This window comes from Variovorax sp. GW460-12-1-14-LB1 (genome assembly GCF_059423605.1).
The window spans coordinates 1-45,343 of sequence record NZ_JBWKYF010000053.1 but is presented as its reverse complement, the minus strand read 5'-3'; the positions used below and the strand labels follow the sequence as shown (position 1 = coordinate 45,343).

Sequence of the window (45,343 nt, the reverse complement as noted above, 5' to 3'; positions counted from 1 at the left end):
GGCTTCAGCCTTGCTGCGCACGGGCGCCTTGCAGCCAGCCCCTTTGCCAGCCAACGCGACGCCAGAAATAGGGAGAACAGGCCCTAGGCAAAGCCGCGCCGGCGAGCCGCCTGCGCCACGAGGTCGTTGGGCATTTCTCCTTGCAGGATGCCGCGTGCCGTCGCCAGCGTCTCCTGCGAAGCGATCTCGGGCCGGCCCGAACCGAAGGGCGGTTGGGGTGCGTATTCCATCAACAGCTCCGTCAGCGCGCCGTTGGGTGCACCAGCCCACTGGCCGATCATGTGCAGGCCGAAGTCCACGCCGGCCGTCATGCCGCCGCCCGTGGCGCGGTTGCGGTCGATGACGATGCGCTCGTTCACCGGCTGGGCGTCGAACAGTTCGAGGTAGTCGCGCGAGTACCAGTAGCAGGCCGCCTTGTAGCCCTTGAGCAACCCGGCCGCGCCCAGCAGCAGCGAGCCGTTGCAGACGCTGGTCACCCAGCCCGCCCGGGCGCCGATGTGCGCGACTGCGTCGAGGTAGGCGTCGTTGTCGAGTGCCTTGAATGCGGGCCTGCCGCCGCCCGGCACGAGCAGCACATCGGGGTCCTGCCAGCATGTCTTGAAGTCGTGCGTGGCCACGATGTCCGCGTGCGGTCCGCCGAAGTCCATGGGCAGTGCGCCCGCCTGCGCGGCGGCAAACTGGAACTGCACGCCGGGAATCAACCCCCAGCAATTGGCCGGGCCGATCAGGTCGATGGCGGTGAAGCGGGGAAAGAGCAGGGCGAGGATGCGCATCGTTGGCCTTTGACGAAGAGGAGGGGGCCCGAGGGGACTGGCCAAAATCATGGCACGTGCACCCCGGGGCCGCGATGCCAACCCTGCGTCAAAAACAGCCAAGGCCCAGTGGGCGCGCGCTGCTCAGCGCGCGCGCTTTGGGCCGGGTATTGGCCTCAGGCAGGGGCGTGCCAGTCCTGCGCGCTGGCTTGCGGCGTGAGGTCCGCGAGGCCGGTGGAGCCCGTGGCGCCCTCATGGCACGGCTGGACCTCCAGCGGATCGCACGGGCTGCTGATCTGGCGCCCGTCGAACTTGATGCGGATGTGCGAATTGCTCGCGCCGGCGACGGTGCCGAGTCGGCCGCCGCAGATGACGCGGGCTCCTCTTTCGAAGCTGACGCCGTAGCGTTCGCGGATGTCCCTGAGGCTCATGTGATTCCCTTTGTTCCCTGTGCTGACAGTGAACGAATCGTCTCTTGGGCCCGCGTGGTACTGCGTAGGTCGCATTCCGTTACACCATGTAGGAAAAAAGAGGGGTTGACGGAAGGCGGACGCCTTGGGGGCGCCAGCGCGCAGAAATGAAAAAGCCCTCGCGAGGAGGGCTTTTGTCGGAATGTGGTCGTGAACTCTTACGCGGTCCACGCTACGGCAAAGATTCGTTTGCGGAAGTCATTGTTGTTTTTCTCGTCGCTATGACTTCGACGCGCTGGTATGAGATTCAGCTTGCCTGGCCAGGCAAATGCCCGATCATTTCGGGCAACCGCGAATTATATACCAGAAAGAATCGACCCCATCAAAAGCCTCTGCCCGGCGCGCAGCGGTGCAGGCAAAAAAACAGCCCGCACGAGGGCGGGCTGGAAGGTGACTTGCTGGAGGAGGGAGGATCAGAGGTGCAAGCCACCGGGAGAAACCTCACTGTGCCCGGCGAATCTGTACGCAACCTGACCTCGCGAAAAGAGGCCCTTTGGGCCTTCAGTCTTCGTCTTCCCACTTGCCGATCACGGTGCCCAGCACGGTGAAGGGCACACGCACGGCCTCGTGCGCGGGGTTCAGCGGCAGCAGCCAGCGGCGGCCCGCGTCTGCCTTGTAGACCTTGAAGGTGACTTCGCCACGGATGTCGTCGTCGAGCTTGGCGACCACGCGCTCGCCGTCGTCGGGCGTGGTGTGCTGCGGGTCGACGAAGACGATCGATCCGGCCGGGTAGCTCTTCAGGTGCCCGTGCGGCGAGGTCATGCTGTCGCCGCGCACGCGCAGCGCGTAGGTGCCGGCGCTGTGGTGCGCGATGCAGGGAATCCAGCGTTCGGCCAGCGTCGGCCGGGGTGGCGATTCGGCGCCGCGCCATTCGCCGGCCTGCTCCCACGAGATCAGCGGCACGGTGCCGGGCGTCTGCGGCGCAAAGGCCGGGCCGACGGGCGCGATGCGGGTGACGCGGTAGGGGCCGGGCGGTTCGTGGGCGTTGTCGCGTGCCAGGCGGATCTGCACTTCGTCCCACGGGGCGGGGCCGTCGCCGGTGTCGAGCCAGTTGGGGTCGGCGCGGTAGGCGCGTGCCAGGGCGAGCACGCTCATCGACCGGCTGGTGTCGCCACGCTCGATCTTCGAGATGCTCGACTGCTTGACGCCCGAAGCGGCCTCGGCCTGCTTCTGCGTCATCTTGGCGAATTTGCGTGCGGCCAGGGCACGTGAAGCAATAGTCTCCATGGGGTGGAGATTCAAGCGCAGATGAATATTCGTATTGGACTCTAAAATAGGAAAAAAAGGGAGGATCGATATGAAGCCACGCGAATTGGTGCAGGCGCTGCGAGCGCTCGGATTGACGCAAAAGCAGATCCAGGAACGCACGGGCATTCCGCAGCCCACGGTCAGCAAGATCGGGCTGGGGCGGGTGAGCGACGTGATGTCGCGCCACTACGTCGCGCTGCTGGCCGCCTACGAGCAGCGCATGAAGGAAGAGGCGCTGCGGCCGGCCCCGCACTACGGGCCGCCGCCAGCCGGCGACTGAGCCGGAAGTGGCTGGATCAGGCCGGCTTGAGCCGTTCGGCGGGCTCGGGCGGCGTCAGGGCCAGCGTGGTGCTCACGCGCACGCAGTCCTTGATGTGCTGTTCGCCCAGCGCGCGCAGCGCGGCATAGCCGAGCGCGGCCGACACCACCTGCCCGGCGATGGGCACGTACTTGGTGGCCTGCTTGGCGGTGAGGCGGATGCCGGCGTGGCGGGCGAGCTTCATGAGCAGCTCGCGCGTGACGAGCCGGCCCACGAGCAGAGCGCCGAGCGTGGTCGCGGCCTTCTGGATGCGCTCGCGCTGGTGCGGTGCGAGCTTTTCGACCTGGGTGACCGAGAGGCCGAACTCGGCGCTGATCTGCGGCACCAGGCGCGACAGCAGCGCCGCGTCGGCCATCCAGTCGACGCCGGGCAGCGGAATGGCGCTGGCGGCGGCGGCCATGAGGGCCTTGCGGCCGATCAGGCGTCGGCTGCGGTGGATGGCCGCGATGAGTTTTTCATCGCCCCGGGCGAGTTCGATCGAAGAAGGCATGCAGCGTGGCTCCTTGGCGGGTTCCCTGAGCGTGCCATGCTACCCGGCCCGCACCAGCCGGCGGGTTGCCAGCCGCGCGCGGGCAGGGGGCTTAGGCCGCCAGCGCTTCGAGCTGGTCGGACAGCGCCAGCCAGCGCTCTTCGAGCTGCGCGATCTCGTCGTTGAGCGCCTTCAGCCGCTTGCCGGCATCGGCGATCTCGGCGGGCGGCAGCGGTTCGGCCAGTCGGGCTTCGAGCGTGCTGCGCTCGGTGCTTGCCGCGGCCATGCGCTCGTCGATCTTGGCGATCTCCTTCTTCAGCGGCTTGGCCTGCTCGCTGCGCTGCTGGCGCTCCTGGGCGTCCTGCTTGCGCTGCTCGGGGGTGTTGCTGCTCTTCACTGGCGCTGCAGCTGCGGCGGCCGCAGCAGCCGCCGCCACGGCGTCTGCTTCGCGCACGGCCACCTTGGCCTCTTCGCGCAGGCGCTTGGATTCGTCGAGCAGGTAGCGCTGGTAGTCGTCCAGGTCGCCGTCGAAGTCGGCAACGACACCGCGGCCCACGAGCCAGAACTCGTCGCACACCGAACGCAGTAGCGCACGGTCGTGGCTCACCAGCATCAGCGTGCCTTCGAACTCGTTGAGCGCCACAGCCAGGGCCTCGCGGGTGGCCAGGTCCAGGTGGTTGGTGGGCTCGTCCAGCAGCAGCAGGTTGGGGCGCTGCCAGACCATCATCGCGAGCACGAGGCGGGCCTTTTCGCCGCCGCTCATGGTGCCCACGGGCTGCTTGACCATGTCGCCGCTGAAGTTGAAGCTGCCCAGGAAGCCGCGCAGGGCCTGCTCGCCGGTGGCTTCCTTGGCATTGCTGCCCAGCTCGCGCGCCATGCGCACCATGTGCTCCAACGGGTTGTCCTGCGGGCGCAGCACGTCGAGTTCCTGCTGCGCGAAGTAGCCGATGTTCAGGCCCTTGCCTTCGGTGACCTGGCCGGCCAGCGCGCCCATTTCGCGCGCGATGGTCTTCACCAGCGTCGACTTGCCCTGGCCGTTGGCGCCCAGGATGCCGATGCGCTGGCCCGCCAGCACCGAGCGGCTCACGCCGCGCAGGATGGTCTTGGGCGCCTCGCCTTCAACCTCGTAGCCGAAGCTGGCGTTGTCGATCGAGAGCATCGGGTTCGGGATGTTGCCCGGCTCCTTGAACTCGAAGGTGAAGTCGGCCTCGGCCAGCAGCGGCGCCACTTTTTCCATGCGCTCCAGCGCCTTGACACGGCTTTGCGCCTGCTTGGCCTTGCTGGCCTTGGCCTTAAAGCGGTCGATGAACTTCTGCAGGTGGGCGATCTTGTCCTGCTGCTTGCTGAAGGCCACTTGCTGCTGCTCCATCTGCAGCGCGCGCATGTCCTCGAACTTGCTGTAGTTGCCGCCGTAGCGCGTAAGCTGGGCGTTGGCGATGTGCAGGGTGACGTCGGTCACGGCGTCGAGAAACTCGCGGTCGTGGCTGATGACGATCATGGTGCCGGCGTACTTCTGCAGCCAGGCTTCGAGCCAGACCAGGGCGTCCAAGTCCAGGTGGTTGGTCGGTTCGTCGAGCAGCAGCAGGTCGCTCGGGCACATCAGCGCGCGGGCCAGCTGCAGGCGCATGCGCCAGCCGCCCGAGAAGCTGTTGACGGGCTCGTCGAGCTCGTGCGACTTGAAGCCCAGGCCCAGCACCAGCGCCTGCGCGCGCGGCACGGCGTCGTGCTCGCCGGCATCGGCCAGGTCGGTGTAGGCGTGGGCCAGCTCCATGCCGATGTCGGCGTCGTCGGGGTTCTCGGCGTAGGCGGCCTCGATGGCGGCCAGCGTGGCGCGCAGCTCGGTCAGGCGGGTGTCGCCGCCGACCACGAAGTCGGTGGCCGACTCCTCGGTCTCGGGCATGTCCTGCGCCACCTGGGCCATGCGCCACTGCTTGGGAATGTAGAAGTCGCCGCCGTCTTCGTGCAGCGTGCCGTTGAACAGCGCGAACAGCGACGACTTGCCGGCGCCGTTGCGTCCCACCAGGCCGACCTTTTCGCCGGGGTTGAGATTGACGGTGGCGCCGTCCAGCAGTTTCTTGGCGCTGCGGCGAAGAATGACGTTTTTGAGAGTGATCATGAGTGAGGAACCGTAGGGGCGATTATCCCGCCCGGCCTTCGGCGACCCGGCGCGAAGGGGCAAAGGCGGACATCGCCCGATGAAAGGGGGCGCAGCCCGGAGGCTGCGTGCAAGGCGGTGAAGCGGGGGCGGCGGGCGTCGCTAACGCACGCCGGCGCCGGCCAGCAGCGCCGTCCGGGTGACCAGCAACACCTGGTCTTCGCCGGCCGAGGTTTCGAGCCAGACCACCTCGAGCTGCGGAAACGCCGCCTCGAAGTAATCGCGCTCGTTGCCGATTTCCAATACCAGCACGGCCTGCTCGCTCATGCGGGCGGGCGCGTCGGTGAACAGCTGGCGCACGAAATCCATGCCGTCGGTGCCGCCGGCCAGCGCCAGTTCGGGCTCGGCGCGGTATTCGGCGGGCAGCGCAGCCATGCTGGCGCTGTTCACGTAGGGCGGGTTGCACAGCACGAGGTCGTACGTACCGGGCACGTTCTTCAGGCCGTCCGATTCGATCAACTTGACGCGGGCGTCGAGCGCGTGGCGCGTGACGTTGATGGCGGCCACTTCGAGCGCTTGCACCGACAGGTCGGCCGCATCGACCGTCACGTCCGGGTAGGTGAGCGCCGCGAGCACTGCGAGGCTGCCGTTGCCGGTGCACAGGTCGAGCACGCGTTGCGTGTGTTCGCCCAGCCAGTAGTCGATGCTGCCGTCGGCGATGAGCTCGGCAATGAAGCTGCGCGGCACGATGGCGCGCTCGTCCACGTAGAAGGGCACGCCCTGCAGCCACGCTTCCTTCGTGAGGTAGGCGGCGGGCTTGCGCGTGGCAATGCGCTCGTCGATGAGGGTGGCCACCTTGGCGGCGTCGGCCGGCGACACGGGGGTGTCGGCCACGGCGTCGATGTCGTCCAGCGGCTGCTTCAGGCGCCACAGCACGAGCCAGGCGGCTTCGTCGAAGGCGTTGGCGGTGCCATGGCCGAAGGCCACGCCGGCGTCTTCGAGCCGCTTGGCGCCGGCTTCGATGAGTTCGATGACGGTGCTCATCGGGCGCCTTGCGCAAGCGCCGCGTCGAGCCCGCGCAGCGTGCGCAGGTAGATGTTCTTCAGCGTCTCGATCTCGGCGACGTCGATGTGCTCGTCGATCTTGTGGATGCTGGCGTTCACCGGGCCGCACTCGACCACCTGCTTGCAGATCTTGGCGATGAAGCGCGCGTCGCTGGTGCCGCCACTGGTCGACAGCTCGGTGTCCAGACCGGTTTCTTCGCGGATCGCCGCCTGCACCGCCGTGACGAGTTCGCCGGGCGTGGTCAGGAAGGGCAGGCCGCCGACGGTCCAGGCCAGCGTGCAGTCGACGCCGTGTGCGTCGAGCACGGCGTGCACGCGCTGCTGCAGCGATTCGGGCGTCGATTCGGTCGAGAAGCGGAAGTTGAAGTCGATCACCGCGCTGCCCGGAATCACGTTGCTCGCGCCGGTGCCCGCGTGGAAATTGCTGATCTGCCAGCTGGTGGGCTGGAAGTAGGGGTTGCTCTGCGCGTCCCAGCCACCGGCGGCGTTGATCGCCACGAGCTCGGCCAGCGCGGGCGCCACCGCGTGCACCGGGTTCTTCGCCAGGTGCGGGTAGGCGATGTGGCCCTGCACGCCGTTCACCGTGAGCTTGCCGCTCATGGTGCCGCGGCGGCCGTTCTTGATCATGTCGCCGCAGCGCGCGACCGAGGTGGGCTCGCCGACGATGCAGTAGTCGATGGTTTCACCGCGTGCGGCCAGCGCGTTGCAGACGATCACGGTGCCGTCGACGCCCGGGCCTTCCTCGTCGCTGGTCAGCAGCAGCGCCAGCGTGAGCGCCGGGTCGGGCTCGCCCTGCAGGAATTCTTCGATGGAGGTCACGAAGGCCGCGACCGAGGTCTTCATGTCGCAGGCGCCGCGGCCGTAGAGCTTGCCGTCGCGGTGCGTGGGCGTGAACGGGTGGCTGCTCCACTGGTCGAGCGGGCCGGTGGGCACCACGTCGGTGTGGCCGGCGAAGACCAGCGTCTTCGTCGGCCTGCCGTTCGTGGGGCGGCGCACGGCCCAGAGGTTGGTGACCCGGAAATCGGCCGGGCCGCTCTCGATGGTTTCCAGCGTGAAGCCCAGCGCGGCGAGGCGTTCGCCCAGGATCTGTTGGCAACCCGCGTCGTCGGGGGTGACGGAAGGGCGCGAGATCAGTTGTTCGGCGAGCTGGAGCGTACGGGACATCGAGGGAGCGGGGATTAAGGGGCGGTCAGAACTTCACGTCGAGCGTGATGTCGGTGAAGGTGGGTTCGTCGAGCTGGTCGGTCAGGTCGCGATCCTCGGCCTGCTTCTTGGGCGCGTCGCGGTTCTGCAGGCGCCACATCAGGTTGGTGGGCGAGTCGGCGTTGGCCAGGCCTTCTTCGCGGGTCACGCGCTCCTCGGTGATGAGGCGGGCGATGTCTTCCTCGAAGGTCTGCGAGCCTTCGGCCATCGACTGCTCCATGGCCTCCTTGACGCCGGAGAAGTCGCCCTTTTCGATCAGGTCGGCAACCAGCGCGGTGTTCAGCATCACTTCGAGCGCGGGCACGCGCCCGCCGGCCGGCGTGCGCAGCAGGCGCTGCGACACCACGGCGCGCAGCGCCGAGCCCAGGTCGCCCAGCAGGGTGGGGCGCACCTCGACCGGGAAGAAGCTCAGGATGCGGTTCAGCGCGCGGTAGCTGTTGTTGGCGTGCAGCGTGGCCACGCACAGGTGGCCCGACTGCGCGTAGGCGATGGCGGCCGTCATGGTGTCGCGGTCGCGGATTTCGCCGATCTGGATCACGTCGGGCGCCTGGCGCAGCGCGTTCTTCAGGGCCACCTGCAGCGAGGTGGTGTCGCTGCCCACGTCGCGCTGGTTCACCAGCGATTTCTTGTTGGTGTAGGTGAACTCGATCGGCTCTTCGACCGTGAGGATGTGGCCGCTGGCGTGCTCGTTGCGGTAGTCGAGCATCGAGGCCAGCGTGGTCGTCTTGCCTGCGCCGGTGGCGCCCACCATCAGGATCAGCCCGCGCTTTTCCATGATGAGCGACTTCAGGATGTCGGGCAGGTTCAGGTCGTCGAAGCTGGGGATGACCGAGGCGATGTGCCGCACCACCACCGCGTAGCTGCCGCGCTGGCGCATGGCGCTGATGCGGTAGTTGCCGGCGCCTTCGAGGGCGACGGCCATGTTGAGTTCGCCCGTGTTTTCCAGTTCCTGGATGCGGGCTTCGGGCACCACTTCCGACAGCAGCGCCAGCGGCGCGGTCGGCGGCAGTACCTGCGCATTGATGGGCAGGCAGTTGCCGTTGATGCGGATCATCACCGGGGAGTGGGCCGAGAGGTAGATGTCGGAGGCCTTGCGCTCGGCCATCAAACGAAGAATCCGTTCCATCATGTTCATCGGTCTCTCTCCTCGGTGCTGTTTTTTTCTCAGGGAAGAAGCGAACCGGCCGCGCGCGTTGAAGCAGGCGGCCGGTGGTGGGTGCGTTTTCAGTCGCGCAGCAGGTCGTTCAGGCTGGTCTTCGAACGCGTCTGCGCGTCGACCGTCTTCACGATGACTGCAGCGTAGGTGCTGTAGTCCTGGCCCGACTTGGTCTTCTTGGGCAGGCTGCCGCTGATGACCACGCTGCCGGCGGGCACGCGGCCGTACGAGATCTCGCCGGTGTCGCGGTTGAAGATCGGGGTGCTCTGGCCCAGGTACACGCCCATGCCCAGCACCGAGTTTTCTTCGACGATCACGCCTTCGACGACTTCGGAGCGCGCGCCGATGAAGCAGTTGTCTTCGATGATGGTCGGGTTGGCTTGCAGCGGCTCGAGCACGCCGCCCAGGCCCACGCCGCCCGACAGGTGCACGTTGGCACCGACCTGCGCGCACGAACCCACGGTGGCCCAGGTGTCGACCATGGAGCCTTCACCCACGTAGGCGCCGATGTTCACGTACGAGGGCATCAGGATCGCGCCCTTGGCGATGAAGCTGCCGCGGCGGGCCACGGCCGGCGGCACGATGCGCACGCCCGATTCCTTCAGCTCGGCGGCCGACAGGTGCGAGAACTTGGTGGGCACCTTGTCGTAGAAGCCCAGCGAGCCGGCCTGGATCTGCTCGTTGTCCTTCAGGCGGAACGACAGCAGCACGGCCTTCTTGATCCACTGGTGCACGGTCCACTGGCCCACGCCCTGTCGGGTGGCCACGCGCAGCTTGCCGTTGTTCAGCTCGGTGATCACGTGCTCGACGGCGTCGCGTACTTCGGCGGGGGCGGCGGTGATCGAGATGTTGGCGCGGTCTTCCCACGCGGCGTCGATGATTTGTTGCAGTTGCTGTGTCATGGAGAGAGTCTCGGGTGAAAAAGGGGCAGGGAAGCGGGGCGACAGGGGGTCAGCGGCGGCCGTCTTTGACGAACCGGACGATGCGCTGGGCGGCCTCGACGCACTCGGCCGTTTCGGCCACCAGCGCCATGCGGATGCGACCGCGGCCCGGGTTGGCGCTGTGGTCGGTGTCGCGCGCCAGATAGCTCCCCGGCAGAACCGTGACATTGTATTGAGCGTAGAGCGCGCGGGCGAAGGCTTCGTCGTCGCCAGCCCACACTTCGGGCACGCCGGCCCAGAGGTAGAAGCTGGCGTCGGGCAGGCGCACGTCGAGCACGGGTTCGAGCAGCGGCGTGACGGCGGCGAACTTGGCGCGGTACTGGGCGCGGTTGTCGACCACGTGCGACTCGTCGCCCCAGGCCGCGATGCTGGCGGCGGCCACGGCGCCGCTCATGGCGCTGCCGTGGTAGGTGCGGTAGAGCAGAAAGCCCTTGATGAGGGCCGCGTCGCCGGCCACGAAGCCGCTGCGCAGGCCGGGCACGTTGCTGCGCTTCGACAGCGAAGTGAGCGCGATCAGGTTCTTGAAGTCGGGGCGGCCTAGCTTCATCGAGGCTTCCAGGCCGCTCAGCGGGGGCTCGTCGCGGAAGTAGATCTCGCTGTAGCACTCGTCGGCGGCGATCACGAAGCCGTGGCGGTCGGACAGCGCGAAGAGCTTCTTCCACTCGTCCAGAGACATCACCGCGCCCGTGGGATTGCCCGGCGAGCAGACGAACACGAGCTGGGTGCGGGCCCAGACCTCGTCGGGCACGCTGTCCCAGTCGACGGCGAAGTTGCGCGCGGGCACGCTGGGCACGTAGTACGGCTCGGCGCCCGAGAGCAGCGCCGCCCCCTCGTAGATTTGATAGAACGGGTTGGGCGACATCACCACCGGCTTCGGCTGGGCGCTGGCGTCGACCACGGTCTGGGCGAGCGAGAACAGCGCCTCGCGCGAGCCGTTGACCGGCAGCACCTGGGTGGCCGGGTCGAGCGTCAGGCTGTAGCGGCGATGCAGCCAATGGGTGAAGGCGGTGCGCAGTTTCAGCTCGCCGGCGGTGGCCGGGTAGGCGGCAAGGGCGCCGAGGCCGGCGCTCAGGGCGTCCTTGATGAAGGCCGGCGTGGCGTGCTTGGGCTCGCCGATGCCCAGGCTGATGGGGGCGAATTCGGGGGCGGGCGTGACGCCCGCGAACAGTTGCTTCAGCCGCTCGAACGGGTACGGCTGCAATTTGGCAAGCAAGGGATTCATGCCCCGGATTATCGGCGACGGGCCGGGCGGCCCGCACGCCCCGCGCCCCTTGGCCCGCTCAGCAAAGCGGGCGGTTGAACTGGCCGATCATGTTGGCGAAGTTCTGGTTGTAGCGGTTGGCCGCGTCGACGATGGCCGAGCGGCCCATGCGGGCCATCGCACCGGTTTCCTTGCGCTTGAACACGCCGTCTTTGGCGTCCTTGATCACCGAGCGCGACTGGCCGATGAACTCGTTGATCTGCAGCATGCCACCGCTGCAGCTCTTGCCGTTCTGGGTCGGCAGCTCGGCGGTCTTCTTGCTCCAGCCTGCGGCCGAGTCGGCCACCAGCGCCAGCGAGGCTTCGAAGGCGGCCAGCGCCTGCGGGTCGTTGGGCGCGGCGAACAGTGCCATGGCGTCGGCGTGGTTGAGCTTGCCGTGGTAGATCAGGCCGGCGCGGTAGTAGGCGGCGGTGTCCTTGGGCGCCTTCTCGAAGGCTTCCTTGGTGAGCGCCCGGTCGCGGGCGCTCAGGCCCTTGTCGAAGGCCGCTTCGGCCTGCGCGACGGTGGTGAGCGCGGCCAGGTAGTCGGCGCTCATCTGGCGGGCCTTGTCGCCGTTGTCGGCGAGGTAACCCTTGGAATTGGCGTAGTCGTTCAGCTCGCGGCTCAGGGGCGACAGCACCTTGAGCGCGGCCGAGAAGGCCTTGGCCGATTCGTCGATCTCGGGCAGCGGCGCGGCGATGGCGGTGGCGGCATCGAGCTTCTTCGCCGAGCGGTCGACCAGGATGTCGTTCTGGATGCGCAGGCTGGTGAGCGGCGCCTTGGCCTGCAGCAGCGGCACCTGGCCGGTCACGTAGCTTTCGCGGGCTTCCTGGAACGAGGTGCGCAGGTTGTTCGAGACGTCGACGTAGAGGTTGTACTTCTCGACGAGCTGCTGCTGGTCGTTGCCGGCCTGGGCGGCGGGCTTGGCTTCGGCGGAAGCGGGCGGGGCCGTCTTGTCCGTCTTGTCGCCGCAGCCCGCGACGAGCGCCGACACAGCGACGAGGGTGGCACCCAGCAGGGCTTGGTAGTTCTTCATTCTTTCATTCCCTCCATTGAAAAAAACAGCACGGGCAGGCCGCGGGATGGCGGCTTGCCGGAAAAACATCGTGGGGAGGAGCGCCGCTGCCTGAGGACAGCGGTCGAGGGGGCGGGATGGGTCAGACGGCTGTGGCCGCGCTGCGCCGGTAGAAGGCGAGCGAGCCCGCCAGCGCCAGCAGCATGCCGCCGCAGGCGCGGTCGATCCAGCGCGTGGCCGACACCGTGAGCAGCCGGATCGCGCGGGCGCCGACGAAGGCGTAGGCCAGCATCACCGCCATGTCCAGCCCCGCGAAGATCAGCGCAATGATCAGGTACTGCGGCGCCTGCGCGGCGGTCGGGTCGATGAACTGCGGCAGCAGCGCCGAACAGAAGATGTAGCCCTTGGGGTTGGTCACCGCCACGAGGAACGACTTGAAGAAGATGCGCCGGCTTTCGACCGCCGTGAGGGTGGCCGCGGCGTCCGCGCTCGGCAGCTGGAAGCCGCCCTGGGAGCGCAGCATGCGCAGCCCGAGCCAGGCCAGGTAGACCGCGCCCACCCACTTCAGCATCGAGAACCAGAACTCCGAAGCCGCCAGCAACGCGCCCAGTCCGAGCGCCACGGCGCCGACCAGCACGAAGTCGGACAGCACCGCGCCGAGCATGCCCGGCAGCGCCCGCCGCACGCCGTGGCGCGAACCGTTGCTCAGGGCCAGCAGCACCGTGGGGCCGGGCGTGGCGATGGCCGCGAAGGCCACGATGGCGAACAGCAGGGCGGTGGCGAGCGTCATCGGGGCGTCTTTCTTCGGATGGGTTTCTTCTTCAGATCTTCTTGACCAGCACCTGGCTCTTGCGGTCCCAGTTGTACTTGCGCTTGCGCGCCTCGGGCAGCCAGTCGGGGTTGACCTGCTGGAAGCCGCGCTTGAGGAACCAGTGCATCGTGACCGTGGTGAGCACGAAGATGCTTTCCAGGCCCATGGCCTTGGCGCGGTGCTCGATGCGCTTGAGGATGCGTTCGCCGTCGCCCTGCGACTGCGACTGCGGCGACACCGTGAGCGCGGCCATCTCGGCGGTTTTCGCCTCGGGGTACGGGTACAGCGCCGCGCAGCCGAAGATCACGCCGTCGTGCTCGATGACCGTGTAGTGGCCCACGTCGCGCTCGATCTCGGTGCGGTCGCGCTTGACCAGCGTGCCGTCGCGCTCGAAGGGTTCGATGAGCTGCAGGATGCCGCCGATGTCGTCCACCGTGGCTTCGCGCAGGCTCTCGAGCTTCTCGTCGATGACCATGGTGCCCACGCCGTCGTGCACGTAGATCTCGAGCAGCAGCGAACCGTCGAGCGCAAACGGCAGGATGTGGTTGCGCTCCACGCCACCCTTGCAGGCCTTCACGCAGTGCTGCAGGTAGAAGGCGGTGTCGGTCGGCTTCTGCGCGGGCGGCAGCGAGGCCAGCAGCTTCTCGGCGGCGGCCAGCGGCAGCTCGGTGTCGATCGGGTTGTCTTCGCTCTCGGGCAGTTCGCTGTCCACGCGGATGCCCGGCACTTCGGTCAGGAAGATCAGCTTGTCGGCCTGGATCGAGATGGCCACGCTGGTCGCCACTTCTTCCATCGTCAGGTTGAAGGCCTCGCCGGTCGGCGAGAAGCCGAAGGGCGACATGAGCACCATCGCGCCGAAGTCGAGCGTGCGGCGGATGCCGGCCGCGTCCACCTTGCGCACCAGGCCCGAATGCTTGAAGTCCACCCCGTCGACCACGCCCACGGGGCGCGCGGTGATGAAGTTGCCCGAGATCACGCGCACCGTCGAGCCGGCCATGGGCGTGTTGGGCAGGCCCTGGCTGAAGGCGGCTTCGATCTCGTAGCGCAGCTGGCCCGCGGCCTCCTGCGCCGAGTCGAGCGCCACGGCGTCGGTGATGCGGATGCCGTGCGAGTACTTCGCCTCGTGGCCCTTGGCCGCCAGCTGCTCGTTGACCTGCGGGCGGAAGCCGTGCACCAGCACGATCTTGACGCCCATGCTCTGGATCAGGGCCAGGTCCTGCGCGATGTTCTGCAGCTTGCCCGCCGCGATGGCCTCACCCGCGAGCGCGACCACGAAGGTCTTGCCGCGGTGCGTGTGGATGTAGGGCGCGACCGAGCGGAACCAGGGCACGAAGGTGAAATTGAAGACGGTGGACATGGGGCGTGATTGTGCATTCTTGGCAAGGTTTTGGTGCAGCGCGTCATGCCAGGGCGCGCAGCAGCCGGCCGGCCCCGGCCGCGGCGGGCGTGCCGCGGGCCTTGAAGGCCTCGAGCTGGTCGGCGTAGGCGTCCAGCGGCTCGACCGCCGCCTCGGCCGCACCCGCCGGGGCGGCTGGTGCCAGCGGCAGGCCGAGCAGTCCGGCGAGCTCGTCCGGTGCGATCGAACCGTGCGCCATCAGCGCATCGACCACCGCCATGAAGGCGGTCGCGTGCGCTTCGAGCAGGCCGAGCGCGCGGGTGTGTTCGCGCGCCAGGATGGCCTCGATCTCGCGGTTGGTGGCGGCCACGTCGGTGTTGAGGTTGTCGTTCGAATCGGTCGTCACGTCGGTGCGGCTCCAGCGCGTGCCGAAGCCCAGATGGCGCACATGGCGCGCTGCCGTGGCGGTGGCCTGCATCAGGTCGCGCTCGGCGCCGGTGGTGCAGCCCGATTCGCCGAACACCAGCCGCTCGGCCGCGCGGCCCGCCAGGCTCACGCAGACGCTGTCCAGCAGGTTGCGCTTGGACCAGGCCTTGCGCTTCACGTAGCTGTTGTAGCCGCCCTCGAACGAGGCCACGTTGATGCGGATCTCCTGTGGCGCGCGGCCGAAGAGCAGGGCGTACACCAGGCCGTGGCCGGCCTCGTGCACCGCGAGCAGCGCACGGAAGTCGGCGTTGGCGCGCTGCTTGAGCCGGTTCAGCTCCAGCGCCACCGGGAACTCGCGCCGCGCCAGCCGGAAGCGCGCGACCAGGCGCGGGCCGCCGGGCGTGACCTCGCCGGGGTCGAGCATCAGCCACACGGGCTCGCTGCCGTGCGCGCCCTGTTCGAGCGCCCACAGCGCGGCATTGACCAGCGTCGCGCTCAGGATCGCGTGGATCGACGAGAACAGCGGGCGCGTGCCCTGCGCCGGGAACACGGCGTTGGCGTAGATCTGCTCGTACACGCTCGCGTCGAGCACGAAGCGCACGCCCGAGCTTTCCTGGATCTCGCTCACGTAGCGGTCGCAGATCGACAGGATCAGGCGCACGTAGGTGGCGCGGCTGAACGACGGGTAGATCACGTGGTTGTTGCCCAGCCGCGCGACCTGCTCGGGCTTGAAGCGTTCGGCCAGAGCCTTCTTCACGTCGATGAGCGAGAGCTTCTTCGTCAGCGCGTGGAAGATGTCGGCGTCGGTGTCGCAGTCTTCCACCCGCTTGGCGGTCTCGGCGTACATCTCGTCGAGGTTGCCCGAGACGAAGACCAGCAGCTTGGAATAGTCGGTTTCCCAGTTGTCCTGCGAGGCGCGGAAGGCGCGCAGCCGCGCCTGGATCTCGTCGGGCTTCCAGGTCATGATTTCGAGCAGCGACTCGCGCAGCTTCAGGCAGCGCTTGAACTCCTGCGCTTCCCAGGGCGAGAGCTGCAGGCGGCGCTTGCGCTTGGTCTTGCCGGCCTTGGCAGCGTCTTCCTCTTCGTCTTCTTCGTCGTCATCGGTGCGGCGGTCCTGGTCGTACTCGGCCCAGGCCAGCGACGACTCGATCTCGCTGAGCACCGACAGCGACGGCGGCAGGCGGCCGTCCGAGAGCAGCGCCCACACGTCCTGGTAGCGCTCCACGCGCGCTTCCTTGCCGCTGGCGTCCACGGTGCGAAAGCGCTGGAACTCGTCGAGCACGAGGATGCCGGGCGCGCCCTCGGCGATGCCCGACTCGGCCAGCATGGCCGAGATGGAGCCGGCGGTGCGGTGGCCCGAGCCGTGGCTGAAACCGTCCATCTGCACTTCGATGAAGCGGTCGTAGAAGCCCAGGTGCTGCGCCAGGCGCCGCACGAGCTGCGTCTTGCCGGTGCCGGTCAGGCCCCACAGGCAGATGACGACCGGGCGGCTGATGAGCTGCGGCAGCACGTACCAGGCGCGCAGCGAATCGATCACGCGATCGATGATCTCGTCGATGCCGAACAGCTCGGCCTTCAGCGAATGGGCAATGGCCTGCAGGTGGCGCGTGCGCTCGGCCAGCGTGGCGTGCAGGTCGCGGGAAATGTCTGGATGCGACATGAGGTTCTTTTTTCTTCGAATGATTCGGGACACGGAAACAGGAATGCGGCCGCTGCTCCACGCGAGATGCGGGGAGGGCGGTGGTGCAGGCGCTGTGCGGGTCAGGCTGGCGCGCTTCGACCGAAGTGAAGCGCGAGCGGTGGGCGTTCAGTTCCGCGAAGGAAGCTGAAGCCGGCGCGCGGGCTTCGTCAGGCCGGGCGGGTCGCCTTGACCCCGCCGCGTGCAAGGACGCGGCTTGCGCAGCGGATGCGCATCGAAAGGGGGGCAAGGAAGGAGGTCATGGCCGCGATCGTAGCGGCGGCATGCGGTAGAGTAAAGAGTCTTTACGAAATTTTCTGCGCCACCTGCTGCATGCCGCCTCGCTGTGGATGCCATGCAACAGCGCCGGGGCCCCGCGATAATTGGCGGTTTGCCCGCCTGCCGCCGCGCGCCACGACCGACGACTGCCTTGCCTTGACGACCCTCACACCTCCCGCCCCCCTGCGCATCGAGTTTCCCGAATCGCTCCCGGTCTCCGGCCGGCGCGAGGAGATCATGGCCGCCATTGCGGCGCACCAGGTCGTGATCGTCTGCGGCGAAACGGGCTCGGGCAAGACCACGCAGCTGCCGAAGATCGCGCTGGCGCTCGGGCGCGGCAAGCTCAACGCCGAGCCCGGCAAGGGCCGCCTCATCGGCCACACGCAGCCGCGACGCATTGCCGCCAGCTCGGTCGCCAAGCGCATCGCCGAAGAGCTGAAGACGCCGCTGGGCGACGTGGTCGGCTTCAAGGTGCGCTTCCAGGACCGCCTGAGCCGCGACGCCTCGGTCAAGCTGATGACCGACGGCATCCTGCTGGCCGAGACGCAGACCGATCCGCTGCTCAAGGCCTACGACACGCTCATCATCGACGAGGCCCACGAGCGCTCGCTGAACATCGACTTCCTCTTGGGCTACCTGCGCGAGATTCTTCCGCGCCGGCCCGACCTGAAGGTGATCGTCACCTCGGCCACGATCGATGCCGACCGCTTCGCGCAGCACTTCGCTTCGGCCAAGGGCCCTGCGCCGACGATCATGGTGTCGGGCCGGACCTTCCCGGTCGAGCAGCGCTACCGCCCGTTCGAGGAGTCGCGCGAGCACGACCTGAACGACGCCATTGCCGACGCGGTGGACGAACTCTGGCGCGATCCGCACAACGCCGGCGACATCCTGATCTTCCTGCCCGGCGAACGCGAAATCCGCGAGGCGGCCGACCACCTGCGCCGCCACGTCAGCCACCAGCCGCTGTTCCGCAATGCCGAGGTGCTGCCGCTGTTCGCGCGGCTGTCGGGCCCCGAGCAGGACCGCATCTTTGAAAGCCACCACGGCCGGCGCATCGTGCTGGCCACCAACGTGGCCGAGACCTCGCTCACCGTGCCGGGCATTCGCTACGTGATCGACACCGGCACGGCGCGCGTGAAACGCTACAGCTTCCGCAGCAAGGTCGAGCAGTTGCTGGTCGAGCCGATCAGCCAGGCCGCGGCCAACCAGCGCGCGGGCCGATGCGGCCGCGTGGCGAACGGCATCTGCATCCGCCTGTACGACGAGAAGGACTTTGCGGGCCGCCCGCGCTTCACCGATCCGGAAATTTTGCGTTCGTCGCTCGCGGGCGTGATCCTGCGCATGAAGTCGCTGCGACTGGGCGACGTGGCGCGCTTTCCGTTCCTCGAAGCGCCGTCGCCGCGCGCGATTGCCGATGGCTACCAGCTGCTGAATGAGCTGGGTGCGGTCGATGACGCCAACGAACTCACGGCCACCGGCGCCGAGCTGGCGAAGCTGCCGCTCGATCCGCGCGTGGGCCGCATGATCCTGGAAGCGCGTACGCGCGGTGCGCTCGAGGAAGTGCTCGTCATCGCCTCGGCGCTCAGCGTGCAGGACGTGCGCGACCGCCCGATGGACGCGCAACAGCAGGCCGACCAGGCGCATTCGAAGTTCGACGACGAGAAGAGCGAATTCAGCGGCTACCTGCGGCTGTGGAAGTGGATCGCCGACGCGCGCGGCGGCCACGGCGACACGCACAAGCTGAGCAACCGCCAGTACGAACAGCTGCTGCGCCAGAACTTCATCAACATCCGCCGCGTGCGCGAATGGCGCGACATCCATTCGCAGCTGCTCACGGTGGTCACCGAGCACAAGTGGCGCATCAACGCCACGCCGGCCGGCTACGAGCCGCTGCACCTGTCGATGCTCGCGGGCCTGCTGGGCAACGTCGGCTGGAAGCTCGAGGACGACGAGGCGTACCTCGGCGCGCGCGGCATCAAGTTCTACAAGCACCCCGGCGCGCATCTGAAGAAGAAGCCGGGGCGCTGGATCGTCGCGGCCGAACTGGTCGAGACCACGCGCCTGTTCGGGCGCGGCATCGCCAACATCGAGCCGCAGTGGCTCGAACAGGTGGCGGGGCATCTGCTGAAGAAGCAGCTGCTCGATCCGCACTGGGAAAAGAAGGGCGCGCAGGTCTCGGCGCTGGAGCGCGCTACGCTGTACGGCCTCGTGGTCTACAGCGGGCGGCGCGTCGATTTCACCAAGGTCGATCCGGTGTCGGCGCGCGAGATCTTCATCCGCGAAGCGCTGGTCGGCGGGCAATGGGAAAGCAAGTTCCCCTTCCTCACGGCCAACCGCAAGCTGGTGCGCGAGGTCGAAGGCCTGGAGCACAAGGCGCGCCGCCAGGACGTGCTGGTCGACGACGAACTGATCTTCGCCTTCTACGACGCGCAGCTGCCGGCCGACGTGGCCAGCGGCATCACCTTCGAGAACTGGTACCGCCACGCCTCGAAGGACCAGCCGCGCCTGCTGTTCCTCACGCGCGACGAGCTGATGCGCCACCAGGCGGCCGGCATCACCACGCAGTCGTTCCCGCCCACGCTGCGCCTGGGCGGTGTCGACTGCGCCGCGAGCTACCTGCACGAACCGGGCGATGCGAAGGACGGCCTCACGGTCAGCGTGCCGCTGTTCGTGCTCAACCAGGTGAACGAAGAGCGCTGCGAGTGGCTGGTGACCGGCATGCTCAAGGACAAGATCCAGGCGCTGCTCAAGAGCCTGCCGCAGCGCCCGCGCTCGCGGCTGGTGCCGCTGCCCGAGTCGGCCACCAAGCTGGCCGAGGAGCTGTCGGCGCCCGAACTCTTCGGCACCGGCTCGCTCACCGACGTGCTGCTCAAGCGCGTGCGCGACCTCACGAGCATCGACGTGAAGCGCGCCGACTTCAAGCTCGACATGCTCGCGCCGCACCTGTTCATGAACCTGCGCATCGTCGACGAGCACGGCCGCCAGCTGGGCATGGGCCGCAACCTCGGCGCGCTGAAGGCCGAGCTGGGCGCGCAGGCGCGCGGTGCGTTCCAGGCGCTCGCGGGGCTCAACGTGAAGGCGTCGCCGGCGCCCAAGGCTGCGCCTGCGAACGGGGGCCAGGCCCCGGCGAAGAGCGCCGCGCCCGAGAAGGCCGCACCCACGCTGCCCGCCGGCCAACGCTACACGAGCTGGACCTTCGGCGAGCTGCCCGAGCTGATGGAAGTGCGGCGCGGTTCGCAGTCGCTCATCGGCTTCCCGGCGCTGCGCGACGAGGGCGATGCCGTGACCATCGAGGTGTTCGACGAGCCCGCCGTGGCCGCCGCCAAGCACCGCGCGGGCCTGCGTCGCCTGTTCGCGCTGCAGCTGAAGGACGCGCTCAAGTACCTCGAGAAGAACATCCCCGACCTGCAGAAGATGTCGGTCGCCTACATGCCGCTGGGCACGTCGGAAGAACTGCGCACGCAGATCATCGACGTGGCGATCGACCGCGCCTTCCTGCAGGAGCCGCTGCCGACCGACGAGTTCGCCTTCAAGAAGCGGCTCGAGGAAGGGCGCGGGCGGCTCACGCTGATCGCCAACGAGGTGGCGCGGCTCGCGGGCGTCATCCTCGTGGAGTACGCGGCGGCGGCGCGCAAGATCAAGGACACGAAGATCCAGCCCGACGCGGTGCAGGACGCGGCGCAGCAGCTGCAGAAGCTCGTGGGCAAGCGCTTCATCGCCGACGCGCCGTGGACGCAGCTGCAGCACTTCGCGCGCTACCTCAAGGCCATCGTGCTGCGCCTGGACAAGCTGCGCGCCGACCCCGCGCGCGACATGGCCAAGCTGGCCGAGCTGAAGCCCCAGGAGCAGCGCTACTGGCGCCTCGTGGCCGAGCGCAAGGGCGTGGTGGACGAGCGCATGCTCGAATTCCGCTGGCTGCTCGAGGAGCTGCGCGTGAGCTTCTTTGCGCAGGAGCTGCGCACGCCGCAACCGGTGAGCGTGAAGCGGCTCGACAAGGCCTGGGCGCAGCTTCAGGCGTAAAAAAAAGCCCGCGGCGACGCGGGCTTTTTTCATGGTGGCGCGGGCGCTATATGCGGCCCATGAGCACGAGGATCACCAGGATCAGCACCACGAGCCCGAGGCCGCCGCTGGGCCCGTAGCCCCAGGACCGGCTGTAACCCCAGCTCGGCAGCGCGCCGATCAGCAGCAGGATCAGGACGATCAGCAGAATGAACGAGAGGGACATGTTTTTTCTCCTGGGACGTTGTTGTCACGAGCCTCCATGCTCATCGTCCCGGGGCGCTGCGAGCGCCGGAGAGCCGCCCCTGACGCGGTCAGGGCTGTCCTACCGTGGGCGTCGGCGCTTTACCGGTGCGCCTGCCAGCAGGAAGTGCATGGCCACGCCCACGGCCAGGAAGATGGCCCCCAGCCCGCCGACGATGGCGGCGCCGCCCCACAGGTCGAAGAAGCCGTCGAGGCGGGCGTCCTGCGGGTTCGCGGGGTTGAAGAACACGCCCACGACTTCGCCCTTGTCGTAGGCCGGCGGGTTGCTGCTGCTCGACGGCGAGAACTCGACGATCGCGCCCGACGGCAGCGTGAAGCGCACCAGCGGGCGCCACGTCGGCGAATTGCTGCGGCTCGAACTTCCCGCGGACTGCAGCGCGATCACCTCGCCCTGCGCCTTGCTGGCCGATGCGATGAACTTCGTGGTGTTCTGGTAGAGCAGCCAGCCGCCGAGGAGCATGAGCGCGCCGACGAGCGTGAAGATGCGCGTGATGAGGCGGGTGGGGTTCATTCGGGCGGCTTTCAGCTGCGCATCCACTCGGCCGACAAGGTGCCCACGGCGGCCAGCACCAGGCTCGACACCAGGAAGGCCGCGGCCCCCAGCGTGGCCAGCAAGGCCCGTCGCCAGGGGCGCGTGCGAAAGAGATAGACCGGAATGCCCAGCAGCGGAAAGATGCCTGCGAGCAGCGCCGAGCGACCAGGCGCGGGCACGCCGCGCGCGAGGCCGTCGGCCCGGCACCACGTGTAGCACAGCGCCGAGATGAGGAACACATGCGCCACGTCCAGCGCGGTGTAGTCCTTGCCGCGCAGCGGCGGCAGGAACGCGTCGGCGATGCCCACCACGAGGAACGACAGGCCCAGGGCCAGCAGGATCCAGCGCGGCCGGTTCATCGTCATCGCGGTGCCTGGATAGCGGCCGCCGGCGTCAGAGCTTCGCGAGGCGGTCGAGCGCGGCGAGCAGCGTCTCGTCCTTCTTGGCGAAGCAGAAGCGCACCACGCGCTGGTCGAAGCCGTCGCCGTAGAAGGCCGACAGCGGAATCGCCGCCACGCCGATCTCGCGCGTGAGCCAGAGGCAGAAGTCGGCCTCCGACAGATCGCTCACGGCCGAGATGTCCACGCACTGGAAGTAGCTGCCTTCGCTGCGCAGCAGCTTGAAGCGGGTCTTCTCGGCCAGGCCGGCCGCGAACAGGTCGCGCTTGCGCTGGTAGAAGGCCGGCAGTTCCAGGTAGGGCTCGGGCCGCGCCATGTACTGCGCCAGCGCGTGCTGCATCGGCGTGTTCACCGTGAACACGTTGAACTGGTGCACCTTGCGGAACTCGGCCATCAGCGGCGCGGGCGCGGCCACGAAGCCGACCTTCCAGCCGGTGACGTGGTAGGTCTTGCCGAAGCTGCTGACGATGAAGCTGCGCGCCGCCAGGCCGGGGAAGCGCGCCACGCTTTCATGGCGCGCGTCGTCGAACACCATGTGCTCGTAGACCTCGTCGCTGATCACGAACACGTCGGTGGGCGCGAGCAGGTCTTCGAGCTGGCGCATCTCCGCCTCGGTCCAGACCGTGGCGCTCGGGTTGTGCGGCGTGTTGATGATGATCGCGCGCGTCTTCGGCGTGAGCGCGGCGGCGATCTTGTCGAAATCGGGGCGGAAGGTGCCGGGCACGAGCGGCACGCGCACGACCTTGCCGCCGGCGAGGTCGATGTTGGGCACGTAGCTGTCGTAGCAGGGCTCCAGCACAATCACTTCGTCGCCGGGGCGCACGATGGCCAGGATGGCCGTGATGATGGCCTGCGTGGCGCCGGCCGTGACCGTGATCTCGGTTGCGGCGCTGTAGCGGCGGCCGTAGAGCGCCTCGATCTTGGCGGCGATGGCATCGCGCAGCGACGGGATGCCCGGCATCGGCGGGTACTGGTTGTGGCCGGCCGCCATGGCGGCGGTCACGTCTTCGAGCAGCTTCGGATCGCAGTGGAAATCGGGGAAGCCCTGGCCGAGGTTCACGGCATTCTTCTCGGCCGCGAGCGTGGACATCACGGTGAAGATGGTGGTGCCGACAGCCGGCAGCTTGGTGGTGATCTCGGGCGTACGGGGAGAAGACGAAGGGGTGGCGGTGCTCATGGTCGGTCGTCGCGGGGGAAAAAGCGAAAGGTCAGAGTTCGTAGTCTTGTTGATGGCCGCTCAGGGCCTTCGCGATCAGGTTGCGGTCGAGCCGGTCGGAGAGCAGCTCGGCGAACTTGAAGACGAAGTTGCGCAGGTAGGCGCTGCGCTTGAAGGCGACGCGCGCGATGTTCTGGCCGAACACATGGCCCATCGGGCGCACCACGAGGTCGGCGTTCGACTCGTCGCGCACCGCCATCTCGGCCACGATGCCCACGCCCAGGCCCAGGCGCACGTAGGTCTTGATCACGTCGGAATCGATGGCTTCGAGTGCGATGCGCGGCGTGAGCTTCTTCTGCGCAAACGCATGGTCGATGCGCGTGCGGCCGGTGAACGACGGGTGGTACGTGATGATTGGCTCGCTCGCGAGGTCTTCGAGCGACACGCGTTCCTTGGCCGCCAGCGGATGGTCCTTGGGCAGCACCAGCACGTGCTGCCACTCGTAGCAGGGCAGCGTGACCAGCTCGGCATAGCCGTCGAGCGATTCGGTGGCGATGCCGATCTCGGCGATCTCGTCGATCACCATGCGCGCCACCTGGTCGGGCGAGCCCTGGTGCAGGCTCACGTTGACCTTCGGGTAGGCCTCGCGCAGGTTGGCCACGGGCACTGGCAGCACATAGCGCGCCTGGGTGTGGGTGGTGGCGATGGAGAGGGTGCCGCTGTCCTGCGCACTGAACTGTTCGCCGATGCGCTTGAGATTGCCCACCTCGCGCATGATGAGTTCGATGCTGGCGATGACGTGCTGGCCGGGTTCGGTGATGCGCTTCAGGCGCTTGCCGTGGCGGGCGAAGATCTCGACGCCGAGCTCTTCCTCGAGTTCGATGATCGCCTTGGAGACGCCGGGCTGCGAGGTGTGGAGCGCCTTGGCCGCCTCGGTGAGGTTCAGGTTGCGCCGCACGGCTTCCTGAACAAACTTGAACTGGTGCAGATTCATATCAAATTCCGTCTGATTGCGGAATTCATTATGCCTTTGAAGTCTATAAAAATGACCGGGACTTCAGGATTTGATGGCAATCCGGGCCAGCAAAGCGACCAGTTCGGGCGATTCGCCCACGATCGGGGCCAGCGAGAAGTCCACGTCGGGCCAGCGCAGGCGCAGGGCGTCGAGCTGCAGCGGCAGGTCTTCGCGGGCGTGCTTGCCCATGCCCAGGAACAGCGGCACCACATGCACCGCGGTGGCGCCATCGGCGATCAGGGCGGCGGCGGCGGTTGGCAGGTCGGGGGCTGCCAGTTCCATGTAGGCGCAGCTCACGCGCACCGTGGGGTCATCTTCGCGCATGCGGGCGGCCACCGCCTCGATGGGCTCGCGCCAGCGCGCGTCGCGCGAGCCGTGCGCGAGCAGCACAGTGCCCGGCACCTGCGTGGTCATCGCCTCAGGACCAGCCAGCTGAAGGCTGTGAGAGACAGCACCGAATAGATCAGCCCCGGCGCCGCCGCCGTGAGCCAGGGCGACCAGTTGCTCAGGTTGCCGAGGTAGCCGAACACGTTGTTCAGCAGGAAGAAGCTGATGCCGATCATCACGCCGCCGAACACGTAGGTCGTGATGCCGGCCTGGCGGAAGTGCAGGTAGGCGAAGGGCAGGGCGAGCACCACCATCACCAGGCACGACAGCGGATAGAACACCTTGCGCCAGAACTCGATCTCGTAGCGCTGCGCGGTCTGGCCGTTGGCGTTCAGGTGCCGGATGTAGTCGAACAGGTCGATGGTGCTCATGCGGTCGGGCCGCAGCAGCGCGACCGACACCATTTCGGCCGTGAGCGAGGTGGGCCAGTCCATCTTCTCGACATGGGTGGTCGTGATGCGGGCCTTGTCGGCGCTGCGGGTTTCGTAGTCCTGCTGCTCGACTTCGGACAGCACCCACTTGTCGTCGAGGATGCGGGCCGACTTGGCCATGAGCTGCTTGCTCACGTAGCCGTTGCCGTCGAACTCGAAGATGCGCGTGTTCTGCAGCGAGCCGTCGCGAGAAATCGACAGCACGTTGACCGCATACGACGTGTCGCCGCGCTTTTCCTTCAGCCAGGCGCCGGTGTTGCCCACGAGCGAATAGGTGCCCTGGTAGCGCGACTTGAGCAGCTGGCCGGTGCGTCCCGACAGCGGCGCGATGTAGTCGCCGATGGCAAAGGTGAGCACGACGAAGCCCAGCCCCAGCAGCAGCAGCGTGCGCAGCGCGCGCCACGGGCCCAGGCCGCTGGTGCGCAGGATGGTGTATTCGGAGCTTTGCGCCAGCCGCGCCATCACGAAGATGCAGCCGATCAGCACCGTGATCGGCAGCAGTTCGTACAGGTGGCTGGGCACCAGCAGCAGCACGTAGATCAGCGCCTGCACCGGGCCGTAGGCCAGGCTTTCGGGCTTGCCCACGGACTGCAGCTCGTCGACGAAGTCGAAGAAGAAGAACAGGCTCAGGAAGCCGAGCGTCACGAAGGCCACGGCCTTCAGTGCCTCGACGTAGATCAGTCGGCGGATGGTTTTCACGAGGTCGGGTCGATCCGGGAAGGCGGTACGGCCGGCAGGGCGCCGGCCGTGGCGGCGCTGGCGCGGGCGCGGGCCTGTCGGCGGGCCGACCAGTTGTTGTTGCGCAGCGTGAGCCAGGCCGTGGCGAAGAGGAAGACGCCGCCATGCAGCAGCAGCATGAAGGAGCCCATGCCGTAGCGGCCCGAGCTGATCCAGCTCTGGCCCAGGTTCAGCAGGTTGTAGTAGACGACGAAGGCGAACAGCGCGAACACCAGGTTGCCGCTGCGTCCCACGCGCGGGTTGACGCTGGACACTGTCAGCGCCAGCAGCACGAAGTTGATGGCGGCCAAGAGCATGCCGAAGCGCCAGCCCAGCTCGCCCAGGCTGGCATCGCTGCGGTCGCGCAGCAGCGAGAGCGTGGAGCGCGCGCGCGTGGGCGTGCTGTCGCCGGTGGCGTTCGAGCTGCCGCCAGCACGCGTGCCGTAGGTCTTGAACTCGCTGATCTTCAGGCCCGATTCCGTGAACAGCGGGCGCTCCAGGCGCTGGCCGTTGCTCAGCAGCAGGAAGCGGTGGTTGTCGATGTCCTCGATGCGGCCGCTGCGCGCCGACGTGGTGATCTGCAGCCCACGCTCGACGGCCCAGATGAACACGTTGGTGGCGGTGGCGCCGTCGGGCGTGTCCTTGTCGATGAAGAACACGCGCAGCCGGCCCGAGGACTCGCGGAACTCACCCGGCGTGACGCGCTCGATGTCGCTGCGCTGCTCGTACTGCTGGCGCATGCCGATGGTCTGCGAGTTGGCCCAGGGCCAGCCCACCAGCGCCATGGCTGCGATGAGCAGCAGCACAGGCCAGGCGAAGCGGAACAGCGGCTGGACGAAATCGGCCAGGCCGCGCCCGCTGGAGAACCAGATCACCATTTCGCTGTCGCGGTACATGCGCGAGAGCGTGCCGACGATGGCGATGAACAGGCTCAGGCTCAGGATGGTCGGCATGTAGCCGAGCACCGTGTACGCCATCACGAGGAAGACCTCCTGCGGGTTCACGCTGCCCTTGGACGCCAGCCCGAGCGTACGGATGAGCATCATGGTCATCACGATGGTGACCAGGACGACGAGGGTCGCTCCGAAGCTGCGCGACAGCTCCTTGCGTAGGGAAGAATGGAATAACATCGTTCGAGGAAAAAAAGGATTATGGACTTTCAACTCAAGACCCTCACCGTCGCCCAGGCCGCCGCCGAGAAATCCGACCTCCTCATCGTGCTCGTCGGCAGCGCTCTCCCCACCGCCAAAGACCCCGTTTCCGTGCTCGCCGCCAGCGCCCGCAAGGCCGGCGACCTGCCCGACAAGGCCGGCAAGCTGCTCGCGCTGTACCGCCCCGAGACCGTGGTGCCCTCGCGCGTGCTGCTGGCCGCCATCGGCGACGGCAAGGCCGCTTCGGTGCGCAGCGCCGTGAGCGCGGCGGTTGCCGCCGCCAAGGCCCACGGCCCCAAGCGCGTCGTGATCGTCTTCGCGCAGCCGGCCGACGCCGCCGCGGTGGCCGCCGCCGTCACGGCCGCGGCCGATGCCAGCTATGTCTACACCACGACCAAGTCGAAGGCCGAGCCGCGCAGCATCCGCCACCTGACGCTGGGCGTGTCCGAGGCCGCCAGCCCTGCCGTCACCAAGGCCTTCGACGACGCCCGCGCCACGGTCGCCGGTATCGAGTTGGCCAAGGAGTGGGGCAACCGTCCCGCCAACCACGCCACGCCCACGCTGCTGGCCGAAGCCGCCAAGGGGCTGGCGAAGCTGCCGCGCATCAAGTGCGAGGTGCTGGGCCCGAAGGAGGTCGAGAAGCTCGGCATGGGCGCGTTCGCCGCCGTGGCCCAGGGCTCGGCCGAGCCGCTGCGCTTCATCGTGCTGCGCTACCAGGGCGGCGCGAAAGACGAGGCCCCCGTGGTGCTCGTGGGCAAGGGCATCACCTTCGACACCGGCGGCGTCTCGCTCAAGCCCGCGGCCGAGATGGACGAGATGAAGTTCGACATGTGCGGTGCCGCCAGCGTGCTCGGCACCTTCCGCGCGCTGGGCGCGATCCAGCCGGCGATCAACGTGGTCGGCCTGATTCCTTCGTGCGAGAACATGAACGACGGCAAGGCCGTCAAGCCCGGCGACGTGGTCACCAGCATGAGCGGGCAGACCATCGAGATCCTGAACACCGACGCCGAAGGCCGTCTCATCCTGTGCGACGCGCTCACGTATGCCAAGCGCTTCGACCCGGCTGCCGTCATCGACATCGCGACGCTCACAGGCGCCTGCGTGGTGGCTCTGGGCGGCGTGCGCAGCGGCCTGTTCGCCAGCGACGAGTCGCTGGCCTCCGCGCTCGAGTCGGCCGGCGAGGCCTCGCAAGACCGCTGCTGGCGCCTGCCGCTGGACGACGACTACGCCGAAGGCCTCAAGAGCAACTTCGCCGACGTGGCCAACATCGCCGGGCGTGCCGGCGGCGCGATCACCGCGGCCAAGTTTCTGCAGCGCTTCACGGCCGACTACGCCTGGGCGCACCTGGACATCGCAGGCACGGCCTGGAAGAGCGGGGCGGCCAAGGGCTCGACCGGCCGGCCCGTCGGCCTGCTGGTCTCGTACCTGACGAACCGCGCGGGCAGCAGCAACGCCGCTGCCGCCGCGCCGAAGGCCGGGAAGGCCGCCAAGCCTGCAAAGAAGGCCGCTTCGCCCAAGGCCCCGGCCAAGCCGGCCCGAAAGGCCCGGTCCGCGCAGTGACCGACATCGGCTTTCACTACAACGCGCCGGACAAGCTCACCTACGCTTGCCGGCTGGTTCGCAAGGCCGTGAACACACGCGGCCTGCGCGTGGTGGTGGTGGGCGATGCGCGCGCGCTCGACACGGTCGATGCCGCGCTCTGGCAGCTGTCGCCGGTCGACTTCGTCGCGCACTGCCGCGCCGACGCGCCGGCCCATGTGGTGGCGCGCTCGCCCGTCATCCTGTGCGCCGAAGGTTCGGACGCGGCCTCGCTGCCGCACCGCGAGATGCTGGTCAACCTGGGCCTCGAAGTGCCGGCCGGCTTCGAGCGCTTCGAACGCATGATCGACATCGTGAGCGACGAGGCCAACGACCGGCAGGTCGGCCGCACCCGCTGGCGCCACTACGCCGACCGGGGCTACACGATCCAGCCGCACGATTTCGCAAGGAGCGCTTCCTGATGGCCAGCACGCTGCGCACGCCACCCCGGTTCGTCCCGACGCTGACGACCGTGCTCGAGATTCCGGCCGAGCCCGTGCCGGTCGCCGAGGCGGTGCGCCCTTTAGTTCCAAGTATTGGAGCACCGGTGTCGCAGCCTCCGCCGCCCGACCCCGCAAGCGCCGTGGCCTTGCCGCCGTCGGTGTCGCTCACGCCGGCCGAAATCGTCAGCCTCGAAGAGCAATTGCTGCACCGCGTGCTGCAGCGCGTCGACCTGTCGCTGGAGGAGCGATTGAGCGACGCCGTGTCAGCTGCCGTTCAGCATCAGCTCGACGAAATGGTGCCGCGTCTGCGCGGCGAAATCGAGGCCGTGCTGCGCGCGCTCGTCATCGAATCCATGGCCGCTGAACTCTGTGAAAACACAGGGGAAAACACAGGGTCTACGCCAACTTCCGGCGCATAAATCCTCGGCTAAACTGCGCCGCAGGTCGGAATGGCGTGAGGGTGCCGCTGGTCTGCGGCGCGAAACTTGCGAGGTCTGAACGCCCGGATCGAACGACCGGTTTTTATATCTTTTCATCCAAGTTCTGGAGGTTCTCATGCAATTGAAATGGACTGCGGTCGCACTGGCTGCACTCACGCTCGTGGCTTGCGGCAAGAAGGAAGAAGCTGCTGCTCCGGCGGCACCGGCACCCACGGCTGCGGCTCCGGCCCCTGCTGCGCCTCCGGCTGATGCCCTGGTCGTCAAGATCGGCCACGTCGGCCCGACCAGCGGTCCCATTGCCCACCTCGGCAAGGACAACGAGCTCGGTGCCAAGATGGCCATCGAAGACCTGAATGCAAAGGGCTTCAAGATCGGCGACAAGGTTGCCAAGTTCGTGCTGGTTCCCGAAGATGACGCTGGCGACCCGAAGCAGGGCACCGCCGTCGCCCAGAAGCTGGTCGATGAAAAGGTCAACGGCATCGTCGGTCACCTGAACTCGGGCACCACGATCCCCGCTTCCAAGCTGTACAGCGACGCCGGCATTCCGCAGGTCTCGCCGTCGGCCACCAACCCCAAGTACACCCGCCAGGGCTTCAAGACCACGTTCCGCGTGGTGGCTGACGACACGCAGCTGGGCGGCACGCTCGGCAAGTACGCCGTCGAAACGCTCAAGGGCAAGAACATCGCCGTGATCGACGACCGCACGGCCTACGGCCAGGGCGTTGCCGAAGAGTTCGAAAAGGCTGCCAAGGCGGCAGGCGCGACCATCGTGGGCCACGAGTTCACGACCGACAAGTCGACCGACTTCAACGCCATCCTGACCAAGCTGAAGGCTGCCAAGCCCGACGTGCTGTTCTTCGGCGGCATGGACGCCGTGGGCGGCCCGATGCTCAAGCAGGTCAAGCAACTCGGCCTGAACGTCAAGTTCATGGGCGGCGACGGCCTGTGCACCGGCGAACTGCCGAAGCTGGCAGGCGACGCCATCGGTGAAGACATGGTGGTCTGCGCCGAAGCCGGCGGTGTCGACGGCGACTTCAAGCAGCCGCTGGAAGACTTCAAGGCCAAGTTCAAGACCAAGAACGGCGTCGAAGTGCAGATCTACGCACCGTACGTGTACGACGCGGTCAACGTGCTGGCCGAAGCCATGGCCAAGGCCGGCTCGTCCGACCCGGAAAAGTACCTGGCTGAAGTCGGCAAGGTGCAATACAAGGGCGTGACCGGCCCGATCGCCTTCGACGAAAAGGGCGACATCAAGAACGGCGCCCTGACGCTCTTCACCTACAAGGGTGGCGTGCGCACGCAGATCGCCGTGGTGCGCTGATCGCATTGCAGCCAACGACCCTTCACCGGGTCGTTCCATGACAAAAGGGCCCTCGGGCCCTTTTGTCATTCAGGGGTGCGCGCAGCCGTGGCGCGGGCCTGTCGTCAGAGCGCGGCCAGGCCCGAGGGACGGTCCGCGTTGCAGTACTCGATGAAGGCGTCCAGGTCGCGCGACTTGTCGAACACCGCGTCGGCGCCCAGGGCCTGGCAGCGCGTGCGGATGTCGGGGGTGACGTAGTTGCTCAGCACCACGACGCGCTGGTGCGGGCCGCGCTCGCGGCAGCCCGACAGCACGCCCAGGCCGGAGCCTTCCTTGAGGAACAGGTCGACGATGAGCAGCTGCCAGGCATCGGGGTGGGCGGCGAGCCAGGCGAGGGCGCCCGATTCGGTTTCGGCATAGCCGACGACATGGCCGTTGACGAGGTCCTCGAGGGCCGGGACCAGGTTGTCCCTGATGGTCTTGTTGTCCTCGACGAGGAACGTGATGAGGGCCATGCCGCGGTTTTGATGTGTGAACCAATAGCGTAGCGTGGCGCAAGCGGTCTCCGCGTAGGAGAAGGGAGAACGACGCACGCAAACCGTGCGGAAACAACGGCGATCAGCGCTTGTCCGACGTCGCCTGGGTGCGGATGCGCGCCTTGAGCTGCTCGGCCAGCGCCTGGCTCTCGTCGCGCTCGGCGGTCACTTCGAGGCGCTTCTCGATTTCCTCGCTCAGCGCCGCATTCACTTCGGCCAGTTTCTCGGCCGACTGGGCGAGTTTTTCCTCGAGCTGGCTGGTGTGCTCGATGGCCTGCGCCACCTCGCCGACCTGGACCTCGTCCGGCAGTTCCTGCTCCAGCACGGTGCTCACGACGGCGAGGTTGTCCGAGGCGCGCTGCACATCGGCGGCCACCTGTTCGCTCTTTTTCAGGGTCTTGTCCAGCGAGGTGGTGCCGCGCGTCAAGGTGGGGGAAGGTCCGGCCATCGAGGCTCCTTTGCGGCAGGCGAAGTGGGGTGGAATGTCGGTCGATTCGATTCCGCGCATCGTACCGCCAGATGCGGCCTTGCTCAGGATTGGCAACGGTTGCTGCGGGGCAACAGGGTTCAGCCGAAGTCCTACGGAATCGGCCGCGAGTTTCGGACTGGGCCGATGGGGGATTTTTGCCGCCCCCGGGAAGATGCAGAACATCCTCTTCCCCCTCCAAGGCTCGCCATGATCAGACACGCACTCGTGATCGACCAGGTCGAACGCACCGGCCTCGCACTGGCCACCTTCATGCGCCACGCCGGGATGCCCGCCACATCCTGGCGAGCGTGATCGCGATGGCGCGCGAACAGCATGCGACGCTGCTCGTGAAGGGCGTCGACGGCGAGCGTGGCCGCCTCGGCCGCCTCGCGGGCTTCTTCGCGCTTCTTGTCGAGTTCGTTGCGCTCGGTGGTGTCGGAGAAGCTGCACAGCAGCGCAGCCATCATCGGCACCTTCAGCCTAAAGGGAAAGAAATGAGCCTCGTCAATGTCTCCCAGACGCCTGAGCGCGCATTGATCACGGTCGACACGAACGCTATGAACGGCAGCACCGGGGCTGAAGGTGAGATCAGCAAGATGGTCCTACTACCCCACAGCAATATCGTCCTTGCGGGGCGGGGCATGAGTTTCGTTCTCAGCGTAGCGTTTGCGCAGGCGATGCTTGCGTGGCCGGCTGACTTCGAGACCATCGAGAAGCTGTTGCCGGCGACCATGACCTGGTCAATCGATCACCTCAGGGCCAACGCCGAGCAGCACTTCCCGAACAGGCGAATCGACCAAGACGACCACTTCAACGTGGCCGACCAAAATCTGGTGATGGTGGGCTATTCGCCGAGCCGCGGGCGCATGGCAACGGTGGTGTTCAGCACCTCTCGCAACACTGAAAGAGTCTCGTCCTACGAACTGGCCGAGTGTGACGCTTCGCTTTCGCCCTGGTCAGAGGATTGGGACGATGGGTTTGATCCATCCACGCCAGAGCTGATGCGTGCCATCGCGACCATCCAGATGGAGCGAACGAAGGACATTGCAGCGGCTAATGCCATCGGCGGCCGGCTGCTGCTGTGCGAGCTCACGAAGGACGAGGCGAGGTTCTCGAGCCTGGGCGACCTGTATCCGGCGGCTCCTGAAGGGCGCTAGAAGCGACACCAATCGGCGAAGGGCACCGCGCTTGTGACGGGCTGAGCATTGTTCAAGTACAGCGTCCAGGTGAGCGCGCGTTGCTCGCCATTCAGCACTTGAAAATTGTCGTGATCGACTTCCAAAATGAACTCGGGAAAGTGCCCAGGCTCAGGGTCGTACTTCTGGGATTGTCCAGGGTGGAGGATGAAGCGAGCTCCGTTGCTTAAGGGGTCGCCAAAGGAAAGCCGAACGAACTCTCCTCCTTCGCGGAGGTTCACCATTTGCACCATCTGGCGATACAAGGGGTGAAGCTGGGCGAGATTCTGTCCGGCATACCGCGAATCACGAAAAACAGAGGCCGGCACATCGACGTTCAGCCACCATTTCTCCATCGTGACGTTACCGACGTTCGTGATTGAGACTCGGAGACTGTACCGATGAAGATCCGCCGCAATCCCGTGGTTCTGCGTGCGAACAACTACTTCAGCAACGGGGCGTGTGTCACGCGACATCAAGTCGCGAATGCGGAAGTCTTCGAGCGGTCTGGTGGTGACTCCAACGCGCTGGTAGTAGCGCAGATCGCCGACCAAGGTCTGATGCGCTGTACCCGCGGCCTTGATGTCTATGACAAATACCCGGCCACCTGGCACAGCAATCTCTTCGATGTCGAAGTCGTGGAAACGCGGGCTAGCGTGGTCGTGAATCGTGGAGCTAAGCCACTCACGGGTGATGGTTCCGTCGATCACAGGCGCCAGACCTTCAGCGGCCGCGATGCCATCTACAGGGCGACTTTCGGCAATGCCGTAAATGATTCGTCCGCCGTCAGCATTTGCGAACCCAGTCACGTCCTTGACGAGTTCGGCGCGTTGATTGTTCTGACGGCCAAGCGCATCGCCGCGCTTGAACTCAAGGTAGAGCGATTCTTGCGTGTGGTCATCGATCAGACGCTGAATATCTGCTGCGTTCAAGGTGCCTCCCGAACAAGAACCCTCAGCACCCCTGGTTGCTTGCCAACGATGTGGGGCTTATTGATGGGTAGAAAAGAAAAACGGGGCGCAAGGCCCCGTATTCATTACTTCTCTGGCGGAGCAGGCGGGATTCGAACCCGCGGAGGGCTATTAACCCTCACACGCTTTCCAGGCGTGCGACTTAAACCGCTCATCCACCGCTCCTGAGCCCACGATTGTAGCGCGGGTTTTCAGCCGTTTTCAGGTCGGGCCAGAGCTTTTACCGGTTTGGATCATGCGCATGGCCGACGAGATCAGCGCGGCCGTCTCGGTCATGTTGCTCGGCACGATGAGCGTGGTCTTGGAGTCGGCGGCCACCTTGCCGTAGGCATCGACGGCGCGCTCGGCCACCTTCAGCTGCACGGCCTGTTCGCCGCCCGGCTGGCGGATGGCGGCGGCCACGCGCTCGATGGCGTCTGCCGTGGCAGTGGCCACGGCCGTGATGGCAGCGGCTTCACCTTGCGCGTTGTTGATCTGCGCCTGCTTCTCGCCCTCGGAACGCGCAATGAAGGCTTCGCGTTCGCCGGTGGCGATGTTGATCTGTTCCTGGCGACGGCCTTCCGAGGCGGCGATGAGCGCGCGCTTGCCGCGTTCGGCGGTGATCTGCGCCTGCATGGCCAAGAGGATTTCCTTGGGCGGCGTCAGGTCCTTGATTTCGTAGCGCAGCACCTTCACGCCCCAGTTGAGCGCGGCCTCGTCGATCGCGGCCACCACCTGGGCGTTGATGACGTCGCGCTCTTCGAAGGTCTTGTCGAGCTCGAGCTTGCCGATCACGCTGCGCAGCGAGGTCTGTGCGAGCTGGGTCACGGCCACGATGTAGTTCGAGGAGCCGTAGCTGGCGCGCATCGGGTCGGTCACCTGGAAGTACAGGATGCCGTCGACCTGCAGCTGCGTGTTGTCGCGCGTGATGCAGATCTGGCTGGGCACGTCGAGCGGGATTTCCTTCAGGCTGTGCTTGTAGGCCACGCGGTCGATGAACGGGATCAGGAAGTTCGGGCCGGGCGTCATGGTGCCGTGGTACTTGCCCAGGCGCTCGCGCACCCATGCGTTCTGCTGCGGCACGAACTTGACCGACTGGCTGATGAAGATGATCGCGATGACCAGGATGATGAGAGGAACTGAAAATTCCATGGTGTTGCTTCCTTTTCGAATGCGTTTTTCTGACTGACCGATTGAACTGCTAGATCTTGTCGACCACGAGGCGACTGCCGACCACCTCGACCACGCGATGTTCGCCGGTGGAGGGCGCATGGCCCGCGCGCAGCACGACGGTCCATTGCGAGCCGCGGTAGCGCACGGTGGCGGTGCCGTCGAGGTTCCAGGCATCGACGTACACGCTCTCGCCGATGTCCAGGTTGAGGTCGCGGTTGGCCTCGCTGGAGGGCTCGGCAGGGCGGTTGCGGCGGATCAGGTACCAGGTCACGACCGCGCCCACGCCGACCACGGCGGCCACCAGCAGCTGCGTGACGAGGCTGAAGCCCAGGTGCGCGGCGATGGCTGCGGCGGCGAAGCCGGCGGCCAGCAGCAGCAGGTACACCGTGCCGGACAACAACTCGGCCACGATGGCCGCGCCTGCGATCAACCACCAGAAGGTGGGATTTCCCATGGCAACTCCTCTCTTCTTTTGTTACTTGGACCTTCGCCATTCTGCGGCATGGCGCGCCATGCGCCTGTGTCGCGTAGGGATATGGCGCCCGCTGGGGCTGCTCGGGCCGGCGTGCCCTGCGGGGCTTGCAGGCGCCCGACGCAATCCGTCATCCGAATTCCGTACACTTCGCGCCTCGCTCATTGCCTGTCTGACTGCCTGTCCGGAGCCCCGCTCATGAAATTTCGCTTTCCCATCGTCATCATCGACGAGGACTTCCGCTCCGAAAACACTTCGGGCCTCGGCATCCGCGCGCTCGCGCAGGCCTTCGAAAGTGAGGGCTTCGAGGTGCTGGGCGTCACGAGCTACGGCGACCTGAGCCAGTTCGCGCAGCAGCAAAGCCGCGCCAGCGCCTTCATCCTGTCGATCGACGACGAAGAGTTCTCGGTCGGCCCCGACCTCGACCCGGCCGTGCTGAGCCTGCGCAGCTTCATCGGCGAGGTGCGTCGCAAGAACGCCGACGTGCCGATCTACATCTACGGCGAGACCAAGACCTCGCGCCACATCCCGAACGACATCCTGCGCGAGCTGCACGGCTTCATCCACATGTTCGAGGACACCCCCGAATTCGTGGCGCGCCACATCATCCGCGAGGCCAAGAGCTACCTGGAAGGCGTGCAGCCGCCGTTCTTCAAGGCGCTGATCGACTACGCCGAAGATGGCTCGTACTCGTGGCACTGCCCGGGCCACTCGGGCGGCGTGGCGTTCCTGAAGAGCCCGGTGGGCCAGATGTTCCACCAGTTCTTCGGCGAGAACATGCTGCGCGCCGACGTCTGCAACGCGGTGGAAGAACTGGGCCAACTGCTCGACCACACCGGCCCGGTGGCGGCCAGCGAGCGCAATGCGGCGCGCATCTTCAATGCCGACCACTGCTTCTTCGTGACCAACGGCACCAGCACCAGCAACAAGATGGTGTGGCACCACACGGTGGCGCCCGACGACGTGGTGGTGGTCGACCGCAACTGCCACAAGTCGATCCTGCACGCGATCATCATGACCGGCGCGATTCCGGTGTTCATGAAGCCCACGCGCAACCACTTCGGCATCATCGGCCCCATTCCGAAGAGCGAGTTCGAGCAGAGCGCCATCAAGGCCAAGATCAAGGCCAACCCGCTGCTGGCCGACGTGGACCCGAACAAGGTCAAGCCGCGCGTGATGACGCTCACGCAGTCGACCTACGACGGCGTGATCTACAACACCGAGACCATCAAGAACATGCTCGACGGCTACGTCGACACGCTGCACTTCGACGAAGCCTGGCTGCCGCACGCCGCCTTCCACCCGTTTTACGGCGCCTACCACGCGATGGGCAAGCGCCGCGTGCGCCCGAAGGAGTCGCTGGTGTTCGCCACGCAGTCCACGCACAAGCTGCTGGCCGGCATCAGCCAGGCGAGCCACGTGCTGGTGCAGGACTCGCAAAACCGTGCGCTGGACCGCGATCTCTTCAACGAGGCCTACCTGATGCACTCGTCGACCAGCCCGCAGTACGCGATCATCGCGAGCTGCGACGTGGCCGCCGCCATGATGGAGCCGCCCGGCGGCACCGCGCTGGTGGAAGAGAGCATCCTGGAAGCGCTCGACTTCCGCCGCGCCATGCGCAAGGTCGAGGAAGAGTTCGGCAAGGACGAGTGGTGGTTCAAGGTCTGGGGGCCCGAGAAGCTCGTCGACGAAGGCATCGGCCGTGCCGAAGACTGGATCATGCACGGCGAGAAGAACGGCAAGCCCAAGAGCAAGAAGTCGCCGCGCAACTGGCACGGCTTCGGCGAACTGGCCGACGGCTTCAACATGCTCGATCCGATCAAGTCGACCATCGTGACGCCGGGCCTGGACCTGGAAGGCAACTTTGCCGAGACCGGCATTCCCGCCAGCGTGGTGACCAAGTTCCTGGCCGAGCACGGCGTGATCGTGGAGAAGACGGGCCTCTATAGCTTCTTCATCATGTTCACCATCGGCATCACCAAGGGCCGCTGGAACACGCTGCTCACGGCGCTGCAGCAGTTCAAGGACGACTACGCGCGCAACCAGCCGATGTGGCGCATCCTGCCCGAGTTCTGCCAGCAGCACCCGGGCTACGAACGCCTGGGCCTGCGCGACCTGTGCCAGCACATCCACCAGCTGTACGCGCGCTACGACGTGGCTCGTCTCACGACCGAGATGTACCTGAGCGACCTCACGCCGGCCATGAAGCCCAGCGACGCCTTCGCCCACATCGCGCACCGCAAGACCGAGCGCGTGGAGATCGACGAGCTCGAAGGCCGCATCACCACCAGCCTGATCACGCCGTACCCGCCGGGCATTCCGCTGCTGATTCCGGGCGAAGTTTTCAACAAGAAGATCGTCGACTACCTGAAGTTCTCGCGCGAGTTCAACCTGCAGTGCCCGGGTTTCGAGACCGACATCCACGGCCTGGTGGCGCGCATCGACGAGACCGGCAAGAAGCGGTACTACGCGGACTGCGTGCGCAAGGCAAGCTGAGAGAGGAGCGTGCCCCGGTGAGGGGCACGGTCTGCGAAGGCGGGGCTAGCCTTCGCGCACGCGCATGAAGCGGGCGAATTTCGGCAACCCGCTCGGGTGCGTGCCGTTGTAGCGGTAGGTCACCAGGCTGCCGATCGGCGGCGGCTGGTCGCGCTCGGCGTCGGTCAGGCCGGTGCCGAGCCGGAAGCGCTGGCCGTCGGGCATCTCGACCATCAACGCGCCGAGCCGGCCGTGGTGCTTGCCCTTGCCGGGCAGGTGCGCGACCACGCGGGCCTCGGCGTCTTCGAAGGGCTTGACCTTGAGCAGGTCGTTGTTGCGCTCGCCGCGGTACATCGATGCGCCCCGGTGCAGCATCAGGCCTTCGCCGCCCATCTTCACGGTCTTGTCGAGCAGCGCCTGCAGGTCCTCGTGCGTGGTCGCCGGCTGTTGCGGCACGGCCACCACCCAGGGCGCGTCGGTGATCGGCAGCAGCTTGCGCAGCGCCGCGAGGCGGGTGTTGAAGTCCCCGCCCTGGGCCGGCAGATCGAACACCATGAAACGGATCTCGTGCCAGGCGGTGTCGCTGGGCGTCTGGCTGCGCACGGTGGACATCGTGTGGTTGAAGCGGCCACGCCCGGCCCACAGTTCGCCGTCGAGCGGCTGCTTGGGCAGCGAGGCGGTGAACCAGGCCGGTGCCATGACGGGCTCGCCGCCACGGGTCCAGAGCTTCTGGCCGTCCCAGTAGCCGCGCACGCCGTCGAACTTCTCGCTGACCCAGTAGCCCGCGAGCGACATGCCGGGGCGATACACCTCGGCCAGCATCAGGGCGGGCGCGGCGGCGCGCGCGAACGCGGCGCGACCCGAGAGGGCTGCGCCCAGTCCCGCAAGCAGGAGGAGGGAGCGTCGATTCAACACGGTGGCAGGCGCTGGGAGCCGAGAGGGGAAATTACTCCGCCATGCCTCCGACCACGTTGCTGAAGCCGCCGTCCACGTAGGTGATCTCGGCGGTCACGCCGCTGGCCAGGTCGCTCAGCAGGAAGGCGGCCACGTTGCCGACTTCCTCGATGGTCACGTTGCGGCGGATCGGCGAGGCGTCGGCCACGGCCGTGAGGATCTTGCTGAAGCTCTTGATGCCGCTGGCGGCGAGCGTCTTGATGGGGCCGGCGCTGATGCCGTTCACGCGCATGCCCTTCGGGCCGAGCGAGGCGGCGGTGTAGCGCACCGACGCCTCGAGCGAGGCCTTGGCCAGGCCCATGGTGTTGTAGTTGGGCAGCGCGCGCTCGGCACCCAGGTAGGTCAGCGTGAGCAGGGCCGACTTGTCGTTGAGGTAGGGCAGGGCCGCCTTGGCCATGGCCGGGAAGCTGTACGCACTGATGTCGTGCGCGATCTTGAAGCCTTCGCGCGAGAGGCCTTCCAGGAAGTCGCCGGCGATCGATTCGCGCGTGGCAAAGCCGATGCTGTGCACGAAGCCGTCGAATTTGGGCCAGGTCTGCGCGAGGTCGGTGAAGAGCTTGTCGATCTGCGCATCGTCGCCCACGTCGCAGTCGAAAATCAGTTTCGAGCCGAAGTCTGCGGCATATTCGGTGATACGGTCCTTGAATCGCTCGCCGACATAACTGAAGGCGAGTTCCGCGCCCTGGTCGTGACAGGCCTTGGCAATGCCATATGCAATGGAGCGATTGCTCAACACACCGGTGATCAACAGTTTCTTGCCGGAAAGAAAGCCCATGAAGTTGCCTCGTGAAAATCTTGGGCAGAATTCTCGCATGCGAGGTTGGCTGCTCTGGATGTTGGCGCTCCTGGCGCTGCCCTCGTGGGCGGCGCACGGGCTGGGCATGGGTTACGAGCCCAAGTACCCGGCGTCGTTCACGCATTTCGACTACGTGAACCCCAACGCGCCCAAGGGCGGCGACCTGACCCTGTCGGCCGCCGGCAGCTTCGACAAGCTCAACCCCTTCACCTTGCGCGGCGTGCCCCCGGTGGGTATGGGCTACAGCGCCAACGGCTTCGTGTTCTCCGAGTACGGCCTGCTCTTCGACTCGCTGACCACGCCGAGCGAGGACGAGCCCTTCTCGCAGTACGGCCTGCTGGCCGAAGACATCCAGCTCGCGCCCGACCGCTTGAGCGTCACGTTCCGGCTGAACCCCAAGGCGCGGTTTTCCGACGGCTCGCCGGTGCTGGCGAAGGACGTGAAGTACTCCTTCGATACCCTGCGCAGCAAGGCGGCCGGGCCGACCTTCCGCTCGTACTGGGCCGACATCAAGGAGGCCGTGGTGACGGGCGAGCGCACCATCCGCTTCGACTTCGTGCGCCAGAACGCCGAGCTGCACATGATCATCGGTGGGCTGCCGGTGTTCTCCAGCGCCTGGGGCAAGGGCAAGCCCTTCGACCAGATCGTGACCGAGGCGCCGATCGCGAGCGGGCCGTACGTGGTGGACAGGGTCGATTTCGGCAAGTTCATCTCGTACCGCCGGCGCCCGGACTACTGGGCCGCCAATCTGCCGGTGCGCAAGGGGATGTTCAACTACGATACGGTGTCGTACCAGTATTTCAAGGACTCGCTCGGCGAGGAAGAGTCGCTCAAGGCCGGCGCGCTCGACGCGATGGAAGAGCGCTCGATCATCGCGTGGGTGCGCCGCTACAAGGGCCGCCGCTTCGACTCCGGCGAGCTGGTCAAGGAAGAGATCGCGCATCGCCGCTTCACCGGCATGCAGGGCCTGGCGCCCAACCTGCGGCAGCCGCGCTTCGCCGACATGCGCGTGCGCAGGGCGCTGGCGCTGGCCTTCGACTTCGACTGGCTCAACGCCCACCTGTTCTATGGCCGCCGCGGGCGCACCCAGAGCTACTTCCAGAACAGCGACGACCTCATGGCCCAGCCCGAGGTCAGCCCCGAGGAGCAGGCGCTGATCGACAAGCTCAAGACCCGGCAACGCTACCTGGACAACACCAAGGGCGAGCTGCCGCGCCCCGACAGCAGCGGCGACACCGCTGAAGGCCTGCGGCGCAACCTCGTGAAGGCGCAGGAGCTGCTCAAGGAGGCCGGCTGGACCTACCGCGACGGCGCGCTGCGCGACAAGGCCGGCACGCCGTTCGTGATCACCATCGACATCGCCGACCGCAGCTCGGGCGTGGTGCTTGCGCCGTATGCGCGCAACCTCGGCAAGCTGGGCATCCGGCTCGACTACCGCCTGCGCGACCCGAGCCTGCTGAAGAAGAAGCTGGACGACTTCGATTTCGACATGGCCATCAGCCTCGTCGGTGGCTCGTCGAGCCCGGGCAACGAGCTGTATGACGACTTCGGCTCGAAATCGGCGAGCGAGAAGGGCAGCCAGAACCTGAGCGGCATCAGCGACCCGGTGGTCGACGAGATCGTCGAGGTGATCGTCAACAGCCACGACCGCGCCTCGCTCGCGGCGGCCGCGCGGCTGCTGGACCGCTACTTGCTCCACCAGCACTACATGACCCCGATGTACTACGGCAAGCAGTATTTCATTGCCCACAAGCGAAAGCTGCATCGCCCGGACGCGCCACTGCCGCAGCGCCTGCTGGCGGGGTCGGCGATGCTGACGATGTGGTGGATCGAGCCGAGCGCCAAGTAAGAGAACAAGAACACGCATGGCCGCCTACCTGATCCGACGCCTCCTGCTGATCGTTCCCACGCTGTTCGGCGTGCTGCTGCTCAACTTCGCCATCGTGCAGTTCGTGCCGGGCGGTCCGGCCGAGCAGCTGCTCTCGCAACTCACCAACAAGGAGAACCGCATCTCGGGCGGCCCCACCGGCCGCACGCTCGACGCCAAGCAGGTGGCCGAGATCAAGGCGCTCTACGGCTTCGACAAGCCGGCCCCCGAGCGCTTCTGGCAGATGCTCAAGCAGTTCGCCCGCTTCGACCTGGGCAAGAGCTTCTTCCAGAGCAAGGACGTATGGCAGCTCATCAAGGAGAAGCTGCCGGTGTCGATCAGCCTGGGGCTGTGGACCTTCTTCATCAGCTACCTCATCGCGGTGCCGCTGGGCGTGGCCAAGGCCGTGCGTGCGGGCTCGCGCTTCGACTTCTTCACGACGCTGTTGGTGCTCGTCGGCTACGCCATCCCGGGCTTCGTGCTGGGCGTGGCGCTGCTGGTGATCTTCGGCGGCCAGCTGCAGTGGTTCCCGCTGCGCGGGCTGACCTCGCCGAACTGGGAGTCGCTGAGCTGGGGTGCGCGCATCGTCGACTACCTGTGGCACATCACCTTGCCGGTGACCGCCATGGTGCTGGGCAGCTTCGCGATCACCGCGATGCTCACCAAGAACTCCTTCCTCGAGGAAATCCGCAAGCAGTACGTGCTGACGGCGCGCGCCAAGGGGCTGGCCGAGCGGCAGGTGCTGTGGAAGCACGTGTTCCGCAATGCGCTGATCCCGATCATCACGGGCTTTCCGACGGCGTTCATCGGCGCCTTCTTTTCGGGTGCGCTGCTGATCGAGACGCTGTTCTCGCTCGACGGCATGGGTCTGCTGAGCTACGAGAGCGTGCTGCGGCGCGACTACCCGGTGTTCCTGGGCACGCTCTATCTGTTCACGCTGATCGGGCTGGTGACCAAGCTCATCTCCGATCTTTGCTACGTCTGGGTCGATCCGAGGGTGAAGTTTGACTGAAGCCGCCGCCGTGTCCGTGAGCCCCGGGCGCCGTGCCTGGCGCCGTTTCCGCCGCAACCCGCTGGGGTTCTGGAGCCTGGTCGTCTTCTCGGCGCTGGTGGTGCTGAGCCTGTTCGCGGACGTGCTCTCCACCGACAAGCCGCTGGTGGTGCGCTACGAAGGCCAGACCTACTTCCCCGTGCTGCGCGACTATTCCGAGAAGACCTTCGGCGGCGACTTCGAAACGCCGGCCGACTACCTCGACCCCTTCATCGAGCAGCGCATCACGCAGGGCGACAACTGGGCGCTGTATGCGCCCAACCGCTACGGCCCGGCCACGCTCAACTATTTCGCGAAGCCGCCGAACCCCGCCGCGCCCTCGCACGCGAACCTGCTGGGCACCGACGAACGCGGGCGCGACCTGCTGGCCCAGCTGATCTACGGCTTTCGCGTGAGCGTGCTGTTCGCGCTGGCGCTCACGGTGGTCGGGGTGGTGCTGGGCATCGCGACCGGCGCCGTGCAGGGCTTCTTCGGCGGCAAGATCGACCTGACCTTCCAGCGCCTGATCGAGATCTGGAGCGCGATGCCCGAGCTGTACCTGCTGATCATCTTCAGCGCGATCTTCACGCCGAGCGTGTCGCTGCTCTTGATCCTGCTGAGCCTGTTCGGCTGGATGGGGCTGTCGGACTACGTGCGCGCGGAGTTCCTGCGCAACCGCCAGATGGACTACGTGCGCGCCGCGCGCGCTCTCGGCGTGGGCAACCTGCAGATCATGTGGCGCCACATCCTGCCCAACAGCATGGTGCCGGTCGTCACCTTCTTGCCGTTCCGCATGAGCGCGGCCATCCTCGCGCTGACTTCGCTCGACTTCCTTGGCCTGGGTGTTCCGCCCGGCACGCCGTCTCTCGGCGAACTGCTGAGCCAGGGCAAGGGGAACATCGATGCGTGGTGGATCTCGCTGTCCACCTTCTGCGTGCTGGTCGTCACGCTGATGCTGCTGACCTTCATGGGCGACGCGCTGCGCGATGCGCTCGACCCCCGCAAGGCCGACAAATGATGACGACACGCGACACGACGAAGAACCAGCCCTTGCTCGACGTGAAGGGGCTGCGCGTCGCCTTCGGCGGCAAGCCGGTGGTGCATGGCATCGACCTGCAGATCGCGGCGGGCGAAAAGCTCGCGCTGGTCGGCGAGTCGGGCTCGGGCAAGACCGTCACGGCGCTCTCGCTGCTGCGGCTGGTGCAGAACGCCGACCTTGACGGGGTGGCGACCCTGTCGGGGTCGCAGGCGCAGCGCGGTGCGCGCGACCTGCTGTCGATTCCGGAGCGTGAACTGCGCGGCATCCGCGGCAAGGAGATCGCGATGATCTTCCAGGAGCCGATGACCGCGCTCAATGCGCTGTACACCGTGGGCGACCAGATCGCCGAGGTGCTCGAGCTGCACGAGGGGCTGTCGGCCCGCGCCGCACAGGAGGCCGCCGTGCAGCTGCTGGCCGACACCGGCATTCCCGAACCGGCGCGGCGGGCGAGGTCGTATCCGCACCAGCTCTCGGGCGGGCAGCGCCAGCGCGCCATGATCGCGATGGCCCTGGCCTGCAAGCCGCGCCTGCTGCTGGCGGACGAGCCGACCACGGCGCTCGACGTCACGGTGCGCGCGCAGATCCTCGAGTTGCTGGCCGAGCTGCAGCGCAAGTACGGCATGGCCGTGCTGCTCATCACCCACGACCTGAACCTGGTGCGGCGTTTTGCCGACCGCGTGGCGGTGATGGAGCGCGGCCACATCGTCGAGCACGGCCCGGTGGGCACGGTGTTCGAGGCGCCGCAGCATGCCTACACCCGCAAGCTGATCGACAGCCATCCGGCGCGCGATGTGGCCGAAGCCGCCGCCGATGGCGCGGCGCCGCCGGTGCTGGAGGCCCGGGCGCTGCGCGTGAGCTATCCGGTGTCGCGCCCCGGCTTCGCGGGCTGGTTCCGCAAGGGCGAGTTCGTCGCCGTGCAGGGCGCCGATTTCCGGATCGCACCGGGCGAAACGCTGGGCGTGGTCGGTGAATCGGGCTCGGGCAAGTCGACACTGGCGCTGGCCGCGCTCGGCCTGCTCAAGCACCGGGGCGAACTGCAGGTGACGGGGAAGGGCTGGGCGGTGGACCGCGCCTCCGACCTCGCGCTGCGCCGCACGATGCAGGTGGTGTTCCAGGACCCGTTCTCGTCGCTCTCGCCGCGCATGACGGTGGAGCAGATCGTGGGCGAGGGGCTGCGCGTGCATGCGCCCGAACTCGACGCCGCGGCCCGCCGGGCGCGCGCGCTCACGGCGCTGGCCGACGTGGGGCTGGGCGAGGCGCAGTTTCCCGCGCTGCTCGACCGCTATCCGCACGAGTTCTCGGGCGGGCAACGCCAGCGGCTGGCGATCGCCCGGGCGCTGATCGTCGATCCGCGGCTGCTGGTGCTCGACGAGCCCACCAGCGCGCTCGACGTGACCATCCAGAAGCAGGTGCTCGGCCTGCTGCAGCGGCTGCAGCGCGAGCGGGGGCTGAGCTACCTCCTGATCACGCACGACGTCGAGGTGATCCGCGCCATGGCGCACCAGGTCATCGTGATGAAGGACGGCGCGATCCTCGAATCCGGGCCGGCCCTGCGCGTCCTCGACGCCCCCGAGCATCCCTACACACAGAAGCTGGTGGCTGCGGCGCTGCTGGAATAAAAAAACGGAGACGGGTAGAAATGTCGAATATCGGACACGACCGGCGCGGTGCCTGGCGCGCGGCGCTGGCCTGCATGGTCACGCTGGCGGTGGCCATGGGCCTGGGGCGCTTCGCCTTCACGCCCATGCTGCCCATCATGCTGAGCGAGGGAAAGCTCGAGCTGGCCGGCGGCGGTTTGCTGGCGTCTCTTAATTACCTGGGCTATTTCTTCGGCGCGGTCAGCTGCGCGGCCATCGGCATCAAGGCGCCGAGCATGGTGCGCGGCGGGTTGCTGGCCACGGCGGCCTTGCTGGTCGGCATGGGGCTGCTGCACAGCTTCGTCGGCTGGGGCGTGTTGCGCGCGGCGGCCGGGGTGATGAGCGCCTGGGTTTTCGTGTTTGCCTCGGGCTGGGGGCTGCGCCGGCTGGCCGAGACGAACGCGCCCACGCTGGCCGGCGTGATCTACACCGGGCCGGGCATCGGGATCGCCATGAC

Annotated in this window: 42 protein-coding genes and 1 tRNA gene; 13 read left to right on the top strand and 30 right to left on the bottom strand. The window is 67.0% G+C overall.

All coding sequences use genetic code 11. The features are described from left to right. Window positions 1–83: 83 nt before the first annotated feature. The 3 genes from AC07Y4_RS23380 to AC07Y4_RS23370 all read right to left on the bottom strand — a co-directional run bounded on the left by AC07Y4_RS23380 (window position 84) and on the right by AC07Y4_RS23370 (window position 2,449). Complete coding sequence (locus AC07Y4_RS23380) at window positions 84–773, bottom strand: DJ-1/PfpI family protein (RefSeq protein ID WP_487846869.1); 690 nt, start codon at window positions 771–773, stop codon at window positions 84–86. Between the two features lie 155 nt (window positions 774–928). Then, entirely contained in the window at window positions 929–1,183 is a 255-nt protein-coding gene (locus AC07Y4_RS23375) for a hypothetical protein (protein ID WP_487846870.1), read from the bottom strand. Window positions 1,184–1,723: 540 nt separating this feature from the next. Continuing rightward, window positions 1,724–2,449 (bottom strand): helix-turn-helix domain-containing protein, encoded by a 726-nt coding sequence (locus AC07Y4_RS23370; protein ID WP_487846871.1) that lies wholly within the window; start codon window positions 2,447–2,449, stop codon window positions 1,724–1,726. 70 nt (window positions 2,450–2,519) lie between these two features. Between AC07Y4_RS23370 and AC07Y4_RS23365 the strand changes: the two genes are divergently transcribed. Then, complete coding sequence (locus AC07Y4_RS23365; protein ID WP_062470169.1) at window positions 2,520–2,750, top strand: helix-turn-helix domain-containing protein; 231 nt, start codon at window positions 2,520–2,522, stop codon at window positions 2,748–2,750. 16 nt (window positions 2,751–2,766) lie between these two features. On the opposite strand, the gene AC07Y4_RS23360 is transcribed toward AC07Y4_RS23365, so the two are convergent. The 11 genes from AC07Y4_RS23360 to AC07Y4_RS23310 form a co-directional block, all read right to left on the bottom strand. After that, window positions 2,767–3,279, bottom strand: a complete 513-nt coding sequence (locus tag AC07Y4_RS23360) for a hypothetical protein (protein ID WP_095745424.1) — start codon at window positions 3,277–3,279, stop codon at window positions 2,767–2,769. 91 nt (window positions 3,280–3,370) lie between these two features. Next, a complete protein-coding gene (locus AC07Y4_RS23355) occupies window positions 3,371–5,374 on the bottom strand; it encodes an ABC-F family ATP-binding cassette domain-containing protein (RefSeq protein WP_095745423.1) in 2,004 nt (667 codons plus the stop codon). 141 nt (window positions 5,375–5,515) lie between these two features. Then, entirely contained in the window at window positions 5,516–6,397 is an 882-nt protein-coding gene (gene prmB, locus AC07Y4_RS23350; RefSeq protein ID WP_487846872.1) for a 50S ribosomal protein L3 N(5)-glutamine methyltransferase, read from the bottom strand. Further along, window positions 6,394–7,581 (bottom strand): succinyl-diaminopimelate desuccinylase, encoded by a 1,188-nt coding sequence (gene dapE / locus AC07Y4_RS23345; protein ID WP_487846873.1) that lies wholly within the window; start codon window positions 7,579–7,581, stop codon window positions 6,394–6,396. The genes prmB and dapE overlap by 4 nt, the downstream gene beginning before the upstream one ends. 25 nt (window positions 7,582–7,606) lie before the next feature. Further along, on the bottom strand, window positions 7,607–8,755 hold the full coding sequence (locus AC07Y4_RS23340) for a PilT/PilU family type 4a pilus ATPase (RefSeq protein ID WP_062470184.1): 1,149 nt from the start codon (window positions 8,753–8,755) through the stop codon (window positions 7,607–7,609). Between the two features lie 89 nt (window positions 8,756–8,844). After that, complete coding sequence (dapD, locus tag AC07Y4_RS23335; RefSeq protein WP_095745420.1) at window positions 8,845–9,678, bottom strand: 2,3,4,5-tetrahydropyridine-2,6-dicarboxylate N-succinyltransferase; 834 nt, start codon at window positions 9,676–9,678, stop codon at window positions 8,845–8,847. A gap of 49 nt (window positions 9,679–9,727) precedes the next feature. Then, on the bottom strand, window positions 9,728–10,939 hold the full coding sequence (gene dapC / locus AC07Y4_RS23330; RefSeq protein WP_487846874.1) for a succinyldiaminopimelate transaminase: 1,212 nt from the start codon (window positions 10,937–10,939) through the stop codon (window positions 9,728–9,730). Between the two features lie 58 nt (window positions 10,940–10,997). Then, complete coding sequence (locus AC07Y4_RS23325) at window positions 10,998–11,993, bottom strand: DUF3829 domain-containing protein (protein ID WP_487846875.1); 996 nt, start codon at window positions 11,991–11,993, stop codon at window positions 10,998–11,000. 121 nt (window positions 11,994–12,114) lie between these two features. Further along, complete coding sequence (locus tag AC07Y4_RS23320; protein ID WP_487846876.1) at window positions 12,115–12,762, bottom strand: LysE family translocator; 648 nt, start codon at window positions 12,760–12,762, stop codon at window positions 12,115–12,117. A gap of 31 nt (window positions 12,763–12,793) precedes the next feature. Further along, window positions 12,794–14,140 (bottom strand): amino-acid N-acetyltransferase, encoded by a 1,347-nt coding sequence (gene argA, locus AC07Y4_RS23315; RefSeq protein ID WP_062470199.1) that lies wholly within the window; start codon window positions 14,138–14,140, stop codon window positions 12,794–12,796. Between the two features lie 43 nt (window positions 14,141–14,183). Continuing rightward, window positions 14,184–16,205: an AAA family ATPase gene (locus tag AC07Y4_RS23310; RefSeq protein ID WP_487846877.1), complete on the bottom strand. Its 2,022-nt coding sequence runs from the start codon at window positions 16,203–16,205 to the stop codon at window positions 14,184–14,186. 351 nt (window positions 16,206–16,556) lie between these two features. Here AC07Y4_RS23310 and hrpA point away from each other — a divergent pair, with 351 nt between their 5' ends. Beyond that, the gene (hrpA, locus tag AC07Y4_RS23305) at window positions 16,557–20,522 is read left to right on the top strand and encodes an ATP-dependent RNA helicase HrpA (protein WP_487847331.1); all 3,966 of its coding nucleotides are present in this window, start codon (window positions 16,557–16,559) and stop codon (window positions 20,520–20,522) included. A gap of 46 nt (window positions 20,523–20,568) precedes the next feature. Here hrpA and AC07Y4_RS23300 read toward each other — a convergent pair whose 3' ends face one another. The 8 genes from AC07Y4_RS23300 to lptF form a co-directional block, all read right to left on the bottom strand. After that, a complete protein-coding gene (locus AC07Y4_RS23300) occupies window positions 20,569–20,727 on the bottom strand; it encodes a DUF3309 family protein (protein WP_070060790.1) in 159 nt (52 codons plus the stop codon). Window positions 20,728–20,826: 99 nt separating this feature from the next. Beyond that, window positions 20,827–21,276 (bottom strand): DUF3592 domain-containing protein, encoded by a 450-nt coding sequence (locus AC07Y4_RS23295; protein ID WP_487846878.1) that lies wholly within the window; start codon window positions 21,274–21,276, stop codon window positions 20,827–20,829. Window positions 21,277–21,287: 11 nt separating this feature from the next. Then, window positions 21,288–21,662, bottom strand: a complete 375-nt coding sequence (locus tag AC07Y4_RS23290) for a rard protein (RefSeq protein WP_487846879.1) — start codon at window positions 21,660–21,662, stop codon at window positions 21,288–21,290. A 28-nt stretch (window positions 21,663–21,690) separates the two neighbouring features. Then, window positions 21,691–22,872 (bottom strand): pyridoxal phosphate-dependent aminotransferase, encoded by a 1,182-nt coding sequence (locus AC07Y4_RS23285; RefSeq protein WP_487846880.1) that lies wholly within the window; start codon window positions 22,870–22,872, stop codon window positions 21,691–21,693. Window positions 22,873–22,903: 31 nt separating this feature from the next. After that, on the bottom strand, window positions 22,904–23,845 hold the full coding sequence (locus AC07Y4_RS23280) for a CysB family HTH-type transcriptional regulator (RefSeq protein ID WP_062470216.1): 942 nt from the start codon (window positions 23,843–23,845) through the stop codon (window positions 22,904–22,906). Window positions 23,846–23,908: 63 nt separating this feature from the next. Further along, window positions 23,909–24,280: a sirohydrochlorin chelatase gene (locus tag AC07Y4_RS23275; RefSeq protein ID WP_095745412.1), complete on the bottom strand. Its 372-nt coding sequence runs from the start codon at window positions 24,278–24,280 to the stop codon at window positions 23,909–23,911. Then, window positions 24,277–25,383, bottom strand: coding sequence for an LPS export ABC transporter permease LptG (gene lptG, locus AC07Y4_RS23270; protein WP_070060785.1), 1,107 nt, complete (start codon window positions 25,381–25,383; stop codon window positions 24,277–24,279). Before lptG ends, AC07Y4_RS23275 begins: the two co-directional genes overlap by 4 nt. Beyond that, window positions 25,380–26,531: an LPS export ABC transporter permease LptF gene (lptF, locus tag AC07Y4_RS23265; RefSeq protein WP_487846881.1), complete on the bottom strand. Its 1,152-nt coding sequence runs from the start codon at window positions 26,529–26,531 to the stop codon at window positions 25,380–25,382. Before lptF ends, lptG begins: the two co-directional genes overlap by 4 nt. A gap of 21 nt (window positions 26,532–26,552) precedes the next feature. Here lptF and AC07Y4_RS23260 point away from each other — a divergent pair, with 21 nt between their 5' ends. The 4 genes from AC07Y4_RS23260 to AC07Y4_RS23245 all read left to right on the top strand — a co-directional run bounded on the left by AC07Y4_RS23260 (window position 26,553) and on the right by AC07Y4_RS23245 (window position 30,334). Then, window positions 26,553–28,112 carry a leucyl aminopeptidase gene (locus AC07Y4_RS23260; RefSeq protein WP_487846882.1) on the top strand — a complete coding sequence of 520 codons (1,560 nt, stop codon included), beginning with the start codon at window positions 26,553–26,555 and terminating at the stop codon, window positions 28,110–28,112. Continuing rightward, entirely contained in the window at window positions 28,109–28,552 is a 444-nt protein-coding gene (locus AC07Y4_RS23255) for a DNA polymerase III subunit chi (RefSeq protein ID WP_095948627.1), read from the top strand. Before AC07Y4_RS23260 ends, AC07Y4_RS23255 begins: the two co-directional genes overlap by 4 nt. Continuing rightward, window positions 28,552–28,992, top strand: a complete 441-nt coding sequence (locus AC07Y4_RS23250; protein ID WP_487846883.1) for a hypothetical protein — start codon at window positions 28,552–28,554, stop codon at window positions 28,990–28,992. Before AC07Y4_RS23255 ends, AC07Y4_RS23250 begins: the two co-directional genes overlap by 1 nt. Window positions 28,993–29,128: 136 nt before the next feature. Further along, window positions 29,129–30,334, top strand: coding sequence for a branched-chain amino acid ABC transporter substrate-binding protein (locus AC07Y4_RS23245; RefSeq protein ID WP_062470234.1), 1,206 nt, complete (start codon window positions 29,129–29,131; stop codon window positions 30,332–30,334). 104 nt (window positions 30,335–30,438) lie between these two features. Here the strand turns inward: AC07Y4_RS23245 and AC07Y4_RS23240 are convergent, their stop codons facing one another. Together AC07Y4_RS23240 and AC07Y4_RS23235 are read right to left on the bottom strand one after the other, a co-directional pair. Continuing rightward, a complete protein-coding gene (locus AC07Y4_RS23240) occupies window positions 30,439–30,828 on the bottom strand; it encodes a response regulator (RefSeq protein WP_062470237.1) in 390 nt (129 codons plus the stop codon). A gap of 103 nt (window positions 30,829–30,931) precedes the next feature. Next, a complete protein-coding gene (locus AC07Y4_RS23235) occupies window positions 30,932–31,297 on the bottom strand; it encodes a hypothetical protein (RefSeq protein WP_070060782.1) in 366 nt (121 codons plus the stop codon). A gap of 329 nt (window positions 31,298–31,626) precedes the next feature. On the opposite strand from AC07Y4_RS23235, the gene AC07Y4_RS23230 reads away from it, so the two are divergent. Continuing rightward, window positions 31,627–32,475, top strand: coding sequence for a hypothetical protein (locus tag AC07Y4_RS23230; protein ID WP_487846884.1), 849 nt, complete (start codon window positions 31,627–31,629; stop codon window positions 32,473–32,475). Here the strand turns inward: AC07Y4_RS23230 and AC07Y4_RS23225 are convergent. From AC07Y4_RS23225 to AC07Y4_RS23210, 4 genes are all read right to left on the bottom strand, one after another. Next, window positions 32,472–33,425, bottom strand: coding sequence for an AlbA family DNA-binding domain-containing protein (locus tag AC07Y4_RS23225; RefSeq protein ID WP_487846885.1), 954 nt, complete (start codon window positions 33,423–33,425; stop codon window positions 32,472–32,474). The genes AC07Y4_RS23230 and AC07Y4_RS23225 overlap by 4 nt on opposite strands. Before the next feature lie 113 nt (window positions 33,426–33,538). After that, window positions 33,539–33,629 (bottom strand) — tRNA-Ser (locus AC07Y4_RS23220). Window positions 33,630–33,665: 36 nt separating this feature from the next. After that, on the bottom strand, window positions 33,666–34,595 hold the full coding sequence (locus AC07Y4_RS23215) for an SPFH domain-containing protein (RefSeq protein WP_093239542.1): 930 nt from the start codon (window positions 34,593–34,595) through the stop codon (window positions 33,666–33,668). 49 nt (window positions 34,596–34,644) lie between these two features. Then, the gene (locus AC07Y4_RS23210; RefSeq protein WP_139701638.1) at window positions 34,645–35,070 is read right to left on the bottom strand and encodes an NfeD family protein; all 426 of its coding nucleotides are present in this window, start codon (window positions 35,068–35,070) and stop codon (window positions 34,645–34,647) included. A gap of 216 nt (window positions 35,071–35,286) precedes the next feature. Here AC07Y4_RS23210 and AC07Y4_RS23205 point away from each other — a divergent pair, with 216 nt between their 5' ends. Next, complete coding sequence (locus AC07Y4_RS23205) at window positions 35,287–37,584, top strand: arginine/lysine/ornithine decarboxylase (protein WP_139701637.1); 2,298 nt, start codon at window positions 35,287–35,289, stop codon at window positions 37,582–37,584. 45 nt (window positions 37,585–37,629) lie between these two features. On the opposite strand, the gene AC07Y4_RS23200 is transcribed toward AC07Y4_RS23205, so the two are convergent. Both AC07Y4_RS23200 and fabI read right to left on the bottom strand, forming a co-directional pair. Further along, the gene (locus tag AC07Y4_RS23200; protein WP_062479832.1) at window positions 37,630–38,478 is read right to left on the bottom strand and encodes a DNA ligase; all 849 of its coding nucleotides are present in this window, start codon (window positions 38,476–38,478) and stop codon (window positions 37,630–37,632) included. A 31-nt stretch (window positions 38,479–38,509) separates the two neighbouring features. After that, the gene (gene fabI, locus AC07Y4_RS23195) at window positions 38,510–39,292 is read right to left on the bottom strand and encodes an enoyl-ACP reductase FabI (protein ID WP_095745393.1); all 783 of its coding nucleotides are present in this window, start codon (window positions 39,290–39,292) and stop codon (window positions 38,510–38,512) included. 37 nt (window positions 39,293–39,329) lie between these two features. Between fabI and AC07Y4_RS23190 the strand changes: the two genes are divergently transcribed. From AC07Y4_RS23190 to AC07Y4_RS23170, 5 genes are all read left to right on the top strand, one after another. Continuing rightward, complete coding sequence (locus AC07Y4_RS23190) at window positions 39,330–41,162, top strand: extracellular solute-binding protein (protein ID WP_487846886.1); 1,833 nt, start codon at window positions 39,330–39,332, stop codon at window positions 41,160–41,162. 16 nt (window positions 41,163–41,178) lie between these two features. Then, window positions 41,179–42,192, top strand: coding sequence for a microcin C ABC transporter permease YejB (locus tag AC07Y4_RS23185; RefSeq protein WP_062479827.1), 1,014 nt, complete (start codon window positions 41,179–41,181; stop codon window positions 42,190–42,192). Continuing rightward, complete coding sequence (locus AC07Y4_RS23180) at window positions 42,185–43,228, top strand: ABC transporter permease (RefSeq protein ID WP_495275184.1); 1,044 nt, start codon at window positions 42,185–42,187, stop codon at window positions 43,226–43,228. The genes AC07Y4_RS23185 and AC07Y4_RS23180 overlap by 8 nt, the downstream gene beginning before the upstream one ends. Further along, entirely contained in the window at window positions 43,228–44,868 is a 1,641-nt protein-coding gene (locus tag AC07Y4_RS23175) for an ABC transporter ATP-binding protein (RefSeq protein ID WP_447744323.1), read from the top strand. Before AC07Y4_RS23180 ends, AC07Y4_RS23175 begins: the two co-directional genes overlap by 1 nt. A 20-nt stretch (window positions 44,869–44,888) precedes the next feature. After that, window positions 44,889–45,343, top strand: a 455-nt coding sequence (locus AC07Y4_RS23170) for a YbfB/YjiJ family MFS transporter (RefSeq protein WP_495275183.1), incomplete at its 3' end; no start/stop codon positions are given.

Excerpts from the sequence above, each read along its gene's own strand:
- AC07Y4_RS23380 (WP_487846869.1), bottom strand. The coding sequence starts at position 773 with ATGCGCATCCTCGCCCTGCTCTTTCCCCGCTTCACCGCCATCGACCTG.
- AC07Y4_RS23375 (WP_487846870.1), bottom strand. The coding sequence starts at position 1,183 with ATGAGCCTCAGGGACATCCGCGAACGCTACGGCGTCAGCTTCGAAAGA.
- AC07Y4_RS23370 (WP_487846871.1), bottom strand. The coding sequence starts at position 2,449 with ATGGAGACTATTGCTTCACGTGCCCTGGCCGCACGCAAATTCGCCAAG.
- AC07Y4_RS23365 (WP_062470169.1), top strand. The coding sequence starts at position 2,520 with ATGAAGCCACGCGAATTGGTGCAGGCGCTGCGAGCGCTCGGATTGACG.
- AC07Y4_RS23360 (WP_095745424.1), bottom strand. The coding sequence starts at position 3,279 with ATGCCTTCTTCGATCGAACTCGCCCGGGGCGATGAAAAACTCATCGCG.
- AC07Y4_RS23355 (WP_095745423.1), bottom strand. The coding sequence starts at position 5,374 with ATGATCACTCTCAAAAACGTCATTCTTCGCCGCAGCGCCAAGAAACTG.
- prmB (WP_487846872.1), bottom strand. The coding sequence starts at position 6,397 with ATGAGCACCGTCATCGAACTCATCGAAGCCGGCGCCAAGCGGCTCGAA.
- dapE (WP_487846873.1), bottom strand. The coding sequence starts at position 7,581 with ATGTCCCGTACGCTCCAGCTCGCCGAACAACTGATCTCGCGCCCTTCC.
- AC07Y4_RS23340 (WP_062470184.1), bottom strand. The coding sequence starts at position 8,755 with ATGAACATGATGGAACGGATTCTTCGTTTGATGGCCGAGCGCAAGGCC.
- dapD (WP_095745420.1), bottom strand. The coding sequence starts at position 9,678 with ATGACACAGCAACTGCAACAAATCATCGACGCCGCGTGGGAAGACCGC.
- dapC (WP_487846874.1), bottom strand. The coding sequence starts at position 10,939 with ATGAATCCCTTGCTTGCCAAATTGCAGCCGTACCCGTTCGAGCGGCTG.
- AC07Y4_RS23325 (WP_487846875.1), bottom strand. The coding sequence starts at position 11,993 with ATGAAGAACTACCAAGCCCTGCTGGGTGCCACCCTCGTCGCTGTGTCG.
- AC07Y4_RS23320 (WP_487846876.1), bottom strand. The coding sequence starts at position 12,762 with ATGACGCTCGCCACCGCCCTGCTGTTCGCCATCGTGGCCTTCGCGGCC.
- argA (WP_062470199.1), bottom strand. The coding sequence starts at position 14,140 with ATGTCCACCGTCTTCAATTTCACCTTCGTGCCCTGGTTCCGCTCGGTC.
- AC07Y4_RS23310 (WP_487846877.1), bottom strand. The coding sequence starts at position 16,205 with ATGTCGCATCCAGACATTTCCCGCGACCTGCACGCCACGCTGGCCGAG.
- hrpA (WP_487847331.1), top strand. The coding sequence starts at position 16,557 with ATGCCGCCTCGCTGTGGATGCCATGCAACAGCGCCGGGGCCCCGCGAT.
- AC07Y4_RS23300 (WP_070060790.1), bottom strand. The coding sequence starts at position 20,727 with ATGTCCCTCTCGTTCATTCTGCTGATCGTCCTGATCCTGCTGCTGATC.
- AC07Y4_RS23295 (WP_487846878.1), bottom strand. The coding sequence starts at position 21,276 with ATGAACCCCACCCGCCTCATCACGCGCATCTTCACGCTCGTCGGCGCG.
- AC07Y4_RS23290 (WP_487846879.1), bottom strand. The coding sequence starts at position 21,662 with ATGACGATGAACCGGCCGCGCTGGATCCTGCTGGCCCTGGGCCTGTCG.
- AC07Y4_RS23285 (WP_487846880.1), bottom strand. The coding sequence starts at position 22,872 with ATGAGCACCGCCACCCCTTCGTCTTCTCCCCGTACGCCCGAGATCACC.
- AC07Y4_RS23280 (WP_062470216.1), bottom strand. The coding sequence starts at position 23,845 with ATGAATCTGCACCAGTTCAAGTTTGTTCAGGAAGCCGTGCGGCGCAAC.
- AC07Y4_RS23275 (WP_095745412.1), bottom strand. The coding sequence starts at position 24,280 with ATGACCACGCAGGTGCCGGGCACTGTGCTGCTCGCGCACGGCTCGCGC.
- lptF (WP_487846881.1), bottom strand. The coding sequence starts at position 26,531 with ATGTTATTCCATTCTTCCCTACGCAAGGAGCTGTCGCGCAGCTTCGGA.
- AC07Y4_RS23260 (WP_487846882.1), top strand. The coding sequence starts at position 26,553 with ATGGACTTTCAACTCAAGACCCTCACCGTCGCCCAGGCCGCCGCCGAG.
- AC07Y4_RS23250 (WP_487846883.1), top strand. The coding sequence starts at position 28,552 with ATGGCCAGCACGCTGCGCACGCCACCCCGGTTCGTCCCGACGCTGACG.
- AC07Y4_RS23245 (WP_062470234.1), top strand. The coding sequence starts at position 29,129 with ATGCAATTGAAATGGACTGCGGTCGCACTGGCTGCACTCACGCTCGTG.
- AC07Y4_RS23240 (WP_062470237.1), bottom strand. The coding sequence starts at position 30,828 with ATGGCCCTCATCACGTTCCTCGTCGAGGACAACAAGACCATCAGGGAC.
- AC07Y4_RS23235 (WP_070060782.1), bottom strand. The coding sequence starts at position 31,297 with ATGGCCGGACCTTCCCCCACCTTGACGCGCGGCACCACCTCGCTGGAC.
- AC07Y4_RS23215 (WP_093239542.1), bottom strand. The coding sequence starts at position 34,595 with ATGGAATTTTCAGTTCCTCTCATCATCCTGGTCATCGCGATCATCTTC.
- AC07Y4_RS23210 (WP_139701638.1), bottom strand. The coding sequence starts at position 35,070 with ATGGGAAATCCCACCTTCTGGTGGTTGATCGCAGGCGCGGCCATCGTG.
- AC07Y4_RS23205 (WP_139701637.1), top strand. The coding sequence starts at position 35,287 with ATGAAATTTCGCTTTCCCATCGTCATCATCGACGAGGACTTCCGCTCC.
- fabI (WP_095745393.1), bottom strand. The coding sequence starts at position 39,292 with ATGGGCTTTCTTTCCGGCAAGAAACTGTTGATCACCGGTGTGTTGAGC.
- AC07Y4_RS23190 (WP_487846886.1), top strand. The coding sequence starts at position 39,330 with ATGCGAGGTTGGCTGCTCTGGATGTTGGCGCTCCTGGCGCTGCCCTCG.
- AC07Y4_RS23185 (WP_062479827.1), top strand. The coding sequence starts at position 41,179 with ATGGCCGCCTACCTGATCCGACGCCTCCTGCTGATCGTTCCCACGCTG.
- AC07Y4_RS23175 (WP_447744323.1), top strand. The coding sequence starts at position 43,228 with ATGACGACACGCGACACGACGAAGAACCAGCCCTTGCTCGACGTGAAG.